We start from the raw sequence: 57,671 nt of genomic DNA, 5'->3' as shown, positions 1-57,671 counted from the left end.
GGGCGATGGTGTCCCAGGCCGCCTGCACATTGCTGTTGTCGAACTCGACCGACTCCGGATTCAGCTCCTGGCCGGCCCATTCGGTGACGTTGTCCAACGACCATGCGGCAACAGCGTGGGCGGCCGAACGGCTGTCCTCCCCCGGATCGAATATCAACAGGGACTCGCCGTAGACGAGTTCGTTGTCGGCCCCCGTGGCATCATCAGGATTGCTGAAGGTAGCCCCGCCGAAGACTCCGGTGATGGTGTTGGCGCAGGCGATCTCGGCCGCGGTGAAGTCCGACCATGCGCTGTTCACGTCCGACTTCAGGCCGAAATTGGTGTCGATGGACCAGTCGTCGTTGTCTTCGTCCTTGGTCAGCCACCAGCACTTGCGGTCCTCTAAGCCGCGGACGAACACCTGCGCTTCGATCCTGAGGCTGTTGAGTTTGCGTCTGGCCTCCGCTGCTGCTTCGGCCAGCTCTTCCAGGGCCGTGGCCACCGTGGCCAGGTCACCCTCCAAGCCTTCACCGATGGTCGCCACCGGGCCCACCGCCGCGAACAGGGTCTCGGACTCGGGCGCCTCGTAGTGCTCCTGTAACCCCTGCCAGGTGGTCTCCATGCTCTCGGTGATGGAGCCCAGTTCCTGACCGCCGGTGCGGAGGGTCTCGGCGGCGTAGTTGAGCGACCACGTGTCGGTCTCGGGGTAGGGGATCGCATCCGGGTCGATGAGGGTCATGAAGTTGTAGCCGACCCCGGTCTGGGCTTCGGTCGGCTCGAAGCCGCTCACGAGCCACCGCCCTCGTCACTGCCCCCGTCGAGGTCGAGGGCGTCGATTTCCCCAGCCTCTCCCTGAGCGGTCAGGGCCATCTCGTGGTCGCCGTTCTGGTAGGCGTTGGTGGCGTCACTGGCGCCCTTCAGACAGGAGAGGCCCTTCAGACAGGAGAGGCCCTTCAGGAACATCGTCTCGGTCTCGTTGGAGTAGTACTCGAACAAGCCCGCGAGCGCCGTCTCCACCGGCGGGCTCTTGGCGTTCTCCAGGGCCATGTCGATGCCGTGCGCGGTCGAGTCGATCTCGTCGGACAGTCCGCCGCCCTCGGTGCCGAGCTGGTTGTTGTAGACGCTCAGCACGCCGTGGACGCCGTAGACGTCGATGTTCCAGGAACTCATCGCCCACCTCCGGTCCGGCCGGAGAACAGGTCGGGTCGGAACAGTGCTTGGGCGCTGTCCTCACCGTCGAACGGCAGATCATCGCGCCCGAGCGGTTCCTGCGGTGCCGGACGCCCCGCGACGTGGGCGCGCAGCTGCGACAGGGAGGAAAGGGTGCTGTCGATGGCGCGCCCGTACCTGCTCTTCACGCCACCGACTTCGAACTCCTCGGCGGGCGCCGGGGCCGGACACCCGGGGGAGGCGGGAGCGCTTGAGTTCGACTCCTCAGGTGCGGGGTCGTGCAGGTCGAACTTCATGGATACTCCGTCCTAACGGGGGGTTACTGTTCAGGGCAGTGTTGTTGCGCTGAGTAGCGAATCCGCTGGAGAAGACGACCGACAAGGACAAAAGGTTCGCAGGGGATCAGGTGTTTACCGGAGGACGTGTGGCCGAAAGCGGCCACCGGCTCACCGGCCAGCGGTTCGGATGCCTGTCGAGAGACGACCGGGTCACTGTTCGTCCGTCGTACGCCTCGGTGACCCCTTTCCCGCGTGGGCCGCCAGGTGTTCCCACTGGGTGCGCAACGCCTTCGGAGCACGTCCGGGATCGTCGACGTCCCCGAGTGCCGGGTACCACACGGACCGGTGTTCCGGTGGGCCGAAGGGGGTCCCCGGAAGCGGACCGTTCTCGGTCGCGGGGAGTCCCACCAGGCGCACTCGCCGCGGTCCGACGGCGAACCCCAGGGCCGAACCCGGAGCACGCCAGGCGGGCTCGTGGGTGGTGTCAGAACGACCGGTGCGGTGACGCGCCCACAAGGTGTCCAGCACATCGGCCTCGCCCAGGGCCCGAACCACGGCATCGGCGAGCCAGGAGGACCAGGGCACGACAGGGCGGTCCTGGGTCACCAGGACGGCGTGGTCGGTGACCTGGTCAGCCGCGGGGTGCGGCGTCTGCGCACGAAAGGTGGTGTCCGCCTGCCCGGAGGCCCACGCGGTGCCGCCGAGGCGGGCGGTCAGCGTTCGCGCGACATCGTCCGCGATCCGGTGTCCGGCGGCGTCGGGACGGGCTCGTGTCTCCACCCACCAGCACGGGTCCGGGGCGGCGTCCTGCTGTTCGGGGCCCAGGAGGCGCCCGATCTCCTGGCGTGAGCCCAGGGCCAGACCGGGCTCCACGGCTGCCAGGAGCGAGCCCCGGTCGTCCCGCAGTTCGAGCAGGCCGCTGTCGGTGTGCGGCTGCAGCCACAGCCCCGGGGCGATGTGCTCCAGGACGCGGGCGACCGTTGCGAGGTCGGGCTCCTGGGCGACCAGCGCGACCGTGTCGTAGCTCAACGTTCCTCCGGGGCGGGGTGTCGGTCCGGGATGGCGGTGACGCTCGGCCGGACGGCTCGCGCCTCCTCCGTTGCTCCCGGATCAGGCCTGGTCGCGTATGGCGGTCTGGATGAGGCGGGGGGCGCCGCCCCTCGGCATCCACCGGCCCCGGCCCGGCGGGAGGGGCGTGGCGTACACGCGCGGGAAGATCTGGCCCTCGCCGCGGTCCCCCGACATCAGCAGCGTGCTGCTGCCCACCTCGCGCATGGACTGGAGCAGGGGGTCGTACATGCCGCGGTTGGCGCCCGCGACCCGGCGGGCGATCACGAAGTGCAGACCGATGTCGCGCCCGTTGGACACGTAGGGCACGAACGGGGCCAGCGGTTTCTGGCCCGCCGTGGTCAGGACGTCGTAGTCGTCGGCGATCACGATGACGCGCGGCCCCGAGAACGAGCCGGGTTCGAGGTCCTCGGCGCCGCCGTCCTGGGGGATGCGGGCCTCCAGTTCCTTGGCCACACCAGTGGCCAGGCCGTTGCACACCCGGGGGGTGGTGGCGTACCCGCCCACGTAGTCCTTGGGGACGAGGTCGCGCAGGCTGCGCCGCGGGTCCATGATCGCGAACACGACCTCCTTGGGGGAGTAGCGCTCCGCGAACCCCTCGGAGATCATCCGCAGCAGGTTGGACTTGCCGGACTCGCCGTCGCCGAGGACCAGGAGGTTCTGGTCCCGCTCGAACAGGTCCAGCTGGACCGGCCGGAGGGCGCGCTCGTCCAGGCCGATCGGTACGGTCGCGGGTGCCTCCTCCCTGTCCGGGAGGGCGCGCACCGACAGCAGGTGCGGGAGGATCCGCACCTCGGGGGCGCGGGGGCCCTTCCACGCCCGGTCGACCGCGCGCACGGCGTGCTCGGTGACCTCGCCGAGGTTCTCGGTGGAGGGCACCCCGTCGAACCGGGGCAGGCAGGTCTGCGCGAACAGCTTGGAGCTGGTGAGGGCGCGCCCGGAGGCGTCCTCCTTGATGGTCTCGGCGAGCTTGCGGGCGATGGAGGAGTCACCCGGAGTGTTGAGGTGCAGCTCCACCCGCTGGCCGAAGTTCGACTGGGCTGCCATCCTGACGTCGTTCCAGCGGAGCATGGCGCCCACGATGTGGATGCCGTACCCGCCGCCGCGCTGCAGCAGCTCGTTGACGACCGCCTCGACCTCCTCGAAGTCCTTGCGCAGGGAACCGTAGCCGTCCACGCACAGGACGACGTCGGCGCTGGCCAGCTCGGGGACCTCGCCGCGCGCGTGTCGGCGCCGGAGCTGTTCCACCGAGTCGATGCCGCGCTCCCGGAACACCTCCTCGCGGTGCTCGAGCATCCCGCGCACCTCCTCGATGGTGCGCCGGACGCGTTCGACGTCGGTGCGCACCGCGACTCCGCCCACGTGCGGGAGCCCGGAGAGCGACTGCAGCCCGCCGCCGAGCAGGTCCAGGCAGTACACGGACACCTGCTCGGGGGTGTGGGTGAGGGACAGGGACAGGACCAGGGTGCGCAGGAGGGTGGTCTTGCCGCTCTGCGGGCCGCCGATGACGGCCACGTGCCCGCCGGAGGCGGTCAGGTCCAGCAGCCATTCGCCCTGCCACTGCCGGGTGGCGTCGTCCAGGAGCCCGATCGGCACGTGCAGGGCGGGGCGCTCGCCGGGCAGCCGCAGGCCGCGCTCGGTCTCCTCGGGGGCGCCCGCGACCTCGTCCAGGGTGGTGGCGCTCGGCAGCGGCGGCAGCCAGACCGACCGGGTGGGCTCGCCGTGGCGGCCGAGCTGGTTGACCAGCACGTCCAGCAGGGTCGGGCCGGTGGTCCGGGAGGGCATGCCGGAGCCCTCGTCGGGTTCGTTCCGCTCGGCCTCCTCCTCCGGGGGCGGGTTGTAGGCGGTGTACGGGCGGGGTGACGGGGTCCTGCCCTCGTCGTCCTCCTCCTCGACCACCGGGCCCCGGTAGGCGCCGGACACGTATCCGGCCTTGAACCGCTGGTAGACGGTGGTGTCCACCTTCAGGTAGCCGAACCCGGGCAGGGAGGGCAGGTGGAAGGCGTCCGGGGTGTTGAGGACGGTCCGGCTCTCCTCCTCGGAGAAGGTGCGCAGGCCCAGGCGGTACGACAGGTAGGTGTCCAGTCCGCGGAGCTTGCCGCCCTCGATGCGCTGGCTGGACAGCAGCAGGTGCACGCCGATGCTGCGTCCGATCCGGCCGATGGACAGGAACAGTTCGATGAAGTCGGGCCGGGCGGTGAGGAGTTCGCCGAACTCGTCGATGATCACCAGCAGGTGCGGCATCGGGGGGAGGTTCGGGTCCTGCTCCCGTTTGTGCGCGTAGTCGCCGATGCTGGGGACGTTGCCCGCGTCGCGCAGCATCTGCTGGCGGCGCTGCACCTCACCGGACAGGCTCGCGTGGACCCGCTCGATCAGGGCGGCGTCGTCCTCGAGGTTGGTGATCATTCCGGCGACGTGCGGCATGTCCTCGAACGGAGCGAAGGTCGCGCCGCCCTTGTAGTCCACCAGCACCATGCTCACCCGCTCGGGCGGGTGGGAGGCGGCCAGGGCCAGTACCAGGGTGCGCAGCATCTCGCTCTTGCCCGAACCCGTGGCGCCGACGCACAGGCCGTGCGGGCCCATGCCCAGCTGGGCGGACTCCTTCAGGTCCAGCACGAGGGGCTGTCCCATCTCGTCCACGCCGATCGGTACCCGGAGGAAGGCGCGCTCGCTGCGCGGCGCCCACAGGCGTTGGACGTCCATGTTGCCGGGGTCGCGTACGCCCATCATCGCGGGGAAGTCGACGCGGCCGCCCTCCTGAGCGGTCTCCTCGACGGACTCGGGCGACAGCCGCAGCGGGGCGAGCATGCGTGCCAGGCCGGTCAGGGTTGCCGGGGAGACGTCGTCCAGCGTTCCCGAGGTGACCACGGGGTCGGTGGGCCGCAGGTCCTCGACCACGACCTCGCCGCCCTTGACCGTGACGCGGATGTTCACGTCGCCCGGTTCGTCGATCTGCCGGGACACCAGGTGCAGCACGGTGACACCGAGGGCCGCGGGGTCGACGGTGTGGTCGGGGCGGACCAGTTCGGTGGCGACCTCGCCGTGGGTGTCGTGGATGACGAGCAGGCGGCGGAGCGTCTGGTAGGCCTCGCGGCGGCCCATCCCCCTGCGGACCTCGGAGGCGAAGTCGCTCCGGGAGCGCAGTTCGTCGGAGAGCAGGATGCCGAGCTCGCGGGGGGTGGGCGCGATCATTCGCGCCGCTACCCCGGCCTCGCGGCGCTGGGGGTCCAGGACCTGCGGGAACCAGAGCAGCCATGGCCAGTCGTCGGCGTTCTCCTCCGGGTAGGACACGGCGATCCCGGCGTCCTCGGGGGCGTGGAAGACCCCGAACTGGGCGATCATGGCCCGGACCAGGGACATGACGTCCTCGCGCTCGCCGACCACGCTGACGTTGCCGGTCATGTCCAGCGGCAGGGTGAACGGCATGTCCGGGATGGTCTCGAACCGTCTGATCACCGCCTCGGCCTCGGACTGCATGAACGGATCGGTGGGGGTGAGGGCGGTGCCCTGTTCCGCGAGGTTGAGGCGGTGTCCCCGGGCCATGCCGGTGCCGACGCGGACCTTCAGGAAGTCGGCGTGGCGGCGGCGGCGCTCCCAGAGGCGCCTGGGGTCGCGCAGGACGTCGTACAGGGCCTCGGGGGGAGGGTCGATCAGGCGTGCGTGAGCGCGCGTCTCGTGTTCCCATTCGTTGAGCGTCTCGCGCAGCTCCTCCAGGTACTGGAGGTAGAGCTCGCGCTGGTTGCGCCGCTGCCTGCCGACCTGACCGCGCCGGGAGAACAGCATGAGGGCGGCGCCGAGCAGCGCCACGCAGAGCATGACCGCGCCCAGGGCCATGAAGGCCGGGTTGCGCATGACCATCATGATCGACAGCGACGCCATCATGCCCACCAGCGGCAGGACGGTCATCAGCGGGTTTCCCTGCGACTTCCCGTCAGGGAGGGTGGGCGGGGCCTCCACCTCCCGGGGCTCCTGCTCGGGGGCCGGGTGGGTGGTGCGTGTCGGCCGGTGTACGACCCGGAGGGTCATCGGCGTTCCTCTCGACTCAGGGGGAACACGAGATCGGTCAGGAGCGACAGAAACCCTACCGAAGTGTTGTTCGGTGGTATTTCCGTCATCTCATGTGATTGGCGGCCCGGTGGTCGGGGTTTCCTTCCTGAAAGGGCGGGAGTGAGTAGGGGCCGTCCGGCCGGAGGGCGGGATATCGATCGGGCCGTTATGTGAATTGAGTCACACGATGTCGGCCTCCTGGGTGGCCAAGGAGGCGTGGCGTCCCGGCTTCGGTCTGTATCTGCGCAGTTCAAAGCGGAATCGATGTGCTTTTTGCGGTGCCTGCGCACTTTCGGTCCACAGGAGGAGGGATCTGTGTCCCTGTCGGACTTCTGTGATGGATTATGAGAACCGGCGCTGTCCGGATCGCGTCTTCCCGGGGGCCGCACCACCCTGTGCCGAACCCGTGACAGGGCTCACGGGAGCCGTTTCAGAGCCCACGAGAAAGGGTGCAGTGATGTCCAGCCAGCACATCGACGTCAACGCTGACTCAGCCAGCGATCTGATGACGACCACCGAGCAGGCCTTGCAGGAGCTCGGTTCACAGGTCACCAAACTCATGGAAGCGGCGGAGCCGATGGGCGACTCGTTCTCCGGCCAGGCCAAAACGGACTTCGACGAGCTCAACAGGCGGGCCGGCGAGGTCGCGGCCGACCTCAACCGCGGACTGGGCCGGATGAACGAGGGCCAGGCCGAGTTCAGCAAGGTCATCATGGCGGGTGACGAGACCATGGCCGACGAGGCACGGACCCAGATGAGCGCCGCCAACTTCGACGCCGCCAAGTTCCGCTAACCGGGCCCCGGCCGCGCATCCGGCCCGGACGTCCCCGGAGCTCCCCGCCCCCGAACCTCCGAAGACAGCCCCAGCACCCCTGAAGGAGTAGCGCGATGAGTGAACGCGTAGCCTACGACCCCGCGGTCTCCGCGGAAGTGCAGAGCACCCTGAACCAGGTCACCAGCAAGGTCGAGAGCCTCATCGACCAGCGCGGCATCGACGTCGGCACGGCCATGTCCGAGATCGAGGCCGGTGAGGCCACCACGCTGTACACGGAGAAGGAACAGAAGTGGGCCGAGGCCGCGATGGAGGTCCGGGGCATCATCAAGGCCGTTGAGCGGACGCTCGTGGAGTACGACAACATCGCGGCCGAGACGATGACCAACGCGAGCAACGCCGTCCAGGCCATCTGAACCCCGCCCGGTCGGGAGGGGGAGACATCTGACGAGGAGCACCGGTGGGCCGCGACTACGACAACCAGCTGCTCGAGTCCGTCGCGGTCCGTCGGCAGCGCCTGCGTGAGGCGGTGCTGTTCGGCGGACAGCGGACCAAGCGCCGCCTGGACGAGAACTTCGGCAAGATCATGATCAGTGCCTGCCTGGCCGCCGTCGCGTGCGCGGGGACGGTCGGCTGGTCCTTCGTCAGCAACACCCTCAGCAGCCAGCGTCTGGAGCGGGAGCAGGCCGAGTCCGGGCCGGTGGAGAACGCCATCCCGCCGATCCCCGGCGACTGGGTCGGCGCGCAGGTCGAGTTCCCCATGCTGGTCGAGGAGTTGGACCGGGCCGAGGTGCCCGAGGGCCTCTACGTCCTGCCCGGCGAGCCGCGTCCCGAACCCGGCACCGTGGGCAGCTACTACCTGGTCACCCAGGACGCGGAGGGCTTCCTTTCCGTGTCCGTGATGGACTTCGACCAGGGACGCCCCGGCATGGACTTCCGCAGCGAGGACGAGGCCGCACGCTGGCTCTTCCAGGAACTGGCCACCACCGAGGGCGACCCGCGCACGCTCAGCGCGGCGGACGAGACCGCCACCGAGGAGGCCTCGGAGGAGATCGGCGAGGAGGTCCGCGCGGGTCTGGAGGAGCGCAACGCCGACTCCTACCTGCACACACTCGAACCGGGCGACACCCTCGACGCCTTCGGCCCGGAGAGCGGACGGTACCTCTTCCCCGACGGGATGCCCTTCGCCGAACGCGGTCTGCCGGACTACGTGCGGACCGGCACCGAGGGCGAGGACCTCTACCACCGCTACCGCGTCGTCCACCCGTTCCGGGTGACCGCCACCACCGACCCCGCGGAGGACGGCAGCCCCGGCGGCGGAGTCCGCTTCACCCTCGACACCGCGGGGTTCGCCGAGGTGCCGGCGGCCCCCACCCTGCGCTGGCTGGTCGGCCAGGGGTACGTTGAGCGCGTCTCGGTCGACACGATCCCCGACTGACCCCTCCCCGGGGCGGTACACCCGCCCCGCACCCGTCCCCGGTCCGGAAACCACGGCGGACCGCACCGCGAACACAGCAGGAAGCACCAGGATTGGAAGGTCATGACCGCTTGGAGCCGCGTGACGCTCGTCGGCGAGGAGCGCAGGGTCGACGCGGTACTTCCGGCGGACGAACCCGTCGGCGCACTCATGCCGGAGGTACTGGAGCTGCTCGGTGACGAACCCGAGAACCCGGCCCGGTTGCGCCATCTGGTGACGGCCTCGGGTGCGGTCCTGGCCGGGGAGAACACCCTGGAGGAACGGCAGATCCGGGACGGTGCCGTGCTGAGGCTGGTGCGGGACGAGGCCCCGGTGCCCGCACCCGTGGTGCACGAGGTGCCCGAGGCGGTGGCGAAGGCACTGGACGACCACGGGGGCCGCTGGACTCCGGAGGCGGCCCGGTGGAGCGCCACGTTCTCCCTGGTCACCCTGACGCTCGGGATGGCCTGGCTGGTCCACGGCCACGCGCCGGGAGGCGGGGGCACGGCCGCGATCGCGGTGGTCGCCGGTGTGCTGCTGGCGACCGGGGCCACGGTCGGACCGACCTGGCGGGAACCGCTGGGGACCGCGCTGGCGGTCAGCGGGGCGGCGGCCGGGGTCCTCGCGCTGTGGCTGGGCAGCGAGCAGTACGGCTGGCCGGAGTGGGCCCTGTGGGGCGGGGCGGCCGCGCTGCTCTCGGGGCTCGTACTGCTGCTCGGACTCACCTCCGGGCTGGGCCTGGGCGGCCTGGCCGGCGGTGGTGTCGGTCTGGCCATGACGGCGGTGTGGACGGTCTGCCGTGCCCTGGGCCTGTCCACCGACCTCGTCGCCGTGGTCATGGCCGTGGTCTGTGTGATCTCGCTGAGCCTGCTGTTGCGGGTGGCCCTGATGATCTCCGGTTTGGCGGTCCTGGACGACCGGCGCACCTCGGGCGGGTCCGTCACCAGGGCCGACGTGCTCACGTCGGTGGCCCGGGCGCACCGCAGCCTGGTCATCGCCACCCTGGCCGTCGCCGTGGTGGCGGCGGTCGCGGGCCTGGGACTGGCCACGAACTTCACCCCCTGGACCGGCGGGTTGTCCGCCGCGCTCGCGATCGTGGTGGCGAGCCGCTCCCGCCTGTTCCCGCTGATCGCGCAGAAGGTGGCGCTCATCGCGGCGAGCCTGGTGACGCTGGTGGTCTTCCTCACCTCGTGGGCCGACGCCGAGCCGTGGGGCGTGTGGCCCGCGCTGGGTATCGCCGCCGGTACGGCGATCATCCCCGCGGTGGTCCTGTCCATCGAGCAGCCCGAGCACGTGCGCGCCCGCCTGCGCGGTGTGACCAGCAGGTTCGAGGTGATCGCCGTGGTCGTGATGGTGCCGCTGGCGGTCGGCGCCTTCGGGACCTTCCAACGACTGCTCACGACCTTCTGACGGGGAGGCGGGCGATGAGCCCCACGAAGTCGGTCCACGGGGACCTCTGGGTGCGCCGGTTCGGCCGGGCCGCCCTGGCGCCCTTCCGTTCGGTGTCGGAGGTCGCCGACGCCATCGAGGTGCGCGGACGGCTCCAGCGCGCCAGCGCCACCGGCCGCCGGATCGTCGTGGACGATCTCGGCACCGGAGCGGACACCGCGGTCGTGACCGCCCTGGTCGCCCGGGCCCTGGCCCACCACCGCCACGACCGGGTGCTGGCCGTGGACGCCACCGACCGGCTCCCGACCCTCGGTGCCCGGCTGGGCGCCCGGACCGAGCACGCCCTGGGAGAAGGGGTGGAGACGGGCAGTTTCGAGCTCGCCGAGAAGAGCCTCGGCGCGGCGGCCACCGGACTGTGGACGGTCCGGGCCGCGCAGGACGACGGGGGCGTCCACGCCTCCGGACTGCTGCCGATCTCCCGGTTCTTCGGGGTGACGCTCGTGGCCGGCGGCTCCGGCGGGACCTTCGTGGACGCCGTCGCGGAAACGGCGCACTCCCGGATCAGAGTCGTGCGTGCGACCCGGGAGGCCGCCCTCGAAGTGGGCCGCAGGATCGACGAGCTCCTCCGGTACGGCCGCCGGGATGAAGTGGAGCGCAGCGTGGTCGTCGTCTTCGACCAGGAAAAACGGGAGGACCCGGGTTTCGACGCCGCGCGCGTCACCCGGATCATCGCCGAGAGCGGAGCCAAGGTCGTGCTCATGCCGCATGATCGGCATCTGGCCCAGGGGCTGGCTGTGGACACACGCCGAATCGCGGACGTCACCCACCGGGCAGCGCTCCGCATCGCCGCCGAGGCGGTCAACAGCGCGGTGGACGTTCGGCCCCGGCCAGAGGGAACGGAAGGGAGAGGTGAGTGGGTGTGAACCAGCACGATCCGAAGCGACCGGCCGACCCGAAGGACGCTCCGTCCCGGCCAGGGGCGGAACAGCCCCAGGAGCCTCCCCGAGCGGCCCCGCCGCAGCCCCCCGGCCCGAACCACGGACAGCCGCACACCCCCGCCGTCCCGTACCGGACGAGGCCGGGGGAAGCGGTCCCGGGCACCTTTTCGGGGCCTCAGCGCCCTCCGGGGCCTCCGGGCCCGCCGGTCCCGGGCCCCCAGCACCGACCGGGACCCCCTCCGCCGCCCCCGGGTGCGCCCTCGGGCCCCCAACGCCCCCCGGTGCCTCCGCGAGTCCGAGCGTGGGACTCGATCACCGAGGCCTTCCTCTCCGGCACCACGATTCCTCCGCCCGCCCCTCCCGGGCCTCCTGCGGCCTCCCCTCCCCAGGGACTGCCGCCCCAGGGGCCGCCGCCCGGAGGAGCCCCGGGTCCGGGGCCACGGAACTCACCGCCGCCCCCGGGGCCCCAGCCCGGCCCCGTCGTCCCCACGCCGCCGCACGGTGTGGTGCCGCCCCCGCCGTCGGCCCGACCCCCGGGGGCTCCCGCCCCCGTGCCCGGACCGGTCAGGTCCGGGCCGCCGAGCAGGCCCGAAGAACCTCTTGCGGCTCCGCCTCGGAGGGAGGCCGGTCCACAGCCGGTGGAGCGGGCCCCGGTCGAGCCGGTTCAGCCGGTCCAGCCCGTGGAGCAGGCTCCCGCTGAGCCGGTCCAGCCGGTCCAGCCGGTCCAGCCGGTCCAGCCGGTCCAGCCGGTCCAGCCGGTGGAGCGGGTTCCGGCCGAGCCGGTCCTGCCGGTTGAGCAGGCTCCCGCTGAGCCCGCTGAGCCTGCTGAGCCCGCCGAGCGGGTTCCCGTTACGGGCACGGAGCCCTGGAGCGCTGCGGCACCCGCCCGGCCCCTGCCGGTTCCGGGTGGTTTCGAGGAGCGCATCGCCGGCGTGCGGGCGGTACCCGCCTCCCTGCTGGGAAGGGCTGTCTTTCGGGCCAGCTTCGGTCTGCTCAAGGTCGGATGACCTCTCACCCGGGGCCCGGTCATCCGCTGAGATGACGGAAGGCGCGCCCACCTCCCCTGTGTGAGCGCGCCTCCGGGCGCCGCCGTCGCGCGGCGCCTTCGTCCCGTCCGACGGTCCCGCGGGCCGCCCTCTCGTGGGGGCCAGAGGGCCCGGGGACCCCGTCGGACGGTGCCGACCGCTTCGCGCTCGTCCCCTCAGCTTCGCGCGGCGGTCGGCGTTGCCGTCCGAACCGGGCCCTCCCCCCTCAAGGAGGGCCGCACGGTCCGGAACGGCGTCGGTGGGTCATCGGCCCCGTCGCGGCCTCCCCAGGCCGTCGAGCAGGGAAGCGGCCTCCCGGTGGGTTCCGGGCATCGGGACCGACCACACTGCGGCCCCGTGGTCCCAGCAGATCCCCTCGCGCAGCTCGTCCAGCTCCGCCGTCAACGCGGGGCCGTCCCGGGCGACCACGGCGATCCGGCCGCGACTGACCAGGCACACCGACTCGCCGCGGGTGAAGAAGCGGCGCAGTTCGTGTCCGAGGACGATCATCCGGGCGGTCCGTCGCCAGGGGTCGAGCGAGGGGTCCAGCGCGACCACGACGAGCTGGTGCCCGAAAGCGGCGGGGACGGTCTCGTTCGCGCCCCGGTAGAGCTCACCGACCCGGGTGCGCAGGTACTCCTCGCTGGCCAGGCCGGTCAGCGGGTCCTGGCAGGTGTTCCGTCCGCGTCCGCCCTCCACCCAGCCCTCGGCCAGGGCGAGGACGAGGTGGAACGGGACGAGGTCCCAGCCCGCGACCCGGGCGAAGGCGTCGAGGTCGGCCAGGGCCCGGCCGATGCCGACCCCGGAGCGGGCCCGGGCCTCCCCGAGCCGGGTGCAGGCACCGGTCAGGTCGCCCCCGCACGCGTGGGCCTCACAGACGGCGTCCACCGAGGGCGTCCACCAGTCCTCGGCGGGGTTCCACCCCTCCTCCCTGCTCCGGCGCCCCCACGGCGCACGCAGTTCCCGGGCACGGCGAACCACACGGCCCCGCGCCCCGGCACCCACATCGATCTCGCCCATGGCACTGCTCCCGGTCGTCGTTCGGCCAGGTGAACGGAGGTGGGTCCGCGCCCCCGCGGTGGGCCCCCTCCGCTCTCCCTCACTCCAATCACGGAGATCGGTGGCGGCTATGACGCGGATACGGGATATTTTTTGAGCACGTGATTCTTCGACACCGAACCCGCCCCCTGCGCCTCCGGCTGGCTCGCGGCGGGGGAGCTGACCACGAAAGGGCGCTGGGTGACCGACGCCGAAGGCGATCACACAGAGACACTCCTCGGTGACGCCGAAATCATCGAACGGGTGAAGTCCGGTGACAACGTCGCCTACGGAACCCTCTACGAACGCCATGCCGGGGCCGCCCGCGGTCTGGCGCGTCAGCTGCTGCGCGGTGAGGCCGAGGTCGAGGACGCGGTCGCCGAGGCGTTCACCAAGGTGCTCAGCGTCATCCAACGCGGCGGCGGACCCAGCGACGCCTTCCGCCCCTACCTGCTCACAGCGGTCCGCAACGCCGCCTACGACCGGGGCAGAGGGGAGAAGCGCCAGGTCGTCACCGACGACATGGAGAGTTACGACTCCGGCGAACCCTTCGTCGACCCGGCCCTGGAGGGCCTGGAACGATCACTGATCGCCCGCGCCTTCCTCTCCCTGCCCGAACGCTGGCAGTCCGTGCTCTGGCACACGGAGATCGAGGGGGTCAAGCCCGCGGAGGCGGCGACCATCCTCGGGATGAACGCCAACGGTGTGGCCGCCCTGGCCTACCGGGCGCGTGAGGGGCTGCGCCAGGCCTACCTCCAGATGCACCTGGCGGGCGGGGGAGCGGCGGAGGCCTGCCGTCCCACGCTCGGGCTGCTCGGCGCCTACGTGCGCGGCGGCCTGTCCAAACGCGACACCACCAAGGTCGACCGGCACCTGGACGACTGCGCGGACTGCCGCGAGGTGTACGCGGAGCTGATGGACGTCAACGTCGGTCTGCGCGGGATCGTCCTCCCCCTGGTGGTCGGTTTCGGTGCCACGGGCTACCTCACCGCGACGCCGGGAGGGATCGCGGCCGGTGCCTGGTGGAACCGGATGTCCCGGGGCCAGCAGCAGGCCACGGCCGGAGCGACGGCGTCGGCCTGTGTGGCCGTCGCGGTGGCGCTCGCCCTGGTCGGCGGGGAGGGCGCGCCCCCGGCGGACCCTCCGCCCGCCGCGGCCCCCCAGTCGGAGCAGCGGCCCGGCGGGGAACCGGCCCCCGCCGACCCCCCGGCGGCCCCGCCCGCCCAGGCTCCGCCCGCCCCGGACGCCCCGGCACCGGAACCGGTGCCCGCGATTCCGGCTGACGTCCCCCCGGCCCCGGCACCCGCCCCGGAGGATCCCGAGACCCCGGAGGTACCCGGCCCCCCTGAGCCCCCGGAGGAGCCCGAGGCGCCCCGACCCCTGTTCGCGGCGGGTATCGACCCGGTCGGCGCGCTGGTGCCGGGGGAGGAAGGGATCATGGTCCTGGACGTGCTCAACACGGGGGCGTCCACCGTGGAGGACGTGGTCGCCGCCATCACCCTGCCGCCCGGGGTGGAGATGATCTCCTCCGGCGGCGCGGGGAGCGCCGTCCCGATGGCGGTCGGCCACGGCGACTGGGGCTGTGCGGCCGGGAGCGGCGGCGGCGAGTGCGTGCGCCCCGGGATGGACGAGGGGGAGAGCAGTACCCAGTTCCTCGACGTCCGGGTGGCGCCCGACGCCGACGTCGACGTGCCCGCCAGCGTGGTGATCTCCTCGGACGGGGTGAGTTTCCGGGCCACCGGCGAGCGGGGCGTGACCCCGGACGGAACCACGGCGCGCTACGCCACCGCGGGCCAGGTGCGTACGGAGACCGTCGGCAACGCCCTGTTGACCTGTACCGAACCGGAACCGCCGCAGGGCGGGTGGCCCTGGCCGTGGTGGGGGTGGCCGGGGCTGCCGGAGAGCCCACCGGACGAACGCCCCGCCGTCCCGCCCGGGCCCCAGGAGGGGCCCGCGACGCCCGGTGCGCAGGAGCAGGAGGACGCCGACCTGCGCAGGGCTCCGGCCGACCCGGAGAGTCCTGGGCCCGGTGTGAATGATGGGCTCGGTGATGTTCTCGGGGGCGGTGGGATTCTCGACGGCTCCGAGGACGAATCCGGTAACGATGTGCCCGAGGCGGAACAGGGCACGGACGGTGTCGGACAGGAGGAGGCCGCCGACGAGGAGGGCGCCCAGGACGGGGCCGGGAGTACGGGCCCGCCCGTACCCGAGGCCCCGGCCGAACCCTCGCCCGCCCCCGGGTACGACGAGGAGGAGGGCTCGGAGGAGGCGCCCGGAGAGTGCGCGCGGGCGCGCGAGCGGTCGGGCGATCGGCTCGACAACGACAACTGGGTGATGGCCCCGCTGGACCGGGACCAGAACCCCACGACCACCTCCTCCAGCTCCGCCACCTGGGAACTCCCCGAGGGCGGCTCGGTGCGCTGGGCGGGCCTGTACTTCTCCGCGGCGGGGGAGCCGGGCTCGCCGACCGCCCGGGTGAAGGGGCCGGGCATGGCCGACTACACGACGGTCGCCTCCTCCGACACCCGCGCCGCCGAGCTGCCCGGATACCCGGCCTACCAGGCGTTCGCCAACGTCACCGAGCTGGTCCGGGAGAACGGCGGCGGTGAGTGGTGGGTCGGCGACATCCCGGCCCGGGAGGGCCGGGGCGTCCACGCGGGCTGGAGCCTGGTGGTGGTGCTGGAGGACCCGGCGGTGGAGGGCGCCCACCAGGCGATGGTCCTGGACGAGACCACCGCGGTCTTCCAGGACCGGGCCGGTGCGGGGTTCCCGGTGTCGGGTCTGCTGCCGGAGTCGGTCCCGGCGCGGTTCGACGTGGTGGCCTGGGAGGGTGACGCCGACCTGGGCGGCGACCGGGTGACGGTGGGCGGGACCCCGCTCGCGCCGACCGGGGGGCACGGCGGTGCGGACAACGCCTTCACGAGCTCCGCGAGGGGGGCGGTCGGGGACCCGATGGTGTTCGGGGTCGACGTGGTCCGATTCGACGCAGTACTCGGGCGCGAAACGGATATCCGAATCTCCTCCGGACAGGATGCCGTTGTGGTGGGCGTCGTCGCCCTCACCGCCCCGATGCGCGTCTGAGAGCCAGCTGCCGCTAGGCGGTTTCCGGTCCTCAGAGGGTGGTCGGTAGGCCGGTCTCCACCCCGGAGGTCCGTTTGTGCGTAGCAAGACCGTAACTGTCAGTGTTCATAGTGGGCACGCAAACCGATACAGACTTGGCTAGGCTGTGCCCCGGTCATGGACATGGCCCAGAGATCGACAGGGAAGGGGGCGGTGTCACGTGGACCGTTGCGCGTTGTTCGTCGACGCGGGATACCTTCTCGCCGACGGTGCGATGGCCGTGCACGGAACCCGTAACCGGGACTCCGTCGCCTGGGACTATTCCGGTCTCGTCCAGTTCCTCAACGAGGTGGCGCGGGACCGGACGGGGCTGCCGCTGCTGCGCTGCTACTGGTACGAGGCGGTCGCCGACGACCGGAGAGGCCAGGAGCAGGACGGGATCGCGGACATCCCCGGGGTCAAGTTCCGTGCTGCCCGGATACGGCCGGGCCGCAGGGAGGGCGTGGAGAGCTACGTCCAGCGCGACCTCACCACCCTGGCCCGCACCGGTGTCCTGTGCGACGCGGTCCTGGTCAGCGGGGACGAGGACATGGCCCCGGTGGTCGCCGACGTCCAGGACATGGGTGTACGGGTCACCGTCGTGCACATCTCGGTCGAGGGCAACTGGACCATCTCCCGCGCGCTGCGCCGGGAGTGCGACGACCTCATCGAGATCGGTGCGGGGCACCTGCGTCCGCACGTCAGCCTGCTCTCCGGCGGGGGGTCCACCCAGGAGAACGCCGCGAAGACGACCACGCCCTTCGCCAACGGCCGTGCCCGGTCCGCACCCGAGGCGCCGCGCCAGCCCGGACCGCGCCAGCCCGCGGCGACCGCTGACACCGGCATGGGCGAACCGGCCGACACCTCCACCGGCGGGCTCGAGGCGATGTTCGCGGGCACCGGCGGCCAGTCCGTCCCCCAGGGCAGCGCGATGGACCAGTTGCGGGCGATGCGCCGGTCGATAGCGCAACAGCGCGGTGTCGACCACCTGGCCGGGCCGGGCACGGAGAACTCCTCCCCGGCCCCCGGCGGGATCGACGCGAACGGCTTCCCCTCGGGCGGCCAGGCCCCGTCCAACGGCAACGGTGCCTACCCCGGCGCCGCCGGAGGGCACCCGGCCCAGAACGGGCACGGAGCCAACGGCCAGGGCGGGTACGCGCCTCCGGGAACCGGTGGACACCAGGCCATGGGCGGTGCCGAACAGGGGGGCTACGGGCTCCCCAACAGACCGGCGCAGGGCCAGGGTCAGCCGATGGCCGGCCCCCAGCCGCCCTTCGACGGCACCGGCCCGCAGCAGTCCTTCCACGGGACCGGACCCCAGCAGTCCTTCCACGGAACGGGCCCGCAGCAGTCCTTCCACGGGACCGGGCCGCAGAGGGCCTTCGACAGCGGAACGGGTCCACAGGTCTCCTTCGCACCCCAGCAGAGGCCACCGCAGAGAAAGACCCCGCCACCCCAACAGGACCTGAGGTTCGGACCCGGTGAGGATCCAGGCTTCGGAGGTGGGGCAGAAGCAAACCCTACCTATGGGACCAGTACGGAAACTGACGCCGCACGCCGCGGTCACGCCGGGCCCCGCTTCGGGGAACGGCAACCTACTGGTCCCGAGTTCGACAGCCGGTTCAGCGCCGGTGGTTACCAGGAATCCGGTCACAGTCCTGGATATGCCCAGCAGACTGGCTCCGCCGCACATACCGTTGATGACGCGGTGCGTGTCGCGCACAAGGAAGGGAACGACTTCGCGGAGTCGATCGCACGTGAGGCACCCGCCCTGTGGGTCGAGGCCGTACTGGCCCGGAGGCCCCGGATGCCCTCCGACCTGGAGGCGCGCCTGCTCCAGGGCTCCTCGCTCCCGATTGACCACCTGTTGCGCGACGAGGTCCGTGACGGACTGCGCCACGGGTTCTGGCAGGCGTTGGAGCGTGCCAGGGCCTGACGGGTGTGGGGGGAGCGAGTAGGGGATGGGGGCGATGCGGTTGACCCAGGTGACGACGGCAGAACTCGATCGGTTGGAATTCCACGCCGTCCGATCCGGTGAGCACGGCAGGATCGCCGCCCAGTTGTTGGATCTGGCCAACCGGGTCGACGCCGGAAGCGAGGTCACCCGCGCGGAGCTGTTCGTGCGCGCGGGTGAGCAGTGGGAGATCGCCCAGGAGTTCGAGCGGGCCTGCGCCGCCTACCAGCGGGCCATGGACGACGGCGGCCCCACCGTGGTCGACGCGCGCGCCCTGAGCGCCGGGGCCCTGCTCCAGTTGGACGAGCGCGAACGGGCCTACGACCACCTCAAGCGTTTGGAGAGCGGCCCCCGGGCCGGGCTGGCGACCCACATCCACGTCGCCGAGGTCCTCTACGCCCACGACGACCTGGAGGAGGCCGAACGCTGGGCGACCGAGGGCGCCCGCCGGTTCGCGGGCGGGGCGCTGCCCGCCTACGTCCGCGACCTGTTCGTGGAGCTCCTGAGGATCCGTTTCCGGATCCGGACCGATCTGGGCCTGTCCGAGGACGACCTGGACCGCCGTCTCGACGAGGAGTGAGCTTTCTGACGCGCCCCGGTGATCCTGGGCCGGGGGCCGTCGTCCGGTTCCGGACACGTGACGGCAGCCCCATCGCACCGTACCGACCTGGTACGCCGGGTTCCGTCGACGCGGCCCCCCGTGCACGGGTCCCTTCCCGGCGCTCCTGCGCCGTTCTGTGGCCGATCTCCGGGAGCGGCTCGGACACGTCCGCCCCGGCGACGTTCTAGGCTGTGTCCGACCCTCTCCGAAAGCCTGCGAACCCGGCGGGGCGTGCACCGGAATCGGGTGTTCGCGAGGCACTCATACCACGCTCCATGCGTGTGTTCGACGGGTGTCGAAGAATCTGAGAAATCCGCAACACGCCATTATCTTGCGGTGTTCCAAGGCGGGAGCCCCTAGATGTAGTATCGGGACCCGTTGGTGGTTCACCGGGGTTCCCGCCCTGGTGAAGCAGGCGGGAACGACGACCGCCACCCGGACCGGGGTCCGACCGGCCCCGGACGTCGGTGGACGAGTAGGTCACCCGCGGGCCCCAGGCCCTGCCACCAGCTACCCAGACGAGGGGGCGTCGAGGGGAGTCGCCGCGACCCACCGGTCACAGGATCCTCCGCATCCAGTGCGGCGGTCCACCGGTGCGAGCCGCGCGCCTGCCGCTCGTGAACCCCCGTTCCCCGCCGGGACTCTTGTTTACCGAGGTTGGAGCCGCTGTATGACCCTTGACGTCGAGGCCGTGCCCGCATCCGTTCGGCCCGAGCCGACCGACGGTGGTGGCGCCCGCGCCGCCATCGACCGGATCGAGCACGTCGTAACCGAGGCCTGTGCGCGGCTCACCGGTGTTTCGGCGGAGAAGGTCCTCACCGAGGCGCGTCGCGGCTTCTACCCCGGCATCCCCGACTCCGAGGTCGAGCTGGCCCTGGTCATGGCCGCCCGCAGCTTCGTGGAGGTCGACCCGAACTACTCGTACGTGGCCGCGCGCCTGCTGCTGGACAAGCTCCGCACCGAGGCCCTGAGCTTCGTCGGAGGCGCCCCCGAGACCGCCAGCCAGTCCGAGATGTCCGAGCGCTACGCCACCTACCTGGCCGCCTACGTCGGCCGCGGCATCGACCTGGGACAGCTCGACCCGGCGCTGGCCAAGTTCGACATGGAGCGCCTGGGCAGGGCCCTGCACGCCGAGCGCGACGAGCAGTTCACCTTCCTCGGTATCCAGACCCTCTACGACCGCTACTTCCTGCACAGCGACGAGGTCCGCTACGAGCTCCCGCAGGCGTTCTTCATGCGCGTGGCGATGGGCCTGGCGCTCAACGAGGACGACCGCGAGGCCCGCGCGATCGAGTTCTACGAGCTGCTGAGCTCGTTCGACTTCATGGCCTCCACACCCACCCTGTTCAACTCGGGCACGGTGCGGGCGCAGCTCTCGTCCTGCTTCCTGACCACGGTCGGCGACGACCTGCACGACATCTTCCACGGCATCAGCAACAACGCCATGCTGTCCAAGTACTCGGGCGGCCTCGGCAACGACTGGACCCCGGTCCGCGGCCTGGGCTCGCACATCAAGGGCACCAACGGCAAGAGCCAGGGCGTCGTCCCGTTCCTGAAGATCGCCAACGACACCGCCGTGGCGGTCAACCAGGGCGGCAAGCGCAAGGGCGCGGTCTGCGCCTACCTGGAGACCTGGCACATCGACATCGAGGAGTTCCTCGACCTCCGCAAGAACACCGGTGACGAGCGCCGCCGCACGCACGACATGAACACCGCGAACTGGGTTCCGGACCTGTTCATGAAGCGTGTGGAGGAGCAGGGCACCTGGACCCTGTTCTCCCCGGACGAGGTCCCCGACCTGCACGACAAGTACGGCAGGGACTTCGTCGAGGCGTACGAGAAGTACGAGGCCGACGCCGAGGCCGGGCTGATCAAGGTCTCCAAGAAGCTGCCCGCCGTGGACCTGTGGCGCCGCATGCTCACCATGCTGTTCGAGACCGGCCACCCGTGGATCACCTTCAAGGACCCGTCGAACCTGCGCTCGCCGCAGCAGCACACCGGCGTGGTGCACTCGTCGAACCTGTGCACCGAGATCACGCTGAACACCAGCAAGGACGAGGTCGCGGTCTGCAACCTCGGCTCGGTCAACCTGGCCCAGCACGTGGGCCCGGACGGCATCGACGTCGAGCGCCTGCGCCGCACCGTCCGCACCGCCGTGCGCATGCTCGACAACGTCATCGACGTGAACTTCTACACGATCCCCGAGTCGCACCGCGCGAACATGCGCCACCGCCCGGTGGGCCTGGGCCTGATGGGTTTCCAGGACGCGCTGTTCAAGATCCGCACACCGTTCGCCTCCGAGGGCGCGGTGACCTTCGCGGACGAGAGCATGGAGCTGATCAGCTACTACGCCATCGAGGCGTCCATGGAGCTGGCCGGCGAGCGCGGCGCCTACGAGAGCTTCGACGGTTCGCTGTGGAGCAGGGGCGTCCTGCCGATCGACTCCCTGCGCCTGCTCGCCGACTCCCGCGGCGGCGACCTGGACATGGACCGCGGTGAGACCCTGGACTGGGACTCCCTGCGCGAGCGGGTCAAGTCCACCGGGATGCGCAACTCCAACGTCATGGCGATCGCGCCGACCGCGACCATCGCCAACATCACCGGCGTCAGCCAGTCGATCGAGCCGGTCTACCGGAACCTGTTCGTGAAGTCGAACATGTCCGGCGACTTCACCGTGGTCAACGACTACCTGGTCCGCGACCTCAAGGAGCGCGGTCTCTGGGACGACGAGATGGTGTCCGCGCTGAAGATGCACGACGGCAGCCTCGGCGCCGTCGACCGCGTGCCGGACGACCTGAAGGCCCTGTACGCCACCGCCTTCGAGGTCGACCCCGACTGGCTGGTGGACGCCGGTTCGCGCCGCCAGAAGTGGATCGACCAGGCCCAGTCGCTGAACCTGTACATGGGCGCTCCCAGCGGCAGGAAGCTGGACGCCCTGTACCGCCGCGCCTGGCGCTCCGGTCTCAAGACCACGTACTACCTGCGTTCGCAGAGCGCCACCCACGTGGAGAAGAGCACCCTGAAGGGCACGGACGGCCGCCTCAACGCGGTGTCGGCCACCCCGGCCGCCGCCGCGGTGCCCGCCTCCCCGGCGCCGAGCCCGTCCCCCTCCCCGGCTCCGAGCCCGGCCCCCGCGGCCGGGCCCGAGGCGAACGAGGACGAGTTCGAGATCGTCGACGGCCAGGCGTGCGGCATCGAGGACCCCGAGTGCGAGGCCTGCCAGTAACGGGCCCGGCCGGGCGCCCGCCGAGCGCGGCGGGCGCCCTCCCCCGACGGCACAGCCCCTCCCCGAGACGACACCGGCACGACCGGAGAACGGAAAAGTACCGAGCATGACCGCGGTTTCCGAGAACAGCGCCGCCGCCACCAGCGGCCTGGGCGAGATCGAGCGCGACGCCGAGCGCGTGAACGTCGACGACAAGTCGATGATCAACGCCCGCGCCGACGTCAACCAGCTGCTGCCCCTCAAGTACACCTGGGCGTGGGACAAGTACCTGGCCGGGTGCAACAACCACTGGATGCCCACCGAGGTCGCGATGCAGGCCGACATCGCGCTGTGGAAGTCCAAGGACGGGCTGAGCGAGGACGAGCGCCTCATGCTCAAGCGCAACCTCGGTTTCTTCGCGACCGCCGAGTCGCTGGTGGCGAACAACATCGTCCTGGCCGTGTACCGCCAACTGACCAACCCGGAGTGCCGCCAGTACCTGCTGCGCCAGGCCTTCGAGGAGGCCGTGCACACGCACACCTTCCAGTACATCTGCGAGAGCCTGGGCCTGGACGAGGGCGAGCTCTTCAACATGTACCGCGAGGTCCCCTCGATCACCGCGAAGGACGCCTGGGCGCTCAAGTACACCCAGAACCTGGAGGACCCGGAGTTCCGCACCGGTACGCCCGAGGCCGACCAGGCCTTCCTGCGTGACCTGGTCGCGTTCTACGTGATCTTCGAGGGCATGTGGTTCTACACGGGCTTCGCGCAGATCCTGTCGCTGGGCCGCCGCAACAAGATGGTCGGTATCGCCGAGCAGTACCAGTACATCCTGCGCGACGAGTCGATCCACCTGAACTTCGGCATCGACGTGATCAACCAGATCAAGATCGAGAACCCGCACCTGTGGAGCGAGGAGTTCCAGGCCGAGGTCCGGCAGATGCTCACCGAGGCCTGCGAGCTGGAGGTGGCCTACGGCCGCGAGACCATGCCGCGCGGCGTGCTGGGGCTCAACTCCGAGCTGTGCGAGAAGTACATGCACTTCATCACCGACCGCCGCGCCGAGCAGATCGGTCTGGCCCCGATCTTCGGTGAGACGGAGAACCCGTTCCCGTGGATGTCGGAGATGATGGACCTCCAGAAGGAGAAGAACTTCTTCGAGACCCGAGTGATCGAGTACCAGACGGGTGGCGGCCTGGACTGGGACTAGGTCCTCTCCGGGGAGAGCGCTGGTTCTCCCCTGAACGGCCCGGGGCGGGCGCGCGCCCCGGGCCGTTCGCGTGTCCGGGGCCGTTCGCGTGTCCGGGGCCGGGTGGTGGGTGTGCCGTCCGTGAGCAGGGCGCGGACGTCGGTTGCGCGGTGTCCGCCCGGGGCGCAGCGGCCCATTCTTCCCGGTGATCTTGCTACCAGGGGCAACTTCGGCGCCGAAGTTGCCCCTGGTAGCAAGATCACCGCGGTTTGGATGGTTTCGGAAGCAGCGGGCACTCTTCCGGGACCTGTCGGGACGGGGCCGGGTCAGTCCGCCTGCGGGGCCGCCGGGACCGGGTCCGGGGTGTAGTTCCGGGTCATCATCGAGTTGCACTTGGTGCACAGGTGTCGGGCCGAACCGGGTGACGAGGGCTGCCAGTCGTGTTCCCCGCGAGGACAGATCCCGGACGGTCCTATGCTGCGGGCGCGGATGGCGGCGGGCTGTGCGTCCATGCCGTAACGGTAGCCCCCCTCGCCCTCGCCCACCACCTTCTCCCGCCATCTTCGGCGGGCCGGATCCCCGGCCGAACACGCGCCCCAGCCGCCACGGAACCCGAACAGTCAGGGGTCCGATTACCGGATGTCGTGTATGTCCGATCAGACAAACGGGCGTTCCCGACGATGGCCAAGCGGACAATAATGCCTGGTCAACAACTCGGTGAGGTCTCGAACAGGTGTTGTTCCACACACGGGGCATTGTGATCCGGGCTACGAGGGGTGATGATCACGGACAAAGTTCGTCAAGCGCGCGTGAGCACAGTTGCCGCGCCCCAAAGGAAAGGAGGAGACGGGTGAACGACTCCACGCTCGCGTCAGTCGCGACCTTCGGCGTGTACCTCGCCGTCATGGTGGCCATCGGACTCTGGGTCTACCGGAGGACCGTCTCGCAGTCCGACTTCGTGCTCGGTGGGCGGCAGCTCAACAGCTGGGTCGCCGGCCTGAGCGCCAACGCCAGCGACTTCAGCGGCTGGCTGCTGCTGGGGCTCCCCGGAGCCATCTACGTCTCCGGTCTCGGAGAGGCCTGGATCGCCGTCGGTCTGGCAGCGGGATTCGCGGGCAGTTGGATCCTCATCGCCCCGCGCCTGCGGGTCTACACCGAGCGGGTCAGCGACTCCCGTTTCGGTGGTGAGTCCGACTCGCTGACGCTCTCCTCCTTCCTGGAGAACCGCTTCAACGACCGCTCACGCGCCCTGCGCGCCGTCTCGGCCGTGCTCATCATCGTCTTCTACTTCTTCTACGTCGCCTCCGGCCTCGTCGCGATGGCCGCCCTCTTCGACCAGGTCTTCGGTCTGTCCCCGGCCCCGGCCATCGTCATCGGCGTCAGCATCGTCGTGCTCTACACGGTGCTCGGCGGGTTCCTCGCGGTCTCCTACACCGACGTGATCCAGGCCGTCATGATGTGGGCCGCCCTGCTGGTCGTCCCGGTGATGGCCCTCACCGCCATCGGCGGGTTCTCCGGTCTCGCCGACGGGGTCGCGGGCAGGGGCGACGACCTGCTGTCCGCGGTGGGCGGCACCGCCCTGGACACCGACACCGGCGCCTGGGTCTCCACCGAGACCCTCGGCTGGGTCGTCATCGTCTCCGGTCTGGCCTGGGGCTTCGGCTACTTCGGCCAGCCGCACATCCTGGCCCGCTTCATGGGCATCCGCTCGGTCAGGGACATCCCCAAGGCCGGTTTCGTCAGCGTGGCCTGGGCGGTCTCCGCGATGGCCCTGGCCGTCGTGGTCGGCTTCATCGGCATCGCCTACTTCGACACCCCGCTCGACACTCCCGAGCAGGTCTTCCCGCGCCTGATCGAGGCGCTGACGCACCCGCTGGTCGCCGGCCTCCTGCTGGCCGCCATCCTCGCCGCCGTGATGAGCACCGCAGACTCCCAGCTCCTGGTGGCCGCCTCGACGCTCACCGAGGACGGCTACAAGGCCTTCGTGAACGAGAACGCCTCCCCCAGGTCGCTGCTGTGGATCAGCCGCGGCACCGTGGTCGCCGTCGCGGCGGTCGCCGCCGGTGTGGCCCTGTGGGGCAACCAGTCCGTCATGGACCTGGTCGGCTACGCCTGGGCGGGCTTCGGCGCCGGGTTCGGCCCGGTCCTGCTGCTGGCCCTGTTCTGGAAGCGCATGACCTGGGTCGGTGCGCTCGCGGGCATGGTCGTCGGCGGCGCGACCGCCATCATCTGGGACATCGTCGACGGCGCCTACCTCGAAACCGGCCTGTACGCCATGGTGCCCGCCGTCATCCTGAGCTTCGTCGCCATCTTCGCCCTCAACGGCCTCGGCCGGGTCAGCGCGCAGATGGAGGAGGACTTCGACAAGGTCGTCCGCGAGATCGGGGAGGGCCGCGCCCCGGCGGCCGAACCGACCGCCTGACCCCGGCTTCCTCCGGCCCGGGTCCCGCGCCCCGCGGGGATGGCGGCCCCGGGCCCGTAACGAACGGCTTCCGGCCCCGTGTCGCATGCGGCACGGGGCCGCTGGCGCTCTGGCGCCCCCCGCCCGGGAACGGTAGAACGGTGACATGTCGTCACTGACGGAACACCCGGCAGCCTGGACCCGCACCGACGTCCCCGAGGGTCTGGGGCTCGGCACGCTCCTGCCCGAACCGGACGGCCACCGGTTGGAGGCGGGGGAGACCGTGGTGGAGGGGGAGGAGCGCTTCTTCACCCGCTTCACCGTCCGCACGGACCTGGCCTGGACGACCCGTGAGGTCCGGGCCGAGGTGCTGTCCGCCTCCGGCCCGGAGTCGGTCACCCTCCGGGCCCAGGACGGCCACTGGACCGACGCCGACGGCCGCCCCCTCGCCGAGCTGGTGGGATGCCTGGACGTCGACGTCGCCGCCACCCCCCTGACGAACACGCTCCCCATCCGCCGCCTCGGGCTGCGCCCCGGCGAGCACCGGGACATCGCGGTGGTGTGGATCGACATCCCCTCCCTGCGGGTCCGCCGCGTCCGCCAGCGCTACACCCGGTATCCGGCCGAGGACGGCCTGGAGCGGTACACCTACCGGGACCCCCTCCACGGCGAGTACCGGCTGTCCGTGGACGGCAACGGCCTGGTGGTGGACTACGAGCGGTTCGCCCGCCGCCTGCGCTCCGACGCCTGAGCCGTTCGGGGGCCGAACACCCGGGCGACCCCCGCCCCGGGTGCTGAAGCGCCCCCCGGTACGGGTGATAATCGGGGAACGCATGCACCACACGCAGGGAGCGCACGTGACCGAGACCGAGCTGAGCCAGGAGCGTCGCGAGATCATCCGCGACCTCGAGGTTCCCGAGAGCTTCGACGCCGACGCCGAGATCGGGCGCCGCGCGGCCTTCCTCGCCGAGAGGCTCACCACGACCGGCGCCCGCGCCCTGGTCCTGGGGATCAGCGGCGGGGTGGACTCGCTCACGGCCGGACGCCTGTGCCGCCTGGCCGTCGACCGGGCCCGGGAGGCCGGGCACACGGCCGAGTACGTGGCGATGCGCCTGCCCTACGGCGCCCAGAAGGACGAGGAGGACGCCGCCCGGGCGGTCGAGTTCACCTCCCCCGACCGCTGCCTGACCGTGGACGTGCGGGCGGCCACCGACGCCATGGCGGCCTCGCTCACCGAGTCGGGCATGGTCTACGCCGACGCCGCCGCGGAGGACTTCGTGGTCGGCAACATCAAGGCCCGGCAGCGGATGATCGCCCAGTACGCGGTCTCGGGCGGGCTGCGCGGCCTCGTGGTCGGCACCGACCACGCCGCCGAGGCGGTCACCGGCTTCTTCACCAAGTACGGTGACGGAGGGGCGGACCTGGTCCCCCTGACCGGTCTGACCAAGCGCCGGGTGCGCGCGGTCGCCGCCCGGTTGGGCGCCCCGGACGACCTGGTGCGCAAGGTACCCACGGCCGACCTGGAGACGCTCACCCCGCAGAAGCCCGACGAGGAGGCGCTGGGCCTCACCTACGATCAGATCGACGACTTCCTCGAAGGCCTCCCGGTCTCCGACCAGGTGGCACGCACCCTCGTCGACCGCTACCGCCTGACCGCCCACAAGCGGGCCCTGCCCACGGCGCCCTGAGCGTGCCCTGACCGCGTCCGGGCCCGAACGGCCCCCTCCCGCCGGTGCCGCCGGAGCGCCGGTAGTGCTGGCACCACCTCCCGAGGTCGGGTGGGCCGTGGGGACGGGAGGGGTTCCAGGGCCCTCGCCAGCACCCCGTCGTCGCACCTAGTGTCGTTTCCGACGACGCGTCACCGTCTCGAGGACCCGTACCGGTGTGCGTTCGTGGACACGGCGCACCGGAACGTGTCGACACCCCCCTGACCCCGGGCAGTACGACGAGGGCACCGCCGCGTACCCGGGTCGGCCCGAGTCCGGTAGAACCAAGGAGCGACAGCCGATGACCGTGACCGTCGAACCGACAGACGGGGGCAGGCCCCCCGCCCCCGCCCCGGGCCGCGCCGCCGTACCGGTGCGCACCTCGCCCCGGCCGGGCGGGGGACGCGACCGCTTCCTCGACGCCCTGCGCCTGTTCGTCATGGTCCTGGTGGTCGCCCAGCACTGGTGGTTGCCGGTACTGACCGTGCAGTCCGAGGGCGAACTCGCCGCGGGCAGCGTCCTGAGCACCCCGGGCGGCTTCGCGCTGACCTGGGTCTCGCAGGTCATGCCGCTGATCTTCTTCGTGGGCGGTGCCGCGAACCTGATCAGCTGGCGTTCGGCCTCGGCCCGCGGGGAGTCCGCCTCGGTCTGGTGGGCCAAGCGGCTGCGGAGGCTGGCGTGGCCGGTGGTTCCCCTCGCGGTGGTGTGGATCCTCGCCTGCCACCTGCTGGTGCTGGCCGGGGCCCCCGAGCAGCCGGTGCTGGTCGGTGCGGGCGCCGCGGGCATGGTGCTGTGGTTCCTGGCCACGTACGTGCTGGTGGTCGTGGCCACGCCGCTGCTGGCGGCCGCGCAGGACCGGTTCGGCTGGTGGGTCCCGGCCGGCCTGCTGACCGGTGCCGTGCTCGTCGACCTGGCCCGGTACGCGTCCGGTGTGGACGCCTTCGGCTTCCTCAACGTGGCGTTCGTCTGGCTGGCCGTGCACCAGCTCGGCTTCCGTTACGCGACGGGGGCGATCCGCCGCTCCCACGCGGCGTGGTTCGCCGGTGCCGGTGCCGTCGCCGCCGTGGTCCTGGTGGCCGCGGGGCCCTACTCGCTGAACATGACCGGCGTGTTCGCCGCCGAGAACTCGAACGTGGCCCCGCCGACCCTGGTGCTGGCCGCGGTGGGCGCGGTACAGGTCGGGGTCGCGATGCTGCTCCGGGACCGGATCGCCGCGTGGACGGACCGTTCCGGACCGGCGAGGATGCTGGACAGGGTCTCGCCGCAGCTGATGACGGTGTACCTGTGGCACATGCTCCCGATCAGCGTGGTCGCGGGGGTCCTGGTGTACGGCCTGGGCGTCGACACGCCCGAGCCGATGACCGGGCTGTGGCTGCTGTGGGGCGTGCTCGGTGTGGCGGTCCTGCTGCCGCTGATCCTTCCGCTGGCGCACTGGGCGGTGCGGTTCGAGGAGCCGCCGAAGGTCCTGGGCGGCGACCCCGGGACGGTGCGCGCGCTGGTCGCCGCGGCGCTGATCGGCGGGGGCCTGCTGGCGCTGACGGTGGCCGGGCTGGGCTTCGGTCTGGCCCCGGTGCTGGGCCTGGTGGCCGTGGTGTCCGGGCTGCTGCTGACCGCTGCCCCGCGCGTACCCGGCGCGGCCGGGGCGCGTCCCCGCCCGTGGGCATGGCAGCGTTGACGGTCCTCCTGGGGCCGGGCCCCGCCACGGCGGCCGAACCGGTTCCCGGTCCGGCCCGGCCGCACGGCCTGTCGCCGTCGGCGGGGCGGAGCGCTTCGGGTAGACCGGTGGCATGAACCCCGGAAACATCGCCTACGACCGGTGGGGCAGCGGCCGGCCGGTGATCCTCCTGCACGGGCTCGGCGACCGCCGACAGAGCTGGCGGGCCGTGGCTCCCCGCCTGACCGGTGACTACGAGGTCGTCGCCGTGGACCTGCCGGGGTTCGGCGAGTCCCCGGCCCCGGATCGGAGCGAGTCCTACGACGTGGCCAGCCTCGTGCGGGTGGTGCGGGAGTTCTGTGAACTCCACGGTTTCGAGCGCCCGCACCTGGCGGGCAACTCCCTGGGCGGTTCCATCGCCCTGGAACTGGGGGTCCAGGGGGTCGCCGGTTCGGTGACGGTGTTCTCCCCGGCCGGTTTCTCCGACAGGTTCGCCCGCTGGGGCATGCGCACGGCCGGCCTGGCGGCCAACCTCGCCGCCCGCGTCCCCCTGACGGTCCGGGAGCGGCTCGCCGACACCCCGCCCGCACGGGCCGCCGCACGCAGGGCCCTGCGCGGCGACCCCGCGTCCCCCGGGGCCAGGACCGCCCGGTTCGGCGTCCGGGAGCTCGAACCCGGCGGCTCCTACGTGCGGCTGGTGCCCCGTATCGCCGACTACGACTTCACGGCGCGCCCGATCCCCTGCCCGGTCACCGTCGCCTGGGGCGACCGGGACCGGATGCTGCCGCCCTCCGGCGCCGGGCACGCGCACCGGCGGATACCCGGGGCGCGAATGGTGTCGCTGATCGGGGCCGGGCACATCCCGATGGCCGACGACCCCCTCGCCGTCTCCGGACACATCCGCTGGACCTGTCGTGCCGGGGACCGGGTCCTCAGCCCCTCGCGGGTTCGATCCTGACGGAGTCCAGGTAGCACCAGGCCCAGTCCTCGCCGGGTTCCACGGAGGTCACGACCGGGTGGCCGACCCCCTCTGCGTGGGCGGTCGCGTGCCTGCCGGGGGAGTCGTCGCAGCAGCCCACGAAACCGCAGTGGGCGCACAGGCGCAGGTGGACCCAGTCGTGCCTGCCCTGGCGCAGGCACTCGGTGCACCCGGGGCTCTTCGGCAGGACGGGCTGGAGGTTCTCGGTGTGCACGCAGGAGGAGGCCGGGTCCGGGGTGAAGAGGGACATGACGGTGGGGTCGGGGCGCTTCACCCCGGTGCGGCCGATGCCGAGCAGGTCCAGGACCGTGTGGCCCAGCGGTTCGGTCACCGCGCGCTGGGTGTCCACCACCCGGTCGGCGTGCGCCTCGTACAGGCCGGGGACGTCCGGGGTGTCCACGGGGCGCACCACGATCGGGACCCCGGGGGCGACCCCGCCCAGGATGTGTGCGATGTGGGTGGCCTCCTCCGCCGTGTTCTCGGCGACCACGATCAGCTTCACCCGGTCCATGTCGATCTCGTGCAGGACGCTCGTCTTGGTCACCTCCCCGCGGACGACGGTGTGCCCCTCGGCCTCGGCCTGGGCCGCCAGGTCCGGGTTGAGGGTCGTCACCGTCACCGGGACGTCGTTGGACCGCAGGTAGGAGGACAGGTGCCGGGCCACCTGGCCCCAGCCGGAGACCAGGACGCGGTCCCGGGTGTCGCCGGTTTCCGGTGCGCTCCGGTCGGCCGCCGGGGCGGGCCGCCCGCCCACCCGCTTGGCCAGGCGCTCGCCGAGCGCGCCGAGCGCGGGCGTGGCGGTCATGAGGACGACCGTGACGGCCACGAGCAACTGGTCGCCGTCGGCGCCCATCCCGGCGGGGCTCAGCCCGTACTCGGCGCCCACCTGTTGGAGGACGAAGGAGAACTCGCCGATCTGGGCGAGGAGGAAGGCCGCTCCCACCGCTGTCGGCGCTCCGACCCGCAGGACGGAGACCGCCGCGTAGGCGGTCACCACCTTGACGACCACGACGGCGAGGGCGGCCAGCAGGACCATCCACCACAGCTGGGCCAGCACGGCGACGTCGAGCAGCATGCCGATGGACACGAAGAAGACGGCGCTGAAGATCATCTGGAGCGGCATGATCTCGCTCAGCGCGTGGGCGCTGTGCCGCGACTCGCTCAGCACCATCCCGGCGAGGAAGGCCCCCAGCGCGTCACTGACCCCGGCCAGCGAGGTCAGGTAGGCCACGCCCAGGGCGATGGCCACGATGGACAGCAGGAAGATCTCGGGGGAGCACAGGCGCGCCACCCGCTCCAGCAGCGGGGGCATCACCTTGCGGGCGATGACGATCACGGCGGTCAGGACCAGGGCCGCGGTGCCCAGGGCCCGGACGATGCCCCACACACCCTCGCTCTGGCCGCCCAGGATCGGGATCAGCAGGACCATCACGATGATGGCGAGGTCCTGGAGGATGAGGGCGCCCACCGAGGCCTGGCCCACCGGCTGCTGGGTGGCCCCCTTCGCCGCGATCACCTTCAGCACGATCGCGGTGGAGGAGAGGGCGACGAGGAACCCGGTGAAGACGCCGACCCGCCAGTCGACCCCGAACACCGTGCACAGGGCGGTCACGACGGCGGTGGTCAGCAGGACCTGGAGGGTGCCGCCGCCGAGCACGAACCTCTTGATCTTGGCGAGGCGTTCGACGGAGAACTCCACGCCGATGGTGAACAGGAGCAGCATGACACCGATCTCGGCCGCCGCCTCCACCTGGCTCTCGTCCGCGACCACCCCCAGTTGGTGCGGGCCGATCAGGACGCCCGCGAGGAGGAACCCGACGATGGGGACGACCTTCAACCGGACGAAGAGCGCCCCGATGAGCCCCGCGGTGACGAGCAGGGCCACGATGGGGCCTAGGTACACGGGGGTCTCCCCCGCAGCGAGCATCACTGTCTGCCTCCTGGGCGTTCCTGGCGGTGTGGGCGCCCCGACTCGGTGGCCGCTCGGACGCGGGCGCCTCCGGGGCGGCCCGGACAGACGTAACCACTGGACGAGGCGGCGCCGCAACCGGGCGGGGCCCGCCTTCGCGCCGGTCAACGGCGCACCTCGGCCTTCCCCGGAGGGTCGGGCACGGGATACGGTTACGCGCGCAACGACTCCCGAGGAGGCACTGGTTTGACCGCATCGACACACCCGGTACCGGGCGATCCCGCCTGGCTGCGGGCTCAGGAGGGGCATCTGGTCGAGTTCGCCGCGGGGGCCGCCGTCCCCGACGGGTTCGGCTGGCTGGACGCCCGGGGCGAGGTGGAGCCCGACCGCCCGACCGAGACCTGGATCACCGCGCGCATGACGCACGTGTTCTCCCTCGCGCACCTGCGCGGCGACGCCGGGGCGGCGAAGCTCGCCGACCACGGTCTGGCCGCCCTCTCCGGGCCGCTGCGCGACGCCGACCTGGGCGGATGGTTCGACCAGGTGCCGGAGGGGGCTGGCGCGAACGAGCTTCGGGAGCGCTCCCATAAAGCTGGGGGCAAGCGTCCGGACAAGTCCGCCTACCCGCACGCGTTCGTCGTCCTCGCCGCGTCCTCCGCCGTCCTCGCCGATCGCCCCGGCGCGCGCGGACTGCTCGACGAGGCCCTGCGCGTGGTCGACGAGCACTTCTGGGAGGAGGAGGCGGCCTGCGTCCGGGAGAGCTGGGACGCGGACTGGAGCGCGACCGAGCCCTACCGGGGGGCCAACAGCGCCATGCACTGCGTCGAGGCGTTCCTCGCGGCGGCCGACGCCACCGGGGACGCCCTCTGGACCCGCAGGGCCCTGGCCGTCGCCGAACGCCTGGTGCACGGGGTGGCCGCCGCGCACGACTGGCGCCTGCCCGAACACTTCACCCCGGACTGGAAGCCGCTTCCGGACTACAACCGGGACCGCCCCGACCACCCGTTCCGGCCGTTCGGCAGCACCACCGGCCACCTCCTGGAGTGGGCCCGTCTCCTCGTCCACCTCGAACTCGCACTGGAGCGCGCGGGGGAGAGCGCCCCGGACTGGCTGCTCGGCGACGCCGAACTCCTCTTCGCCAACGCCGTCCGCCGCGGTTGGGCGGTCGACGGAGCGGAGGGGTTCGCCTACACCCTGGACTGGCAGGACCGGCCGGTCGTGCGCCAGCGCATGCACTGGGTGGTGGCCGAGGCCACCATGACCGCGTGGACGCTGGCCCGGCGCACCGGGGACGAGGCCTACACCGGGCACTACGACCGCTGGTGGTCCTACGCGGACCGGTTCCACGTGGACCGCGAACACGGCAGCTGGCGGCACGAACTCGACCCGGCCAACCAGCCCTCGGGGTCGGTGTGGGCGGGCAAACCGGACGTCTACCACGCCTACCAGGCCGCGCTCCTGCCCCAGGTCGGACTCGCGGGCTCCATCGCGGCGGCCCTGCCCGCCGCGCGTCAGAACGGAGAGACGGCATGAGCGCCGGATCGGCCCGACTCGTCGTGGTCGGGGAGAACGTCATGGACCTGCTGCCCACCGGGCACGGGCCCGGCATCCTACGTGCGGCCCCCGGGGGAGGCCCGGCCAACACGGCGGTGGCCGCGGCACGGCTGGGCCTGCCCACCCGGTTGCTCGCCCGGATCGGCTCCGACGGTTTCGGCGGCCTCATCCGCGACCGCCTCCTGGCCGAGGGGCTGGACCCCTCCGGTCTGGTCACCGCGCCGGAGCCGTCGGCGCTGGCCCTGGCCACGCTGGCCGCGGACGGTTCGGCCCGCTACGACTTCCGGATGGACGACGCGGCGGACTGGCGGTGGGGCCCGGGAGAACTACCGGAGTCCCTGGGCGACGGGGTCAGGGCCGTGCACGCGGCTTCGATCGCCCTGTTCCGGGAACCCGGGGCCTCCCGGATCGGGGCGCTGCTGCGGCGCGAACACGACCGGGGGCGGGTGACCGTCACCCTCGACCCCAACATCCGGCAGGACGTGGTCGGCGATCCGGACGCCGCCCGCGCCCTGGCCCTGCACCACGCCGCCCACGCGCACGTGGTCAAGGCCAGCGACGAGGACCTCGACTTCCTCTACCCGGGGCGCACGCCCGCGGAGGCCGCGCAGGCCCTCGCCGCTCTCGGTCCGGCACTGGTCGTGGTCACCCTCGGCGGGGACGGTGCCCTGGCCCTCTCCCACGGGGTGACGGCCTCGGTCACCGTTCCGCAGGTGGAGGTCGTGGACACGGTGGGGGCCGGCGACTCCTTCATGGGCGCCCTGCTCCACCGCCTGGACCTGGACGGACGGCTGGGATCCGACCCCCGGAGCCGCCTGACCGGCCTCACCGGGGCCGCTCTGGCGGACCTGCTGTCCTACGCGGCCGCGGTGGCCGCGCACACGGTCACCAGGGAGGGCGCCGACCCGCCCACCGCGGCGGAGCTGGCCGCGGGGCCGGTCCGGGGCGGTTAGCTCCGGGGCGCTGGGCGCCGGGGCGGACGGCGCTCACCGCAGCCCCTCACCGGTCTGGGCGACGAGGTGGTCCACCACGTCGCTCATCCGCTCCCTGCGCGCGTAGGCCGAGCGCTGGCGGGCCGCGCCCGACCCGGCGGTCAGGACCCGGTCGAGCAGGGAGGACACCAGGTCGGTGTCGCCGGTGAGGGCCAGGCCGGGTAAGGCGGCCCTGCGGATCCGCTCCATCGCGGCGCTCGCGGTCAGGGCCTCGCCGGTCAGCGGGTCGGGCACGACGCCCTCCAGGCCGTCCCTGGCCGCGCGCCACACGGCGGCCCGCAGGGTCTGGCCGCTGAGCTCGGGGGCGGGAACGCCGTGCCGCACGTCGGCCAGGGCCCGGGCGGCGAGCCCCCGGGTGAGGGTGGCGAAGAGCAGGGCCTCCTCGGCGGTGGCGGCCACGTCGCCGACCCGGACCTCCAGGGTGGGCAGGTGGTCGGAGAGGCGGATGTCCCAGTAGACCATGTGCCGGTCCAGGATCGCCCCGCTGGCGGCCAGCCCCCGGACCGCGCGTTCGTGTCCGGTGAGGGTGCGCAGCAGGGGCGGCGGACCGGCGGACGGGAGGCGGTTCCAGGAGACGGTCCGCCAGCTGGCGTGGCCGGTGTCCCGGCCGGACTGGAAGGGCGAGTTCGCGGAGAGGGCGACGAGGAAGGGAAGCCACCGGCGGAGGTGGTCGCTGACGGCCACGGCGGTGGACCGGTCGGGGATGCCGACGTGCACGTGGCAGCCGCACACCACGTGGGCGTCGCGCAGTGCGCCGAAGTAGGCGGCGATGTCGGCGTAGCGGCGGCCTTTGCTGACCGCGGCCGCGCCGGGGTCGCCGAGGACGGCGGTGCCGGTGGCGGCCACGGCCAGTCCCGCGTCGCCGGCGGCTCGGCGGAGTTCGCCCCGTGCGCTCTCCAGGAAGGCGCGGGCGTCTTCGGCGGTGGTGCACACGGGGCTGTTGGCCTCCACCTGGGCGCCGGTGAACTCACCGCACAGGTGGGCTCCGAGGACCCGGGTGCGGGCCAGGACGTCGGGGGCCCGCGAGAGGATGCGGCGCGTGCGCGGGTCCACGACGAAGAACTCCTCCTCCACACCGAACGTGAGGGGTCGGTTCGCGGTGCCGACGGGGACGGTGCTCTCGTCCGCTGTCAGGGAGCAGTTCTCCATGCGGGTCCTCCGGCTGTCCGATCCAGTGCGTCCCGCACTGGATATCCCGTGCGGGACGGCCGGGACAGTGTCCCCAGGAGGACAAAAAGCTATCCGGAGGGCTGTATGTACGGTTTGCCGGTTTCGCGGGTGAGGTGTTGCACGCACGTAACGTCTTGATAACTGGGGTGAGGCCGGATGGCGGGCCGTCAGGGGTGTTCGCCGGAGGTTCGGTGGTGACCGGGGTCACTCCCCCGGGAGCCGGAAGCGCAGGTGGATACCGGGTTCCGCGCCCTCGGCGCCTCTGGCGGCGGGTGTCCCGAGGGCTCCGGAGTCCCACCGCGCGAGTACCGTGTGCGACTCCGTGCGGGTATCGGTGAAACGACCAGTGTGACCATAGAGACCTGCCGTAACAGGGGCGAGCTGTGCGAATGTGATCAACGTGACAGAAAGGTACGCGGAGCACCCGAGAGTACGCCTCCGGGGCCGGAACGCCGAACAACGGATCCTCGCTGACGCCCTGGGCGACGCGAGGTCCGGCCGAGGCGCGTCCGTACTCCTCACGGGCGCTCCGGGCCACGGCAAGACCGTCCTCATCGATGACGCCCGCAACACCGCAGGTGATTTCACCGTCCTGCACGTGGCCGGGGTCGCTGACGAGGCGGACTTCGCCCTCTCCGGACTCCAGCGCCTCCTCCGTCCCGTCGAACCCGCGCTCGACCGGCTTTCCGCGCCTCGGCGGGACCTCCTCCGTGAGGCCCTCACCCGCGGCGGCGTCGCCGACACCGACCGGTTCGCGCTCTACACCTCCCTGCTCGAACTCCTCTCCCTGATCGGAGCCGAGCAGCCCCTCCTGCTGTGCGTGGACGACGCCGACCTGCTCGACGGCGCCTCCCTCGACGCCCTGGCCTTCGTCGCCCGGCGGCTCACCGGAACCCACGTCGCCGCCGTGTTCGCCGCCTGCGCCGGGCGCGGCAAGCCCGTCGGCCCCCGGCGGACCGGCGCCCCGGAGGGGGTCGGCCGCGGCGAGGGCGCCGACACGGCCCTGGTCCCGGGGGTCACCGAACACGTGCTCGCCCCCCTGGAGGACCGTGCGGTGCACGACGTCCTCACCGACCGGGCCCCCGCCCACCTGGCCTCCTCGGTCCGCGCCGCACTGGTCCTCGCCGCCCACGGCAACCCCGCCGCGGTCCTCGGCTTCCTGTCGGCCCTGACCACGGAGCAGGTCCAGGGCGACCGGCCCCTGCCCGACCCGCTGCCCCTCACCTCCCGTCTGCGCTCGGCCCAGCTCGCCCCCTACCGGGAGCTTCCCGAGGAGACGCGGCGGATCCTCCTGCTCGCGGCGCTGGCCGCCGAACCCCGGGTCCACCGGCTGCTCGACGCCGCGGGCGGGCCCGGCACGTCCGTCGCGACCCTGGAGCCGGCTGAGGAACGCGGCCTGGTCCGGGTGGACGGGGACGCCGTGGTCTTCGTCGACCCCCTCCTGCGGAAGGCCATCGCCCAGGGCACCCCGGCCGGTCGGCTGCGCGAAGCCCACCGCGCCCTGGCCGGGGTGACCGACCGCGAGTACTCGCCGGTCGAGTTCGCCCGGCACACCGTCTGCGGAGCCGACGCCCCCGACGCCGTGCTCGCCGACGACGTGGCCTCCGCCGCCCGGCGCGCCAAGCGCCTGGAAGGTCCGCTTCCGGCCTCGCACACCAACGAGCGCGCCGCCGCGCTCACCCCCGACCCCGACGAACGCACCTGCCGTCTGGCCACCGCCTCCTACGAGGCCTACGTCGCCGGCGACTCCGCCCGCGCAGCCCGCCTGCTCGGCCAGGCCCGGCCGCTCGCGGTCTCGGACCGGCGCCGGGCCACCGTCGCCCTCATCGAGGCCGAGTTCGACATGCGGGACTGCAACGCGATCGACGCGGCGGAACGGCTGTACCAGGTGGGCCGCGACCTCGTCCCGCACGACCGGAACCTGGCCCTGCGCGCTCTGGTGCGGTCGGCGGACAGCGCCTCCTACGCGGGCGATCCGGTCCGCCACAGGAAGGCGTCGGATCTCGCCGTCCCCCTGGTCAGGCCGGACGACTCGGCCTCGATGCGGCTGATAGCGGCCTACCTGGAGGGGTGCACGGTCTCCTTCCGGGGCGACTACGTGAACTCGACCCCGCTGCTGCGCGAGGCCGTCCGGCTCTCGAACGAGATGAACGAGCCCTCGGAGATGGTGTGGGCGGGCATCTGCGGTCTGCGTCTGGCCGACACGCCCTACGTCCGCACCATCACCGCCCGCGCTGTGGAGGCCGCCCGCTCCCGCGGCGAGCACTCGTTCGTCCCCTCGGCCCTGGCCTTCCTCGTCTTCTCCGAGTTCTGGAGCGGACGCTTCCCCTCGGCCGCCGGGACCGCGCTGACCGGCCTGCGCTCCTCCCGCGAGTCCGGACAGTCCATCTGGGCGACCCAGCACCTGGCCTCGCTGGCGATGATCGCCGCCATCCAGGGCGACGTCGACACCTGCCGGATCCGGGCGCGGGCGGTCACCGCCCAGGCCGGGGAGAACAGCCTCGGCCTGCCCGCCGCCCTGGCCGCCTGGGCCCTGGCGGTCCTGGAGCTCTCGCGGGGCAACGCGGCCGAGGCCTTCTTCCGGTTGCGCTCCCTGGTGCACGCCGGCCCCGGGCACGGCCACCCCACCATGCGCCTGCTCACCGCCCCGCACTTCGTGGAGGCCGCGGTCCGCATGGGTGAGACCGAGTGGGCGAGCGCCTCCCAGGCCGGATACCGTGGCTGGGCCGACGCCGTGGACAGTCCGAGCGCGCTGGCCCTGGCCGCGCGCGGGGACGCCCTGCTCGCGACGGGCGACGAGGCGGCGGACCACTTCGAGACCGCGCTGGCCCTGCACCGGGCCTGCGGAGACGACGACGTCGAACACGCACGCACCCAGTTGCTCTTCGGCGCCTTCCTGCGTCGGGCCCGCCTACCCGGACGGGCCCGGGAGCACCTGTACGACGCGCTGGAGACCTTCGAGCGCTTCGGTGCCCGGCTGTGGGTCCGACAGACCCGCGCCGAGCTGCGCGCCATCGGTACCGCCGAGCGCAGCCCCGAGCCCCCCGCGACCGGGGAGCTCACCGCCCAACAGCAGCAGATCGCCCGGCTGGTGGCCGAGGGCGCGACCAACCGCGAGGTGGCCGCGCACATGTTCATCAGCCCCCGCACCGTGGAGCACCACCTGCGGGGCATCTTCCGCAAGCTCAACATCAGGTCCCGGGTGGACCTGGCCCGTCTTCTGAACTGAACCACCCCGGGGCCGGCCGCGACGAGGCGGACGGCGCCCCTTCATACCAACAGGGTCATACCAACTGGTCGGTACGGGTTCTCTGGTCGAAACCGAGAGAAAGGCAGTCATGACAACGACCGCACCGGAACATCTCCTGAGAGCGGACGGGGTGACCGTGCGCTTCGGAGGGCTCACGGCGCTCGACGACGTCGGACTCCAGGTCGAGCCGGGCTCCGTCGTCGGCCTCATCGGCCCCAACGGAGCCGGCAAGACGACCCTCTTCAACGTCCTGTCCGGGGTGCTGCGCCCCACCGGCGGAACCATCTCCTGGAAGGGGGCGCCGCCGCCCGGAAAGCGGACGCACCACCTGGCCAGGGCCGGGATCGCCCGCACCTTCCAGGGCCTCAACCTCTTCCCGATGATGTCCGTCCTGGGGAACGTCATGGTCGGCGCCGACCGCCTCGCCAGGGGCGGCGCGTTCTCCCTCATCAGCGGCCTGGGCAGGCACCACCGCGAGGAGCGCGAACTCAGGGAGCGCGCCATGGCCGCCCTGGAACGCTTCGGGGTCGCCGAGCACGCCCTCCGCCTGCCCGGCACCCTCCCCTACGGCGTGCAGAAGCAGGTCGCCCTCGCCCGGGCCTGTGTCGGCGAACCCGAACTCCTGCTCCTGGACGAACCCGCCAGCGGGCTCTCCGGCCAGCAGATGGACACCCTCGCCAAGCAGATCCGCGGCTTCAGTCAGGACATGGCGGTCGTCCTCGTCGAACACCACATGGACCTGGTCATGGAGGTCTGCGACCACATCGTGGTCCTCAACTTCGGCAAGGTCATCGCCTCCGGAACCCCCTCGCAGGTCCGGGCCGACCCCGCCGTCACCCAGGCCTACCTGGGCACACCCGCCTCCGAAGAAGCCTCGGGAGGCGGCCGAGCCGCCGTCGAACCCACGCACGGCAACGGGAACGGAGCCGCCGGATGAGCGACGCACCGCTGAACAGCACCCCGCAGACCGGCGAGACGCTCCTGAGCGTGGAGGGCCTCAGCGCCTCCTACGGCGCGGTCCGCGCCCTCGACGAGGTCAGCCTGAACGTGCCCGAACGCGGCCTGTGCGCCGTCCTCGGCGCCAACGGCGCGGGCAAGACCACCCTGCTGCGCACCCTCACCGGCCTGCACCGGGCGACTTCGGGGAAGGTCCGGCTGGCGGGTGAGGACATCACCCGGCTGCCCACCGAGAAGGTCATCACCCGGGGCCTCGCCCACGTTCCCGAGGGCGGCGGCGTGATCATCGAGCTCACCGTGGAGGAGAACCTGCGCCTGGGCGCCCTGTGGCGCTCCGACCGGCGCGACCGCACCACGCTCGACGAGGTCATGGACCTCTTCCCGCCCCTGGTGGAACGCCGGTCCAGGCCCGCCGGAACCCTCTCCGGAGGTGAGCGCCAGATGCTCGCCATCGGCCGCGCGCTCATGGCCAGGCCCAAGGTGCTGCTCCTCGACGAGCCCTCGCTCGGTCTCGCGCCGCTGATCACCAAACAGATCTTCAGCCTGCTGCGCGACCTGCGCGACCGGACCGGCCTCACCGTCGTCCTCGTCGAGCAGAACGCCGCCGGGGCCCTGTCCGTCACCGACCACGGCTTCGTCCTCAACCAGGGACGCGTCGCCGCGGAGGGGCCCTCCGACGGACTCCTGGCCGACGACCGTACGCGCCACGCCTACCTCGGCTTCTGAGGGAGACCCATGAACTACTTCATCACCCTGACCCTCAACGGGTTGGCGTCCGGGGCGGCCTACGCGGCACTGGCGCTGGCCCTGGTCATCATCTACCAGGCCACACGGCTGGTGAACTTCGCCCAGCCGGCCCTCGCCCTGCTGTCGGTCTACGCCGCCTACACGGTCACCCAGCTCACCGGCTCCTACTGGATCGGCTTCGCCGCCGCCCTCGGAACGGGTCTGCTCGTCGGCGCGTTCGTGGAACGCGTGGTCGTGCGGCCCATCGCCCGCACCTCCCAGCTCAACGCCATCATCGTCACCCTCGGCCTCCTCCTGGTGGTCCAGGGCGGGGTCGGCATGATCTGGGGCAACGAACAGCACAGCTTCGGCTACGCGTTCAGCTACGTGGGCCGCTTCGCCCCCTCGGACGTGTTCGCGCTGGTGTCCGTGGGCATCGCCGCCCTGCTGCTGTTCGCCCTGTACCGGTTCACCCCGCTCGGGCTGCGGATGCGCGCCGCCGCCTTCCACCCCGAGGCCGCCCGGCTCAGCGGAGTGAAGGTCGGCATGATGCTCACCGCGGGCTGGGGCATCGCCTCCCTCATCGGCGCCCTCGCGGGCATGCTCGCCGGGCCGCCGTTCATCTCGCCGAACGTCTTCGACGTCGTGTTCGTCTTCGGTATCACCGCGGCGGTGGTCGGCGGACTGGACAACCCCTTCGGCGCCGTCATCGGCGGCCTGCTCATCGGCCTCGGCATGTCCTACGTGTCCGGTTACGTCGGACCCGAACTGGCGACCCTGACCGCTCTCGCCATCGTCGTCATCGTCCTGAGCGTGCGCCCCGACGGCATCCTGTCCCGACCGACCGCGCGAAAGGTGTAGCCAGTCATGACCTCGCCCACCACACAGCGCGAAGAGCGCCCCGCCGCCTCCGGCGCCGGAACGACCCCGCCCCGGACCCCGGGCACCTCCCGCTGGGGAGCGCTGCCCCTGCCCGCCCGCCACCTGCTGCTGGCCGCCCTCGGGCTCGCCGCCGTGACCGGACTGCTGTTCGCCACCGGCGACCTCACCGCCCTGCGGATCGCCGCGGTGGGGTACACGATGCTCGCCATCGCGGGCCTTCAACTGCTCGTCGGCGGCTCCGGCCAGGTCTCCCTCGGCCACGGCGCGTTCATGATGATCGGCGCCTACTCGATGGCCCTGCTCGTCCTGCACCAGCCGACACTGCCGATCGTCGCCAACCTCGGCATCATCGTCCTGGTCTCGATCGTGGCGGGTGTCGCGGTCGGCGCCGCCACCGCGCGCCTGCACGGCCCCTACCTGGCCGGCGCCACCCTCATCCTCGCCGTCGGACTGCCCGGGCTCACGCACCGCTACCACGACTTCCTCGGCGGCAGCAACGGTCTGAACATCCGCACCGCCGGAGTCCCGCCCTTCCTCGACGGCCTCGTGACCACCAGCGAGTGGCGGACCCTGGTCGTGTGGACCACGGTCGTCGTCGGCCTGGCCCTGCTCGCCACCGTCTCCGCCGGCCGGCTCGGCCGCCGGATGCGCGCCATCCGCGACGACGAGACCGCCGCCTCGATGGCGGGCATCCCCGTCGGCAAGACCAAGGTGGTGGCCTTCGTGATCGCCTCCGCCGCCGGCGGTCTGGCCGGAGGGCTCCAGGCCTACGTGCTCGGTACCGTCACCCCGAGCAGCTTCACCCTGGTGCTCTCGCTGACCCTGCTCGCGGCCCTGGTCCTCGGCGGCATCGGCAGCCTGTGGGGCGCCCTCTGGGCCTCGGTCGCCATCGTCTACCTGGAGATCTGGGCCACCGACCTGGCCCGCTCCCTGAACATGACCCGCGACGCCGAGAACAACCTGCCGATCGTGTTCTTCGGCATCGTTCTCATCCTCGTCCTGCGCTTCTGGCCCCTGGGCGTCCACGGGGCCCTCCAGAACCTCAGAGCCCGTCTCCGAGCCCGCAGCAACTCCTCTTGACCCCCTAGTAAAGGAGAAGACCATGCGTACACGCAGTGGAACCCGGGCCCTTCTGGCCTCCGGGCTGGCCCTGGTCATGCTGGCCACCGCCTGCACCGGTGCCGGCGAGGTCACCGACGGCGCCGACGCCGACCTGGACATCGCTCCGGGTGTCACCGACGACAGCGTCGTCATCGGCTCCCACCAGCCCCTGACCGGGCCCGCGGCGCCCGGCTACCTGGCGGTCTCCCAGGGGGCGGCCGCCGTGTTCGACTACGTCAACGCCCAGGGCGGTGTGAACGGCCGGGAGATCGACTACCGGGTCGAGGACGACGCCTACGACCCGTCCCAGACCATCGACGTCACCCGCCAGCTGGTCATCGAGGACGAGATCTTCGCGATGGTGGGCGGCCTGGGCACACCCACCCACAGCGGTGTCCTCGACTACCTCAACGAGGAGGGCGTCCCCGACGTCTTCCCGTCCTCAGGCGCACTGGCCTGGAACAACACCGAGGAGCACCCGCTCACCTACGGGTGGCAGACCGACTACACCAAGGAAGCGAAGATCCAGGGCGAGTACATCGCCGAGAACTTCCCCGACCAGAACGTCGGCTACCTGTACCAGAACGACGACATCGGTGAGGACTCCCAGGCGGGTCTCGACCAGTACCTCAGCGACGCGGTCGTGGCCCGTGAGCACTACGAGTCGGAGGTCCCCGACCTCAGCTCGCAGATCGCGGAGATGGAGAACTCCGGAGCGGAGGTGGTCGTCTGCTCCTGCATCCCCACCTTCACCGCGCTCGCCATGCTCGAAGCCGCCCGGATCGGCTACGAGCCCCAGTGGGTGGTCTCCAGCATCGGCGGTGACACCGCGACGCTGCAGGCGCTGCTGGCCGAGTTCACCGAGGGTTCCGACGCCGAGGACGTCCCGGCCGACGCCTTCCTCGACGAAATGCTGATCACGAGCTACATGCCGCGGGTTGAGGACGAGGAGGACGACTGGGGACAGTTCTTCATCGCGATCTACGACGAGTACGGCGACGGCGACGGCGCTGCCCTCACCAACACGCACATCTTCGGCATGACCCAGGCCGTCATGTTCGCCCAGGTTCTGAAGTCCGCGGGTGAGGACCTCACCCGGCAGGCCCTGATCGACGCCCTGGAGACGCAGGAGTGGCAGGGGCCCGGCTACACGCCGTTCTCCTCCAGCGAGGGTGACCACGGCGGGCACCAGGGCGTGTACGTCGTCCAGTACGAGGCGGGCGGCAACATCGAGATGGTCCAGGAGGCCCGGGTGACTGACCGCGAGGGCGGCCCCATCGAGGAGACCGACTTCGAGCGGCTCTCCCCGGAGGAGCTCCCCTTCCACGACTAGAAGGGTCACGACTGACACGGTCACGACCGGCCGGTCACGACCCCGCCGGTGTCCGAAGGGCGTGGCGGAGCACGAGAGGAACGGCGGCCCGGAGGGATCCCCTCCGGGCCGCCGCCGTGTGCGTGGCCGTGACGGGCGGCCCCCGGCCTCGGGGCCGGCTGGGTGTCCGTCGTGCGGGAACCCCGCCCTGCCGGGGCTCTTGCGGCCGACGCCTTCCGGGTCGGTGCACCCCTCGCGCGATGTGTACCGGGGGCACGGACCCCGCCCGGCGGTCTCCGACCGGGCCCCCGTACGGGACGGGATTCCGGCCGGGGCCGGGGCCGGGCGGGGCGGGCGGCGCCTTCGTGGTCTCCGTCCCCGAGGGCCCTGACCCCCGGTACAGGTCTCGCGCTCGGGACCGCGCCGGCGGCGGGTCCGTCCCGAGAAGGGGCGGATCCGGTGAACCGTTCCTCAACAGTGTGCGGGAGTGCCCTGTGGTGCTCTCCCGGTACTGCGCGCGTCCCGAACGGTGTCGGACGCGCTGGTCCCCCGCGTTCCTCGTTCCCCGGTTCGGGCACGAGGACGCGGCGGAACACGAAGAAGGCGGCGGCCCGGAGGGAGAAGTCCCTCCGGGCCGCCGCCGTGAGCGGGGCCGGGATGATCAGCCGCCGTGCGGGCAGGTGTCCCGGTAGTCGGAGAAGTCGGTGCCGAACCCGGTCCGGGGCGGCGGGCACAGGAACTGGTCGTAGCGCACGTCATCGTCCACGAACCGCTTCAACCAGGAGATGCTGTACTTCGCGATGGTCGTGTTGGAGTAGTTCGGGGCGAAGTGGCTCGCGCCGCGCAGCTCCAGGTAGGCGCTGTCCAGGGACCTGTCCAGGCTCTCGTACATCGGGATCGAGTGCGAGCGGACCGACGCGACGGAGTCGTTCTCGGCCCCGATGATCAGGGTCGGGGTCTCCAGGTCCCCCCAGCGCTTCTGGAGGTGCCACGGCGTCAGCGGGATCGCCGCGCGCAGCTCCGGCCGGTCCTCGGCGATCGCGAGGGTGCCGCCGCCGCCCATGGAGTGGCCCATCACGGCCAGGCGGTCCTCGTCCACCATGCCTCTGACGTCACTGCGGTCGACCAGGTAGTCCAGCGCCGAGTCCAGCTGGCGGCCGCGGCTGTCGGGCTGGTCGTACCGCGTGTTGGTGTCGATCGTGAACACCACGAAGCCCTGGGAGGCGATGCGGTGCCCGTACCAGGACATGGACGTCGAGCTCGCGGTGTAGCCGGGCGCGATCACGACGCCGCCGTAGGTGCCCTCGTCGGTGTTGGTGGGGTGGTAGATGGTGCCGCCGCCGAAGCCGCTCACGAAGGAGGAGACGCTGGTGGTGTCGGTGTCGAGGTGGCCTCGGGAGGCGGTGACGCTTCGCTCGGTCGGGTCCGGGCCGCGCTCGTGCGGGTTGGCGGCCTGGGCCGGGGCGACGACGGCGCCGGCGCCGAAGAGGGAGAGCCCGATGACCAGAGCGGACTTCGCGGCGATCCCGGAGAGCCAGGAGCGGCTTCGCGGAACCTTGGGGGAGACGGGGGAGGGGGGATTCTCTGTTCGCACGTCTTTTCCTTTTCTCGTGCAGCGGGAATCCACGGAATTCAGTGTTTCCGCGGACCGGGGTCCCCATAAAGGGGGGTGACCGGAAAGTTCCTTCTTCTCGGTCGTCCTTATGGGGCGTGGGTTCGACTATGAAGTCGATCGTGTGAACGTGCATCCGTTGAACCACCAGTGCTGATAACGCCCCTGTTCAGCATCGGTGAATGGCTTTCGATTCTCCGTGGAGGGGCGGTCACTCTGGGCGGTGTGACCCGGAGATCTGTCTGCTATGTCCTGGTATGTGACGGTTGGGTTGCTCCGGTGTTTCCCCTGACCCGCCCCCGGGCAGGGCGGGAACGAGCCCGTCGAAACCCTTGAGTCCTGCGACGGGGGACGGCGGGAGAGCGACAGGACGGCCTCCGGTCCCGGAGGCCGCGGCAGACCTGACGGGGGTCGGGATGAAGGTCGGCTACAAGCTGTTCGCCGAGGGCTACGGGCCCCGCGAGATCGTGGAGCAGGCGGTACGCGCCGAACGGGCGGGCTTCGACTTCGTCGAGATCAGTGACCACTTCCATCCGTGGCTGTTCAGCCACCAGCACTCCGGGTTCGTGTGGTCGATGCTCGCCGCGATCGCCGAACGCACCGAGCGGATCGGTCTGGTCACCGGGGTCACCTGCCCGATCCTGCGGATCCACCCCGCGATCGTCGCCCAGGCGGCGGCCACCACCGCTCTGCTCTCGGACGGCCGTTTCACCCTCGGGCTGGGCGCGGGCGAGCGGCTCAACGAGCACGTGGTGGGCCGGGGATGGCCCAACGCGACCACCCGCCACGAGATGCTGCGCGAGGCGATCGAGATCATCCGCCTGCTGTGGTCCGGCGGCTACCACTCCTACGAGGGACGGCACCTGGTGCTGGAGGACGCGCGCGTGTTCGACCTGCCGGAGGAGCCGCCCCCGATCGCCGTGGCAGCGGGGGGCGCCCGCGCGGCCGAGCTCGCGGCCCAGGCCGGGGGCGGGCTCTTCGCCACCGAACCCGACGCCGAACTCACCCGCGCGTACCACGAGGCGGGCGGCGCCGGCCCCCGCTACGGCGAGGTCCCGCTGGCCTGGGCCCCGGACGACGACAAGGCCCTGGAATCCGCCCGGGAGCTGTTCCGCTTCGGACTCACCGGCTGGAAGGTGCAGTCGGAGCTGCCCAACCCGGTGAACTTCGAGGCCGCGACCGCCCTGATCGACTCCGGCGACATGGCCGACGCGTTCGGGTACGGCCCCGACCCCGAACGGCACCTCGCGGCGGTTCAGGGGTTCGTCGACGCGGGGTTCGACCACCTGGTCCTGATCAACGCCGGCCCCGACCCGGAGGGCTTCTTCACCTTCTTCGAGGAGGAGCTGGCGCAACAGATCTGCCGCATGGAGCAGGCACTGAGGTGAGGCGGCCCGCCCGGGCGGTCAGCGCCCCAGGCCGCGCCACCAGCTGAGCAACCTCCCGAGCAGGTCCTCGGGGGGCTGTTCCTCCTCGGCCACGGCGGGAACCCGGGCCGTCTGCCGGGTCGGCGCGGAGCCGCGGCCGACCGGGCTGCCGGGGGTGAAGGTGACCGGCAGCTCCCGCAGTCCGCGCAGGAACGCGGAGGGCACCAGTCGCAGCTCCTCCGGGGGCACCGCGAGTCGGAGTCCGCCGAGCCGTTCCTGCAGCACGTCCACCGCGGTGGAGGCCACCAGGCGGCCCAGACCCCGGGCCGGGCAGCTGTGCGGCCCGGCGCCGAACACCAGGTGGGCGCGGCTTCCGACGGCCGCTCCGGTGCCGGGGTCGGCGGGGCCCCGGCGTACCGCCGGGTCGCGGTGCGCCGCGTCGATCCCGACCAGCAGGGCGTCGCCCGCTCGGATCCGCGCCTGGCCGATCCGCACGTCCTGGAGCGCGATCCGTCCGGCCAGGATCTGGAAGGGGGTGTCGGTCCACATGACGTGGTCGAGCAGGTCATGGGTGGACAGGCGCGCGTCGGCGTGGGCGGAGCGGATGCGGTCGTCGGTGAGCAGCGTCCGCATGGTGTTGCCGATGAGGTGGGTGGTGGGCATGTGGCTGGCACTGACCATGAGCGCCGCTTGGTAGGCGACCTCGTCCGGGGCCAGCCCCACCGGGTGTTCGAGCATCCAGGTGGCCAGGTCGGGGCCGGGTTTGTCGGCCTTGCGGGCCACCAGACCGGCGAAGTACTGCTGCATCCGGGTGATCGCGTCGTCGGCGCGCGCCGCGTCCTCCCCGAACACGTCCGTGGTGAGGTCGCCGAGCATGTGCCCGTAGCTGTCGGGGAGCCCGAAGAGCCGGTTGACGACCAGGACCGGCAGCCGTCCGGCGTACTCGCCGATCAGGTCGGCGACGCCGGCGGCCGTGAACGCGTCCACCCGTTCGTCGGCGAGCAGGCGCACGGTGTGGGCGACCTCGGTCATGTCGACCCTGGCCAGAGCGTCCATGATGGGGGTGCGCAGCCGGGCGTGCTCGGCACCGTCCGCGTAGAGGGCGCTGGGGTGCCAGGACATCAGCGGGAGGGTCTTGGCGAGGTCGACGCGGCCCTCGACCGCCTCGCGCCAGTGCCGGGTGTCCCGGGAGAACAGGTGCGGCTGCTGGAGGAGGGTGAGGTTCTCCTGGTAGTCGAGCAGCAGCCAGGCGTGCACGCCTGGCTCCAGCTCCACCGGGGCCACGGGTCCGTGCTGTTCGCGCAGCCGTTCCCACAGCGCGTCGCGGCCGCCGGGCGGGGTCGTGCCGTACAGGCGGGTGACGTCGCCGGGGCAGCCCCGGGCGGAGGCGGGGGCGGTGTCCCCCTGGTCGTGCCGGGTCGTGGTCATCTCGGGTGCACGGACCCCCGGAACGGCGTTCGCGGGGACCGCTTCCCTCCCTTCGAGGAGACGTGGCGCTGCCGTGGTGACCGGAAAGGGGAAGCGGGGCGCGTCGTGGCCGGAGCGGTGCGGCGGTCGGGGATCGGGCCGCCCTGATCGAGGCATTCTAGGATTCCCGTCGGCGCTTTTTCAACACGCGCCTACTATGGGCGTGACCCTTTTGGGCGGGATGTTTGTTTTTCTTTTCTGTGCCGCCCCGGCCGGTGTCCCGAAGGCCCCGGATTGTCAGTGGTGCTCCCTAGGGTTATCCGTGTGAGCGATCGATGGAGTACCGACGAAGTCTGGGATCTGGCTCCGGACCCCTCGTCCCGCAAGGCCGCCCTCAAGGTGGCCGGGGCCGGCTCGTGGCCCCGAAGCGGCGTGGTCCCCGCCGACGGCGGCGGCTTGGCCGTCTGGGGTGAGTGCGAGGGGAGCGGGGCCAAACCGTACCTGGCCGCGGCGCACCTGGACGGGGAGAAGGCGCCCGCCTACAAGTGCAGCTGCCCCAGCCGCAAGATCCCCTGCAAACACGTCCTCGCGCTGCTCGCGCTGTGGAGCCGGGGCGCGGTCGCCGACCGACGGGACCGGCCCGAGTGGGTCGCCGCGTGGCTCTCCGCCCGCCACGCCCGTCAGGAACGCGCGGTGAACGGCACCCCCGCCGCCCCGGTCGACCCGGAACGGGCCGCGGCCACCCTCCGGGCCAGGGAACGCGCGGTCACCGCCGGCCTGGAGGAGCTCCGGCTGTGGCTGCGCGACCAGGTCGACGGCGGCCTCGCCGGGGCCCCCGAACTCGGCTACGACCACTGGGACCGCATGGCCAAACGCCTGGTGGACGCCAAGGCGGGCGGCGCGGCCTCCCTCGTCACCCAACTGCCCCAGAACGGAGGCGACCGCTGGCCCGACCGCCTCCTGGAACGCCTCGGCCTGCTGCACCTGCTGGTCGAGGGCTACCTCGCCGAGGACGGCACCGACGCCCGGTTCCGCGCCGTGGTGCGGTCCCGGGCGGGCATCAGCACCCGCACCGAGGAGGTCCTGGCCTCCGGTGAGCGCGTCCGGGACACCTGGCGGGTCCTCGGCAGCCGGGAGGGCCTCACCCCCGACGGCATGCGCAGCCGCCGCACGTGGCTGCACGGGTCCGCCACCGGCCGATGGGCGCTCTCCCTGACCTACGCCCGGCCTGCCCAGGCCCCGGACTCCCCGTTCCGGTGCGGCACCGAAACCGACGGAGAACTCGCCTTCCACCCGGACGGGCGCAGGGCGGTCCGGGTCGGCCGGACACCCGAACGCCCCGCCTCGCCGCCGCCCGGAGGCACCGTCGACCAGGCACTGGACTCCTACGCGGCGGCCCTGGCACAGGACCCCTGGCTGGAGGCCTGGCCCGTGGTCCTGGAGAACGCGGTCCCCGCCCGAGCCGACGGCTGGCACCTGGCCGACCCCACCGGGGCATCCCTGCCGATGGAGACCGGTGAACTGTGGCGGCTCCTCGCGGCCACCGGAGGACGCCCCGCCACCGTCGCCGCCGAATGGTCGCCGGTCACGGGACTGGCCCCGATGACCGTGTGGGACGCCGACGGAAAGGCCCTCGCCCTGTGAACCACCCCGACACCCCCTCCTGGGGCCGCCTGGTCTCCACCGCACTGGTCGGCACCTCCCGCCGCCCCGTCCCGGACCTGCCCGACCTGCCCCGCCGCCCCGGCCGGGGCGCCGCCGCACTGCTGGACCTGGCCGCCCTCGACACCGTGCGCGCCCGCGCCGGGTACACCGCGCACACCGCCGAACCCGTCACCCCCGACGCGCCCGACCCGCGCCCCGAGACCGGCCCCGCCGCCACCCGCCGACTGGACGCCATACTCACGGACCGCTCCGAACTCCTGCCCGAATGGCTCTCCCACGCCGCCCGGTCCGGCCGCAGGGTCAACCACGCCCAGATCCCCGACCTGCTCGAACGCGCCGCACGGGACAGCGGACTGCGCTCCGCCGTCGCCACCGTCGTCGGTGACCGGGGCACCTGGCTGGCCGGTTTCAACAGGACGTGGTCCTTCGTCGCCGGCGAACCCCTGCCCACCGACACCTACTCCGACGCGGCCTGGAACGACGGCACCCCCGCCGAACGCCGCAGGGCCCTCTTCGCCCTGCGCGCCACCGACCCCGCGGCCGCCCGGTCCCTGCTCACCGCAGCCTGGCCCCGGGAAAGCCGGGGGGAGGAACGGCGCGGCCTCCTCCAAGCCCTGGCGGTCAACCTCGGCCCCGACGACGCGGGACTGCTCGACGCGGCCCTGGACGACCGGGGCGCCAACGTGCGCGGCCTCGCCCTGGCCCTGCTCACCCGGCTCCCGGAGAGCGCCCACGCCCACCGGCTCCGCGGCTACCTGCGCGAACACGTGCGGCTCGACGCGACCCCGCGCTGCCCGGTGGAGGTCACCGCCACCGACCCCCGGCGCACGGACCTGCTGCGCGACCTTGCACTGGCCGCACCGGGGAACCGGTCGCAGTCCCGCGACGAACGCTGGGAGCACAGCCGCGTCCTGGTCACGCACACCCCGCTGGACGTGTGGACCGGGCTGCTGGACACCGGCCCCGTCGGCGTCCTGGCCCTCGCCGAGCAGGAGAAGGACCTGTACGAGGCCCTCGCCGACGCCGCCTGCGTCCAGGCCGACCCCGACTGGACCCGGGCCGTGCTCGACCACCCCCGGTCCGGGCTGGCCCACCTGGTCCGCCCCGGCGCCCAGCACCCGCAGCGGCAGCGGCTGCGGGCCCTGCTCGCCCCGCTGCCCGTCACCGAACGGTGCGCCCGGGTCCTGGCCGCGATCGGCTCCGGGGAGGAACCCCCGCAACTGGGCGAGATCCTCCTCGCGGTCGGCGCCCCGTGGACCCGGGAGCTCTCCGAGGAGGTCGTCCGCCGCTTGGCGGCCCCGGCCGAGCCGCACGGCCGAGGCGACCCGCGCGGCTACCGGCTCCTCTGCGAGGCCGCCGCCGGACGGATGCCGCCCGAACACCTCGACCTCCTACCCGGGGAACCACCCCGCGCGGAGGAGGAAGCCGCCTACCTCCGCCTCCGCAAAACCCTCCGATTCCGGCTCGACATGCACAGGGAGCTCTAGTTGACCACCTCCGCCGCCGCCCCCAACGGAGACCTCCGCTCCGGTTCCGCTCTGCGGCCCCACGCCGAGCAGACCTACGCCGCCGAGCTCGAAGCGCTGGCCAAGGCCGACGACCGCCAGCGCCCCCCGGGGTGGCACCTGTCCCCGTGGGCGGTCACCCGTTACCTGCTGGGCGCCACCCTCGACGACGGCACCGAGATCACGCCCAAGTACATCGGCTCCCGCCGGGTCGTGGAGATCGCCGTGGCCACCCTGGCCACCGACCGCGCCCTGCTGCTCCTCGGCGTCCCCGGCACCGCCAAGACCTGGCTGTCCGAACACCTCGCGGCCGCGGTCTCCGGTGACTCCACGCTGCTGGTCCAGGGCACCGCCGGCACCTCCGAGGAGGCCGTCCGGTACGGGTGGAACTACGCCCGCCTGCTCGCCGAGGGGCCCTCCGAAGCCGCGCTGGTGCCCAGCCCGGTCATGACCGCCATGGCCCGGGGCTCCATCGGCCGCATCGAGGAGCTCACCCGGATGCCCTCCGACGTACAGGACGGGCTGATCACCGTGCTGTCGGAGAAGGCCCTGCCCGTCGCCGAACTCGGCATCGAGGTCCAGGCCCGGCGCGGGTTCAACATCATCGCCACCGCCAACGACCGCGACCGCGGCGTCAACGACCTGTCCAGCGCGCTGCGCCGCCGGTTCAACACCGTGGTGCTGCCGGTCCCGGACAGCGCCGAGGACGAGGTCCGCATCGTCACCCAGCGGGTGGAACAGCTCGGCCGCTCCCTCGACCTGCCCGAGGTGCCCACCAGCCTCACCGAGATCCAGCGGGTGGTGACCGTCTTCCGCGAACTGCGCTCCGGCGTCACCGAGGACAGCACCACCAGGGTCAAGTCGCCCAGCGGCACCCTCAGTACCGCCGAGGCCATCTCCGTGATCACCAACGGGATCGCTCTGGCCGCCCACTTCGGCGACGGACGGCTGCGCCCCGCCGACGTCGCCGCGGGCATCCAGGGCGCCGTCGTCCAGGACCGGGTGTCCGACGGGGTGGTCTGGCGCGAGTACCTGGAGACCGTCGCCCGCGAACGCGAGGGCTGGGGCGACTTCTACCGGGCCTGCCGGGAGGTGGGCGCCTGATGGCGGGACCCCGACCGGACACCGCGAAGGTGAGTGTCCTGGGCGTACGCCACCACGGCCCGGGTTCGGCCCGGGCCGTGCGGGCCGCCCTGGCCGAGCTCGAACCCGACATCGTGCTGATCGAGGGGCCGCCCGAGGCCGACGCGATCACCTCCCTGGTCGGCGGACTGCAGCCACCGGTGGCGCTGCTGGTGCACCTGTCGGACACCCCGAAGGCGGGCACGGTGCGTTCCCGGGAGGGCTGGGGGTTCTGGCCGTTCGCGTCCTTCTCCCCGGAGTGGGCCGCCCTGGTCCACGCGCACGGGCGCGGGGTTCCGGTGCGCTTCTGCGACCTGCCCGCGGCCCACACCCTCGCCGAGCGGATCGCGCGTGCGGAGGCCGCCGAGTCGGCCCCGGAGGAGGAACCGGAGGCGGTCGACCAGGCTCCGAAGGAGACGCCCCGGGTCCGCGCCGACCCGCTCGGGGTGCTCGCCGAGGCCGCCGGGTACGACGACGCCGAACGCTGGTGGGACGACGTCGTCGAACAGCGCGGCGACGGTGAGCCCTCGCCCTTTCCCGCGATCGCCGACGCCATGGCCGCCGTCCGCGCCGACTCCGGCCCCGAGGCCGGGCGGGACGCGCGTCGCGAGGCGTACATGCGCCAGACGCTGCGCTCCGTGCTCAAGGAGGGGTACCAGCGGGTGGCAGTGGTGTGCGGGGCCTGGCACGCGCCCGCCCTGCGCGACCTGGCCGACTACCGGATCAAGGACGACACCGCACTGCTCAGGGGGCTGCCCAAGGTCAGAACCACCGCCACCTGGGTGCCGTGGACGCACGGGCGGCTCGCCGCCGCCAGCGGATACGGCGCCGGGGTGCGGGCACCCGGCTGGTACCACCACCTGTTCACCGCCCCCGACCTGCCGGTCCACCGGTGGCTCACCGAGGCCGCCCGGATCCTGCGCCAGGAGGGCCAGCCGGTCTCCTCCTCGCACGTCATCGAGGGGGTGCGGCTCGCCGAGAGCCTCGCCGTGCTGCGCGGGCGCCCGCTCGCCGGGATCGACGAGGTGTCCGAGGCGGTCACCGCCGTGCTCTGCGAGGGCGAACAGACCCGGGCCGCCCTGGTGCACGGGCGGATGGCGGTCGGTGAACGGCTGGGCTCGGTCCCCCCGGACACGCCCATGGTGCCGTTGCAGCGCGACCTGGTGGCCGCGCAGCGACGGCTCCGGCTCAAACCCGAGGCCTTCGAGCGCGACCTCGACCTGGACCTGCGCAAGGACGGCCAGCGCGAACGCAGCGTCCTGCTGCACCGGCTGCGCCTGCTCGGCGTGGAGTGGGGCGTGCCGCGCGCCTCCGGGGGCGTCGCCCGGGGCACCTTCCGGGAGTCCTGGCGGCTGTGCTGGGACCCCGACATGGACGTGGCGCTGATCGAGGCCGCGCCGTGGGGGACCACCGTCGCCTCCGCCGCGACCGCCCGGGCGGTGGAGAGCGCCGCCGACGCCGAACTCCCCGCCCTGACCGCGCTCACCGAACAGTGCCTGTTCGCCGAACTCGGCGAGGCGCTGCCCGAGGTGCTCGCCCGGCTCACCGACCGGGCCGCCACCGACAGCGACATCACCCACCTGATGTCGGCGCTGCCGCCGCTGGCCCGCGCGGCCAGGTACGGGGACGTGCGCGGCACCGACGGGGCTCGGTTGCGCACCGTCGCCCGGCGGCTCCTCGCCCGGGTGTGCGTCGGCCTGGCCCCGGCGGTGCGCGGGCTGGACGACGACGCGGCGGCTGTGTTCACCAGGGCGATCGACAGCACCCACCACGCCGCCGGCCTCCTCGGCGAGGGCACCCAGGACTGGACGGAGGCGCTGGAGGCACTGGCCCGCAGGGAGAACGTCCCGGGCCGGATCGCCGGCCGGGCCAACCGGATCCTGGCGGACGCGGGCCGCACCGGACCCGAGGAGCTGCGCGCACGGCTGGGGCTGGCGATGTCGCCCGGTACCGAACCCACCCGCGCCGCGGTCTGGCTGGAGGGGTTCCTGCAGGGCAGCGGACTGGTCCTGGTCCACGACGAGCGGCTGCTCGAACTCGTCGACACCTGGCTGCTGGGCCTGTCCGAGGACCGGTTCACCGCGGTCCTGCCGCTGCTGCGCAGGACCTTCGGGGCCTTCGGCGGCCCCGAACGCCAGGAGATCGGCGAGGCCGTGGCCAGGGCCGACGGCGGGGCGGCGGCGCCGCCCCGCACTCGTCGCCCGATCGACACCGGGCGCGCGGCCCCCGCCGTGGCGGCCGTGACGGCACTACTGGAGAGGAGCGGCGGATGAGCGCGGCGGCGACGACGGAGGGTTCCGCGGTGAGCGAGAGGGCTCGCCGCTGGCGCCTGGTCCTGGGCCGGGAGTCGCGGTGTGCGACCCTGTCCGGCACCGACCAGGCGATGGACTCGGCGCTGGAGGCCCTGTACAACCGCGGTGACCGGGTCCCCGGGGCGGGTCGTCCCGACTCGGACGAGCGGGGGGCCGACCTCAGCGGTTCGGCGCCCCGGGTGTCCCGGTGGCTGGGGGACATCCGGGAGTACTTCCCGTCCTCGGTGGTCCAGGTGATGCAGTCCGACGCCATGGACCGGCTGGGCCTGCACCAGCTCCTGCTGGAACCGGAGATGATGGCGGCGGTCGAACCCGACGTGCACCTCGTGGGCACACTCCTGTCCCTGAACCGGGTGATGCCCGCCGAGGCCCGGGAGAGCGCCCGGGCGGTCGTCCGCACGGTGGTCGACGACCTGGAGAGGCGGGTCGCCCAGAAGACCCGGTCGGTGGTTCGCGGGGCGATCGACCGGACCGCCCGCACGCACCGTCCGCGCAGGGTCGCCGACATCGACTGGAACGCCACGATCCGCCGCAACCTGGCGCACTACCTGCCCGAACACCGCACTGTGGTCCCGCAGACCCTGGTGGGTCACGGCCGCCGCAGCCGGGGCGTGCACAAGGACGTGGTGCTGGCCGTCGACCAGAGCGGTTCGATGGCCTCCTCGGTGGTCTACGCCAGCGTCTTCGGGGCCGTCCTGGCCTCGATGAGCACCCTGAAGACGTCCCTGATCGTCTTCGACACCGCGGTCGTGGACCTGACCGACCAGCTCACCGACCCCGTCGAGGTCCTCTTCGGCACCCAGTTGGGCGGTGGTACCAACATCAACAGGGCGATCGGCTACGGCCAGGAGCTGATCGACCGCCCGCAGGACTCGATCTTCGTGCTGGTCAGCGACCTGTACGAGGGCGGCGTCCGGGAGGAGATGCTCCGGAGGGTGGCGGCGATGAGGTCCGCCGGGGTCCAGGTGGTGGTGCTGTTGGCCCTGTCCGACGAGGGGGCGCCCTCCTACGACCGCCGGAACGCCGCCGCCCTGGCCGAACTCGGCGTCCCGGCCTTCGCCTGCACCCCGGATGCCTTCCCGGAGCTGATGGCGGCGGCCATCCAGGGCCAGCCGCTGGACGCCTGGGTCGAGAAGCACCTGGACGAGTAGGAGCCTGCGGTCTCACCGGCCGGGCGGGACCGGACCCCCTGCGGCCCCGCCCGGTCACCTCAGTTGGTTCGGGTGGCAGCCAGGTACTGAGAGACCTTGTCCGTCAGACGTTCGGAGGGCAGTTCCGCCGGGGAGCGCCACGCATGGTCGCTGACCTCCTCAGCCTGGAGACTGACCTCGCCGCCCGAAGCCCGGTACAGGTAACGGAAATCGAAGTGCCAGTGCTCAGGCTCTCCCTTGGCCGGGTTCTCCGGGATCCGGTGGATGTCCAGGTCCAGGGGGACCAGTGCGTCGACCGCCGTGACTTCGTCCGGGGGGAGGCTGGTCTCCTCGGAGAGTTCGCGCAGGGCCGCCTCTTGGAGGTCGTTGTCCTCCGGCTCCAGGTGTCCGCCGGGCAGAAGCCACGTGCGCAGCGCGTTGTGGTGGATCAGCAGGGCCCGGTCGTGTTGGTCGAGGACAACGGCGCCAGCGGTCGCGTGCCCTGTTCGGAACTCCTTGCGTGAACTGAGTTCGTGGTCGGCCTCCAGCACCTGCCTCAACAGGCGGGTGCCTTCGGTTTCCTCCGGGAACCGGTCCAGATAGCGGTCCAGGACGGTTCGGACGTGGGAGTTCGGAATGCTCACAGTGCTCCAGTGAAGTGGGCGAGCCAGCTTGCCGCAATCGATTCGCGGATGTCCGCGGGAAGTTCGTGATGTCCAGGCTCGTGCTCGCGCTCGACGAGTAGCGCCACCGCTGCCAGGATCTCGGCCTGGACCAGGAAGATGAACGCCCCCACGCTGGCGCCGTGCAGGAAGTTCACGGCGTTGCCGTCATTGAGGACGTAGAAGTAGTGGCCGGTGCGGGAGTAGCGAATGACGTTGGGGCCCATCTCCTTCCGGGTGTAGGCGGCTTGGACGGCGTCGAGTTCCATCTCGTCGTCGGAGGAGGTCACTGACGCGATGTAGGCGCCGTTGGGGATGTACTCGAAGTCGGAGCGGCGCAGAGCCAGGTTGCCAGTCGCCCCAATCACGATTCCCGCACCGCTCAGCGCCTGGTTCAGGGAGGAAGCGGTCTGGAAGCCCTGGGACATCGCGTGTGTGAGTTTGACCGGATCCGTGTCGTAGACGGTGACCCGGACGTTACGGGCGTGCAGCATGCCCGCGACCGAGGAGCCCAGTTTCCCGAAGCCGATGACGGTGGCGCCCCTCCCATAGAGGATGTCACCGCGTGAACGGATCAGGGCTTCGGTCGAGAACACCACCGACTGCCCCACCAGGAAGTCCTCAGGGGTCTTGAGCGGTGACCTGGCGACGCTGTAGATCGGGCAGGGCGGCTTGCCGTGTTCGAGGTAGCGCCGATGCCCGTTCTCGGTGTCCTCCACAACGCCAAGGATCTGTCCGGAGAAACGATCACACAGTTGGGGGAGTGCTGCGGCGAAGTAGCCGCCGACGTCGAGGAGCACGAGGCGCTCTCCCGGAGCCCTGGATTCCAGGTAGCCGAGTGCCTTGTCAGGTGAGGCGAACGCGGTGCGGTCCAGATGATCGCAACGCCACCGGCCACTCACCTCGTTGTACGCGGCTGTGTTGATGCTCTTGGGCTTGGGGAGCACGGAGCGCAGGTCGGTGATCCGAGCGAGTGCTTCCAGGAAAGTCGGACGTTCGGGCAGAAGGTGGGTGATCACCACGGACGCGGGCTTGCCCATGGGTGCGGTGCCATTGGCCGTCCGGGTGAAGTAGTCGGCGATCTTCGT

At 72.1% G+C, this 57,671-nt stretch carries 43 protein-coding genes (2 of these 43 only partly in view); 30 read left to right on the top strand and 13 right to left on the bottom strand.

The window, feature by feature from the left end; all coding sequences use genetic code 11:
- From IE195_RS03025 to eccCa, 5 genes are all read right to left on the bottom strand, one after another.
- A protein-coding gene (locus IE195_RS03025) for a hypothetical protein (protein WP_191267804.1) crosses the window boundary here: on the bottom strand, window positions 1-769 show its start. It extends 1,847 nt beyond the left edge of the window; only the first 769 of its 2,616 coding nucleotides appear in the window; it begins with the start codon at window positions 767-769; its stop codon lies beyond the left edge, outside the window.
- On the bottom strand, window positions 766-1,149 hold the full coding sequence (locus IE195_RS03020; RefSeq protein ID WP_191267803.1) for a DUF6507 family protein: 384 nt from the start codon (window positions 1,147-1,149) through the stop codon (window positions 766-768). The genes IE195_RS03025 and IE195_RS03020 overlap by 4 nt, the downstream gene beginning before the upstream one ends.
- Window positions 1,146-1,445, bottom strand: coding sequence for a hypothetical protein (locus tag IE195_RS03015; protein WP_191267802.1), 300 nt, complete (start codon window positions 1,443-1,445; stop codon window positions 1,146-1,148). The genes IE195_RS03020 and IE195_RS03015 overlap by 4 nt, the downstream gene beginning before the upstream one ends.
- Window positions 1,446-1,637: 192 nt before the next feature.
- Window positions 1,638-2,456, bottom strand: a complete 819-nt coding sequence (locus tag IE195_RS03010; protein WP_191267801.1) for a DUF6177 family protein — start codon at window positions 2,454-2,456, stop codon at window positions 1,638-1,640.
- A gap of 81 nt (window positions 2,457-2,537) precedes the next feature.
- Window positions 2,538-6,521: a type VII secretion protein EccCa gene (gene eccCa / locus IE195_RS03005; RefSeq protein ID WP_191267800.1), complete on the bottom strand. Its 3,984-nt coding sequence runs from the start codon at window positions 6,519-6,521 to the stop codon at window positions 2,538-2,540.
- A 478-nt stretch (window positions 6,522-6,999) separates the two neighbouring features.
- On the opposite strand from eccCa, the gene IE195_RS03000 reads away from it, so the two are divergent.
- The 6 genes from IE195_RS03000 (at window position 7,000) to IE195_RS02975 (ending at window position 12,104) form a co-directional block, all read left to right on the top strand.
- Window positions 7,000-7,335: a hypothetical protein gene (locus tag IE195_RS03000; RefSeq protein WP_191267799.1), complete on the top strand. Its 336-nt coding sequence runs from the start codon at window positions 7,000-7,002 to the stop codon at window positions 7,333-7,335.
- 95 nt (window positions 7,336-7,430) lie between these two features.
- Entirely contained in the window at window positions 7,431-7,730 is a 300-nt protein-coding gene (locus IE195_RS02995) for a hypothetical protein (protein ID WP_191267798.1), read from the top strand.
- A gap of 44 nt (window positions 7,731-7,774) precedes the next feature.
- Window positions 7,775-8,752, top strand: a complete 978-nt coding sequence (locus tag IE195_RS02990; RefSeq protein WP_191267797.1) for a TNT domain-containing protein — start codon at window positions 7,775-7,777, stop codon at window positions 8,750-8,752.
- A 102-nt stretch (window positions 8,753-8,854) separates the two neighbouring features.
- Window positions 8,855-10,180: a type VII secretion integral membrane protein EccD gene (eccD, locus tag IE195_RS02985; protein WP_191267796.1), complete on the top strand. Its 1,326-nt coding sequence runs from the start codon at window positions 8,855-8,857 to the stop codon at window positions 10,178-10,180.
- Between the two features lie 14 nt (window positions 10,181-10,194).
- A complete protein-coding gene (locus IE195_RS02980) occupies window positions 10,195-11,082 on the top strand; it encodes an ATPase (RefSeq protein ID WP_191267795.1) in 888 nt (295 codons plus the stop codon).
- A 695-nt stretch (window positions 11,083-11,777) separates the two neighbouring features.
- A complete protein-coding gene (locus tag IE195_RS02975; RefSeq protein ID WP_191267794.1) occupies window positions 11,778-12,104 on the top strand; it encodes a hypothetical protein in 327 nt (108 codons plus the stop codon).
- A 282-nt stretch (window positions 12,105-12,386) separates the two neighbouring features.
- Here IE195_RS02975 and IE195_RS02970 read toward each other — a convergent pair whose 3' ends face one another.
- On the bottom strand, window positions 12,387-13,142 hold the full coding sequence (locus tag IE195_RS02970; protein ID WP_191267793.1) for a hypothetical protein: 756 nt from the start codon (window positions 13,140-13,142) through the stop codon (window positions 12,387-12,389).
- A gap of 219 nt (window positions 13,143-13,361) precedes the next feature.
- Between IE195_RS02970 and IE195_RS02965 the strand changes: the two genes are divergently transcribed.
- The 5 genes from IE195_RS02965 (at window position 13,362) to IE195_RS02945 (ending at window position 23,229) form a co-directional block, all read left to right on the top strand.
- Window positions 13,362-16,241, top strand: a complete 2,880-nt coding sequence (locus IE195_RS02965; protein ID WP_191267792.1) for a sigma-70 family RNA polymerase sigma factor — start codon at window positions 13,362-13,364, stop codon at window positions 16,239-16,241.
- Between the two features lie 199 nt (window positions 16,242-16,440).
- Window positions 16,441-18,195 carry an NYN domain-containing protein gene (locus IE195_RS02960; protein WP_191267791.1) on the top strand — a complete coding sequence of 585 codons (1,755 nt, stop codon included), beginning with the start codon at window positions 16,441-16,443 and terminating at the stop codon, window positions 18,193-18,195.
- Between the two features lie 25 nt (window positions 18,196-18,220).
- Complete coding sequence (locus IE195_RS02955; protein ID WP_191267790.1) at window positions 18,221-18,793, top strand: hypothetical protein; 573 nt, start codon at window positions 18,221-18,223, stop codon at window positions 18,791-18,793.
- 691 nt (window positions 18,794-19,484) lie between these two features.
- The gene (locus IE195_RS02950) at window positions 19,485-22,040 is read left to right on the top strand and encodes a ribonucleoside-diphosphate reductase subunit alpha (RefSeq protein WP_191267789.1); all 2,556 of its coding nucleotides are present in this window, start codon (window positions 19,485-19,487) and stop codon (window positions 22,038-22,040) included.
- Between the two features lie 106 nt (window positions 22,041-22,146).
- Window positions 22,147-23,229 carry a ribonucleotide-diphosphate reductase subunit beta gene (locus IE195_RS02945; RefSeq protein ID WP_191267788.1) on the top strand — a complete coding sequence of 361 codons (1,083 nt, stop codon included), beginning with the start codon at window positions 22,147-22,149 and terminating at the stop codon, window positions 23,227-23,229.
- A 305-nt stretch (window positions 23,230-23,534) separates the two neighbouring features.
- Here the strand turns inward: IE195_RS02945 and IE195_RS02940 are convergent, their stop codons facing one another.
- Window positions 23,535-23,720 (bottom strand): hypothetical protein, encoded by a 186-nt coding sequence (locus IE195_RS02940; protein WP_191267787.1) that lies wholly within the window; start codon window positions 23,718-23,720, stop codon window positions 23,535-23,537.
- 338 nt (window positions 23,721-24,058) lie between these two features.
- Between IE195_RS02940 and putP the strand changes: the two genes are divergently transcribed.
- From putP to IE195_RS02915, 5 genes are all read left to right on the top strand, one after another.
- Window positions 24,059-25,630: a sodium/proline symporter PutP gene (putP, locus tag IE195_RS02935; RefSeq protein ID WP_191267786.1), complete on the top strand. Its 1,572-nt coding sequence runs from the start codon at window positions 24,059-24,061 to the stop codon at window positions 25,628-25,630.
- Between the two features lie 145 nt (window positions 25,631-25,775).
- Window positions 25,776-26,360 (top strand): putative glycolipid-binding domain-containing protein, encoded by a 585-nt coding sequence (locus IE195_RS02930; protein WP_191267785.1) that lies wholly within the window; start codon window positions 25,776-25,778, stop codon window positions 26,358-26,360.
- 106 nt (window positions 26,361-26,466) lie between these two features.
- Complete coding sequence (gene nadE, locus IE195_RS02925; protein WP_229826059.1) at window positions 26,467-27,297, top strand: NAD(+) synthase; 831 nt, start codon at window positions 26,467-26,469, stop codon at window positions 27,295-27,297.
- A 319-nt stretch (window positions 27,298-27,616) separates the two neighbouring features.
- Window positions 27,617-28,990: an acyltransferase family protein gene (locus IE195_RS02920; RefSeq protein WP_191267783.1), complete on the top strand. Its 1,374-nt coding sequence runs from the start codon at window positions 27,617-27,619 to the stop codon at window positions 28,988-28,990.
- Between the two features lie 112 nt (window positions 28,991-29,102).
- Entirely contained in the window at window positions 29,103-29,927 is an 825-nt protein-coding gene (locus tag IE195_RS02915; RefSeq protein WP_191267782.1) for an alpha/beta fold hydrolase, read from the top strand.
- Here IE195_RS02915 and IE195_RS02910 read toward each other — a convergent pair.
- Complete coding sequence (locus IE195_RS02910) at window positions 29,902-31,851, bottom strand: cation:proton antiporter domain-containing protein (RefSeq protein WP_229826058.1); 1,950 nt, start codon at window positions 31,849-31,851, stop codon at window positions 29,902-29,904. The two genes, IE195_RS02915 and IE195_RS02910, sit on opposite strands and share 26 nt — an antisense overlap.
- Before the next feature lie 252 nt (window positions 31,852-32,103).
- Between IE195_RS02910 and IE195_RS02905 the strand changes: the two genes are divergently transcribed.
- Together IE195_RS02905 and IE195_RS02900 are read left to right on the top strand one after the other, a co-directional pair.
- Entirely contained in the window at window positions 32,104-33,390 is a 1,287-nt protein-coding gene (locus IE195_RS02905; protein ID WP_191267780.1) for an AGE family epimerase/isomerase, read from the top strand.
- On the top strand, window positions 33,387-34,364 hold the full coding sequence (locus IE195_RS02900) for a PfkB family carbohydrate kinase (protein ID WP_191267779.1): 978 nt from the start codon (window positions 33,387-33,389) through the stop codon (window positions 34,362-34,364). Before IE195_RS02905 ends, IE195_RS02900 begins: the two co-directional genes overlap by 4 nt.
- 33 nt (window positions 34,365-34,397) lie before the next feature.
- On the opposite strand, the gene IE195_RS02895 is transcribed toward IE195_RS02900, so the two are convergent.
- On the bottom strand, window positions 34,398-35,552 hold the full coding sequence (locus IE195_RS02895; RefSeq protein ID WP_191267778.1) for a carboxylate-amine ligase: 1,155 nt from the start codon (window positions 35,550-35,552) through the stop codon (window positions 34,398-34,400).
- Window positions 35,553-35,973: 421 nt separating this feature from the next.
- Between IE195_RS02895 and IE195_RS02890 the strand changes: the two genes are divergently transcribed.
- The 6 genes from IE195_RS02890 (at window position 35,974) to IE195_RS02865 (ending at window position 43,822) form a co-directional block, all read left to right on the top strand.
- Complete coding sequence (locus tag IE195_RS02890) at window positions 35,974-38,802, top strand: helix-turn-helix transcriptional regulator (RefSeq protein WP_229826057.1); 2,829 nt, start codon at window positions 35,974-35,976, stop codon at window positions 38,800-38,802.
- 109 nt (window positions 38,803-38,911) lie between these two features.
- Window positions 38,912-39,760, top strand: a complete 849-nt coding sequence (locus IE195_RS02885; RefSeq protein WP_191267776.1) for an ABC transporter ATP-binding protein — start codon at window positions 38,912-38,914, stop codon at window positions 39,758-39,760.
- The gene (locus IE195_RS02880; protein ID WP_191267775.1) at window positions 39,757-40,506 is read left to right on the top strand and encodes an ABC transporter ATP-binding protein; all 750 of its coding nucleotides are present in this window, start codon (window positions 39,757-39,759) and stop codon (window positions 40,504-40,506) included. The genes IE195_RS02885 and IE195_RS02880 overlap by 4 nt, the downstream gene beginning before the upstream one ends.
- Window positions 40,507-40,515: 9 nt before the next feature.
- Window positions 40,516-41,367, top strand: coding sequence for a branched-chain amino acid ABC transporter permease (locus IE195_RS02875; RefSeq protein ID WP_191267774.1), 852 nt, complete (start codon window positions 40,516-40,518; stop codon window positions 41,365-41,367).
- 6 nt (window positions 41,368-41,373) lie between these two features.
- The gene (locus IE195_RS02870; protein WP_191267773.1) at window positions 41,374-42,468 is read left to right on the top strand and encodes a branched-chain amino acid ABC transporter permease; all 1,095 of its coding nucleotides are present in this window, start codon (window positions 41,374-41,376) and stop codon (window positions 42,466-42,468) included.
- Between the two features lie 22 nt (window positions 42,469-42,490).
- Complete coding sequence (locus tag IE195_RS02865) at window positions 42,491-43,822, top strand: ABC transporter substrate-binding protein (protein ID WP_191267772.1); 1,332 nt, start codon at window positions 42,491-42,493, stop codon at window positions 43,820-43,822.
- A 640-nt stretch (window positions 43,823-44,462) separates the two neighbouring features.
- Here the strand turns inward: IE195_RS02865 and IE195_RS02860 are convergent.
- Window positions 44,463-45,395 carry a dienelactone hydrolase family protein gene (locus IE195_RS02860; protein WP_191267771.1) on the bottom strand — a complete coding sequence of 311 codons (933 nt, stop codon included), beginning with the start codon at window positions 45,393-45,395 and terminating at the stop codon, window positions 44,463-44,465.
- Window positions 45,396-45,829: 434 nt separating this feature from the next.
- On the opposite strand from IE195_RS02860, the gene IE195_RS02855 reads away from it, so the two are divergent.
- Entirely contained in the window at window positions 45,830-46,801 is a 972-nt protein-coding gene (locus IE195_RS02855; protein WP_191267770.1) for a TIGR03557 family F420-dependent LLM class oxidoreductase, read from the top strand.
- Window positions 46,802-46,819: 18 nt separating this feature from the next.
- On the opposite strand, the gene IE195_RS02850 is transcribed toward IE195_RS02855, so the two are convergent.
- Window positions 46,820-48,208, bottom strand: coding sequence for a cytochrome P450 family protein (locus IE195_RS02850; protein WP_191267769.1), 1,389 nt, complete (start codon window positions 48,206-48,208; stop codon window positions 46,820-46,822).
- Between the two features lie 378 nt (window positions 48,209-48,586).
- On the opposite strand from IE195_RS02850, the gene IE195_RS02845 reads away from it, so the two are divergent.
- The 5 genes from IE195_RS02845 to IE195_RS02825 are packed head-to-tail and all read left to right on the top strand — an operon-like array spanning window position 48,587 to window position 55,942.
- Window positions 48,587-49,831 (top strand): SWIM zinc finger family protein, encoded by a 1,245-nt coding sequence (locus IE195_RS02845; protein WP_191268056.1) that lies wholly within the window; start codon window positions 48,587-48,589, stop codon window positions 49,829-49,831.
- On the top strand, window positions 49,762-51,339 hold the full coding sequence (locus IE195_RS02840) for a DUF5691 domain-containing protein (protein WP_225942574.1): 1,578 nt from the start codon (window positions 49,762-49,764) through the stop codon (window positions 51,337-51,339). Before IE195_RS02845 ends, IE195_RS02840 begins: the two co-directional genes overlap by 70 nt.
- Window positions 51,340-52,461 carry an ATP-binding protein gene (locus tag IE195_RS02835; protein ID WP_191267767.1) on the top strand — a complete coding sequence of 374 codons (1,122 nt, stop codon included), beginning with the start codon at window positions 51,340-51,342 and terminating at the stop codon, window positions 52,459-52,461.
- On the top strand, window positions 52,461-54,752 hold the full coding sequence (locus tag IE195_RS02830; RefSeq protein ID WP_191267766.1) for a DUF5682 family protein: 2,292 nt from the start codon (window positions 52,461-52,463) through the stop codon (window positions 54,750-54,752). The genes IE195_RS02835 and IE195_RS02830 overlap by 1 nt, the downstream gene beginning before the upstream one ends.
- Window positions 54,749-55,942, top strand: a complete 1,194-nt coding sequence (locus IE195_RS02825) for a vWA domain-containing protein (protein WP_191267765.1) — start codon at window positions 54,749-54,751, stop codon at window positions 55,940-55,942. Before IE195_RS02830 ends, IE195_RS02825 begins: the two co-directional genes overlap by 4 nt.
- Before the next feature lie 59 nt (window positions 55,943-56,001).
- Here IE195_RS02825 and IE195_RS02820 read toward each other — a convergent pair whose 3' ends face one another.
- Both IE195_RS02820 and IE195_RS02815 read right to left on the bottom strand, forming a co-directional pair.
- Window positions 56,002-56,565 (bottom strand): NUDIX hydrolase, encoded by a 564-nt coding sequence (locus IE195_RS02820; protein ID WP_191267764.1) that lies wholly within the window; start codon window positions 56,563-56,565, stop codon window positions 56,002-56,004.
- Window positions 56,562-57,671, bottom strand: partial view of an NAD(P)-binding domain-containing protein gene (locus tag IE195_RS02815; protein WP_229826056.1) — the 3' portion only. It continues 21 nt past the right edge of the window; only the last 1,110 of its 1,131 coding nucleotides appear in the window; the start codon falls outside the window, past its right edge — the gene reads right to left on this strand; it ends in the stop codon at window positions 56,562-56,564. The genes IE195_RS02820 and IE195_RS02815 overlap by 4 nt, the downstream gene beginning before the upstream one ends.

The organism is Nocardiopsis terrae (assembly GCF_014651695.1).
GTDB classification, from domain to species: Bacteria; Actinomycetota; Actinomycetes; order Streptosporangiales; family Streptosporangiaceae; genus Nocardiopsis; species Nocardiopsis terrae.
Note: the sequence above shows the minus strand (reverse complement) of the source record. Positions and strands in the feature narration are given on the sequence as shown.

Bases quoted from the DNA above. Each gene is read 5' to 3' on its own strand.
- IE195_RS03020 (WP_191267803.1), bottom strand. From the start codon at position 1,149: ATGAGTTCCTGGAACATCGACGTCTACGGCGTCCACGGCGTGCTGAGC.
- IE195_RS03015 (WP_191267802.1), bottom strand. From the start codon at position 1,445: ATGAAGTTCGACCTGCACGACCCCGCACCTGAGGAGTCGAACTCAAGC.
- eccCa (WP_191267800.1), bottom strand. From the start codon at position 6,521: ATGACCCTCCGGGTCGTACACCGGCCGACACGCACCACCCACCCGGCC.
- IE195_RS03000 (WP_191267799.1), top strand. From the start codon at position 7,000: ATGTCCAGCCAGCACATCGACGTCAACGCTGACTCAGCCAGCGATCTG.
- IE195_RS02995 (WP_191267798.1), top strand. From the start codon at position 7,431: ATGAGTGAACGCGTAGCCTACGACCCCGCGGTCTCCGCGGAAGTGCAG.
- eccD (WP_191267796.1), top strand. From the start codon at position 8,855: ATGACCGCTTGGAGCCGCGTGACGCTCGTCGGCGAGGAGCGCAGGGTC.
- IE195_RS02980 (WP_191267795.1), top strand. From the start codon at position 10,195: ATGAGCCCCACGAAGTCGGTCCACGGGGACCTCTGGGTGCGCCGGTTC.
- IE195_RS02970 (WP_191267793.1), bottom strand. From the start codon at position 13,142: ATGGGCGAGATCGATGTGGGTGCCGGGGCGCGGGGCCGTGTGGTTCGC.
- IE195_RS02955 (WP_191267790.1), top strand. From the start codon at position 18,221: ATGGGGGCGATGCGGTTGACCCAGGTGACGACGGCAGAACTCGATCGG.
- IE195_RS02950 (WP_191267789.1), top strand. From the start codon at position 19,485: ATGACCCTTGACGTCGAGGCCGTGCCCGCATCCGTTCGGCCCGAGCCG.
- IE195_RS02945 (WP_191267788.1), top strand. From the start codon at position 22,147: ATGACCGCGGTTTCCGAGAACAGCGCCGCCGCCACCAGCGGCCTGGGC.
- IE195_RS02940 (WP_191267787.1), bottom strand. From the start codon at position 23,720: ATGGACGCACAGCCCGCCGCCATCCGCGCCCGCAGCATAGGACCGTCC.
- IE195_RS02930 (WP_191267785.1), top strand. From the start codon at position 25,776: ATGTCGTCACTGACGGAACACCCGGCAGCCTGGACCCGCACCGACGTC.
- IE195_RS02920 (WP_191267783.1), top strand. From the start codon at position 27,617: ATGACCGTGACCGTCGAACCGACAGACGGGGGCAGGCCCCCCGCCCCC.
- IE195_RS02915 (WP_191267782.1), top strand. From the start codon at position 29,103: ATGAACCCCGGAAACATCGCCTACGACCGGTGGGGCAGCGGCCGGCCG.
- IE195_RS02900 (WP_191267779.1), top strand. From the start codon at position 33,387: ATGAGCGCCGGATCGGCCCGACTCGTCGTGGTCGGGGAGAACGTCATG.
- IE195_RS02895 (WP_191267778.1), bottom strand. From the start codon at position 35,552: ATGGAGAACTGCTCCCTGACAGCGGACGAGAGCACCGTCCCCGTCGGC.
- IE195_RS02885 (WP_191267776.1), top strand. From the start codon at position 38,912: ATGACAACGACCGCACCGGAACATCTCCTGAGAGCGGACGGGGTGACC.
- IE195_RS02880 (WP_191267775.1), top strand. From the start codon at position 39,757: ATGAGCGACGCACCGCTGAACAGCACCCCGCAGACCGGCGAGACGCTC.
- IE195_RS02875 (WP_191267774.1), top strand. From the start codon at position 40,516: ATGAACTACTTCATCACCCTGACCCTCAACGGGTTGGCGTCCGGGGCG.
- IE195_RS02870 (WP_191267773.1), top strand. From the start codon at position 41,374: ATGACCTCGCCCACCACACAGCGCGAAGAGCGCCCCGCCGCCTCCGGC.
- IE195_RS02865 (WP_191267772.1), top strand. From the start codon at position 42,491: ATGCGTACACGCAGTGGAACCCGGGCCCTTCTGGCCTCCGGGCTGGCC.
- IE195_RS02855 (WP_191267770.1), top strand. From the start codon at position 45,830: ATGAAGGTCGGCTACAAGCTGTTCGCCGAGGGCTACGGGCCCCGCGAG.
- IE195_RS02850 (WP_191267769.1), bottom strand. From the start codon at position 48,208: ATGACCACGACCCGGCACGACCAGGGGGACACCGCCCCCGCCTCCGCC.
- IE195_RS02840 (WP_225942574.1), top strand. From the start codon at position 49,762: ATGGTCGCCGGTCACGGGACTGGCCCCGATGACCGTGTGGGACGCCGA.
- IE195_RS02830 (WP_191267766.1), top strand. From the start codon at position 52,461: ATGGCGGGACCCCGACCGGACACCGCGAAGGTGAGTGTCCTGGGCGTA.
- IE195_RS02825 (WP_191267765.1), top strand. From the start codon at position 54,749: ATGAGCGCGGCGGCGACGACGGAGGGTTCCGCGGTGAGCGAGAGGGCT.